Below are 56,568 nucleotides of genomic sequence, written 5' to 3' on the forward strand. Positions count from 1 at the left end.
GCGCCCACCTCGCCTTCACCACCCACTCCATCCCGGACTCCGCCGCCGACACCTCAGGACCCGTCACCGACCACGCCCCCGGCGGCGCCTACGTCACACAGCACCTCGACGTGGCCCGGACCGTCGCCGACGCGGTCCGCGAGCGGACCGGCGTCGACCACCCCTGGAAGCTCGTCTACCAGTCCCGCAGCGGCGCCCCCCACATCCCGTGGCTGGAGCCCGACATCTGCGACCACCTGGAAGAGCTGCACACGGCCGGCGCCCCCGCCGCCGTCATGGTCCCCATCGGCTTCGTCTCGGACCACATGGAAGTCCTCTACGACCTCGACACCGAGGCCACCGCCAAGGCCGCCGAGCTGGGCCTCCCGGTCCGCCGCTCCGCCACCGTCGGCGCCGACCCCCGCTTCGCCGCCGCCGTCCGCGAACTGCTCCTGGAACGCGCCGCCACCGAACGCGGCACCCGCGCGCAGCGCTGCGCCCTCGGCGCCCTCGGCCCCTCCCACGACCTCTGCCCCATCGGCTGCTGCCCCGCCCGCACCGAACGCCCCGCCGCCGCCGGCGCCGACAGCCCCTGGCACACACCCGTCCCGGCGGGGTACGAGACCGGCGCCCGCGCCCGCGCCGAGTGAGACGGGCGGCCCGTGACGGGCCGGTGACGACGGCGCGGGCCGGCACCGAAGGGACCGTGGGCCGGGTGCCGCACCACGCTTCTCGCCGGCGCCCCGTCCCCGCCGCCTCGTCCCCGTGCCGAGGAGGCGGAGCGGGCGCGACTGTTCAGGAGCCGTAATGGGCGATACATTTACCGCCTGAAGTTCAGCATTCTGAAACGGGGGGCGCCGGACCGCACGTCTGTGCGCAGCCTTCGACGAGCTCCCGGCGGAGAAGGGAAACCCATGAGCGCCACCTTGGCCGACGAGATCCGTGGCCGGCTCGGCGAGCTGAGCCCCGCGGAGCGAAAGGTCGCGCGGGTCCTGCTCGCGGGGTACCCCGCCGCGGTCTTCGAGACCGTCGCCACCATCGCGGACCGCGCCGGGGTCTCGGCTCCCACCGTACTGAGGTGCGCCGCGCGGCTGGGGTACCGGGGTTTCCCCGATCTGCAGGCGGCCCTCCGCTCGGAGCTCGACGCGCGCAACGCCTCGCCCATCACCCTCTACACGGCGGCGGACGCCGCGGAGGGAGCGGCCGCGGCGACCTCGGGAGGTTCCTCCGCGTCCTCTCTCGGTGAGCGGTCGGGGCGCGTGCAGCAGGCGGTGGCCCAGACCTTCGACGAGGTGGCGCCGCACGAGTTCGAGGACGCGGTGGCCCTCCTCGCCGACCCGAGGCGCCGGGTCCATCTCGCGGGGGGACGCTTCACCCACCTGCTGGCCGAGTACCTGGGGCTGCATCTGACGCAGTTCCGGGACCAGGTGGGGCTGGTGCCCCACAAGGATGTCGAGCGCACGTCCTTCCTCACGCAGCTCGCCCGCCGGGACGTGACGGTGCTGTTCGACTACCGGCGTTACGAGACGGACAAGACCCTCATCGCCGAGCTGGCGCGCGAGCGGGGCGGCAAGGTCGTGGTGTTCACCGACCCGTGGCTCTCCCCCGCCGCCGCCCACGCGGACGTGGTGCTCATCACCCAGGTCTCCTCCGATTCCCCGTACGACAGCCTGGCCCCGGCACTCGCCCTCGTCGAGTCCCTCGTCGCCGCCGTCCTCGACCGGATCGGCGGCGACGGTCACGAGCGGATGAAGGAGGCCGAGAGGGTCGCCCGGCGTATCGGCCTCCTCTGATCTCCTGGACCCGGACGGGGGGCCGTCGCACGATGTGACGGCCGGGCAGGGGTGTCGCGGGGGCCGCCCGGCCGTCGGTTCACCGCTGCGGGGCGATGTCGATCCGCAGGGAGACCAGGGTCCGGGCGGTGGTGTCGTCGTCGGTGAAGGCGGCGAAGCCCCGGGCCTTGGTGAAGGTCACCGTGAACCGCGGTCCGTCCTCGAAGGTCGTCGCGGTCGCGTGGTCCTGCGCCCGGGTGGCGGCGAGGGCGCGGGCGGTGGTGCGGAAGGAGTAGGCGCGGCCGTCCGGGTTGGAGGGCGAGAAGAAGACGTCGTGGTCGGCCGGCACGGGGGTCGCCGCGACAGGGCGCAGGGGCCGCTTGGCGGGGGCGATGTGGGGGGTCCACGTGCGCGCTTCGTACCGGTCGCCGTCGGTGAGGTAGCTGTAGCGGGCGCGTCGGAGCACCCAGCCGTGCTCGGTGTCGTGCGCGCGGGCGTCGCGCAGGTCGAGGACGGCGACACCGTTCGGGCCGAGGACCGTCATGTGCTCGCGGGGGGTGCCGGGCCGGTCGACGACCAGGGCCGTGTTCTCCTCCAGGGCGTAGACGCGGTCGTTGCCGGTGTCGGCGGCCAGGCGCAGGGCGCGGCCCTCACGTCCGTAGGCGCCGGTGTGGGTGTCGACGAGTCCTGACCGGAGGAAGCCGAAGCCTCCCTGGGGGATGTAGCCGAGGCGGGTCGGGTCGTCGAAGTAACCGGGGGCGCTGCCGTCCCGGAGGGCCTCGTAGGACTCGCCTCCGCTGACCATGTCGGGGCCGGCTGCGATCTGGGCGCCGGCGGAGGATCCCGCGACGACCGCCCCGTGGGCGAGCTTGGCACGGATGGCGGCGAGGACCTTGGAGTCCTTGTGCTCGTCGCCCCGGAGGAGGGTGGTGACGTAGCGGTACTGGTCGCCTCCGCCGAAGAAGAAGCCGGTCATGGACTCGACCTGGGTGACGACGGCCTCCGAGTCGGCGTTCGCCACGTGGTCGATGTCGAGGGGGATCCACTGTGCGTCGGCGGCGCCGTGCCGCTCGAACAGGGCGCTGTAGTAGGCGCCGTTGCAGGCCGAGTTGCTGCACAGGTCGGGGTCGGCGGCGTTCGGGTCCTGGCTCTCGGGGACGGAGGCGGCGGTGATGACGCCGATGCGGGCCTTCGGGCCACCGGCCCGCCTGATGATCTCTCCGTAGATCTGCGTGTTGTTCTCCTTGAGTGCTCCGCCGACCAGCACGAGGGAGCCGGCGCGGGGCCGGTCGGGGCGGGATTCGGCGTGTGCGGCGGACGCTCCGGTGAGGAGGGCCGCGACGAGGCCGCAGGCGAGGGCGGTGCGACGTGCGGGCAGGGGCGGGACGCGCATGGTGCCTCCGGGGTGGGGATCGGGAAGGGCGGTACTCGTACACCTGTCGGGCTGACCGGACCGGGCTGGTGCCGGTGTCGGTCCGCGCGGCTCGGCCGGCGCGAGGGCGGAGGGCGTCCGCGACCTCGCGCCGCCGTGGTGCGTTCAGGTGGTGCCGGCGTCGCCCTGGTTGAGGCGGTGCCGGTGTCGCCGTGGTTCAGGTGATGCCGGTGTCGCCGTGGTTGAAGTGGTACCGGTGTCGCCGTGGTTCAGGCGGTGCCGGTGTCGCCGTGGTTCAGGCCGTGCCGGTGTCGCCGAGCGAGGCGATCAGGCCGGCGAGCAGGGCGACCCGCTGGGGGACGCTGGTGATGTCGAGCCATTCCTGAGGCGTGTGGTCGGCGCCTCCGACGGGCCCCAGGCCGTCGAGGACGGGGATCCCGGCGCCGGCGATGAGGTTGGCGTCGCCCACTCCGCCGGTCGCGGCGGCGCCCAGTTCGATCCCGACCGCGGCGGCGGCGCGGCGGGCGTGGTCGAGCATCCGCCTTGAGGCGGTGGTGTCCTCCATGGGAGGGCAGAGGTCGAGCTGCTCGACCTCGACGGCGACGCCGGGGACTCCCGGGTGGTCGGCGGCTTCGCGGATGGCCCGGGTGACACGTTCGATGTCGGCCGTCGTGGCGGCGCGGACCTCGATGCGGAGTTCCGCCTGAGGGCAGACGATGTTGGCGCGCGTGCCGGCCCGGACGACGCCGACGTTGACCGTCACGTCCTCCCAGTGCCCGTTGAGGGCCTGGAGCGCGACGGTGAGGTGGGCGGCGGCGAGGGCCGCGTTCGCTCCGCGTTCGGGTTCGATGCCGGCGTGGGCCGCTCGTCCGGTGACGGTGAGGCGGAAGTCGGCGACTCCCTTCCGGGCGATGACGAGGTCGCCGTTCTCACGGGCGCATTCGAGGCCGAGGCCGTAGTGCATGCCCGCGGCGGTGTTCTCGATGAGCGCCCGGCTCGCGGGTGAGCCGATCTCCTCGTCGGGGGTGGCGAGGAAGACGAGTTCGTCGTAGGCGTCGGCGCCCGACTCGCGGAGGATCTCCAGGGCGGTGAGACCCGCGAGGAGGCCGCCCTTGTCGTCGCTGACGCCGGGGCCGTACGCCACGGAGCCCTCGACGCGGAAGGGGCGGGCCTCGGCGGTGCCGTCCTCGAAGACGGTGTCCATGTGGGCGGCGAGAAGGATGCGGCGGCCGCCCTCGGCCTCGGACAGTGCGCCTCGTGCGCGGGCGACGAGCGCGTCGCCGGTCCGCTGCCCGTCGGGCGCGGCCGGGAAGCGCACGCGCTGGACGTCGAGGCCGAGCCCTGCGAGTCTGCGCTCGATCCAGTCCGCGACCTGGTTGACGCCATCGGCACTGTAGGAGCCGGAGTCGATGGAGACGAGCTGTTCGAGGTCGCGCAGGTAGCGGGGGCACAGTGCCTGGGCCGCGTCGAGGAAGGGGGCGCGCGTCTCCTGCCGATGGGCGGGAGCGGTCACCTGCCGGCCGGCGGGGGCGCTCACAGGACCTTGGACAGGAAGGCGCGGGTGCGCTCCTGCTCCGGGTCGACGAGGACCTGCCGCGGGTCGCCGGCTTCCACGACGACGCCCTCGTCCATGAAGACGGCGGTGTCGCCGACCTCCCGGGCGAAGCCGATCTCGTGGGTGACGACGACCATGGTCATGCCGTCGGCGGCGAGCTGCCGCATGACGTCCAGGACGTCACCGACCAGTTCGGGATCGAGGGCGGACGTCGGCTCGTCGAAGAGCATCAGCTTCGGCCGCATGGCGAGGGCGCGGGCGATGGCGACACGCTGCTGCTGTCCGCCGGACAGCTGGGCCGGGTAGTGGTGGGCCCGGTCGCCGAGACCGACGCGCTCCAGGAGGTCCCGGGCCTGCTCGCGGGCGGCGGCGCGGGAGACCCCGGAGACCTTGACGGGGGCTTCCGTGACGTTCTCGGCGGCGGTCATGTGCGGGAAGAGGTTGAAGCGCTGGAAGACCATGCCGATGTCCCGGCGGCGGTCGGCGACCTCGCGCTCGCGCAGCTCGTGCAGCTTGTCGCCGTGCCGGCGGTAGCCGACGAGTTCTCCGTCGACGGTGAGCCGGCCGCCGTCGACCCTCTCCAGGTGGTTGATGCAGCGGAGGAAGGTGGACTTGCCCGATCCGGAGGGCCCGAGCAGGCAGCAGACCTCGCCGCGTTCGACCGTGAGGTCGATGCCCTTGAGAACGTCGAGCTTGCCGAAGTGCTTGCGGACGCCTTCGGCGCGCACCATGGGTGTGCCACTCATCGGCCCTGCTCCTTGCTGTTCTTGCCGAGCCGCTCGATGGTCCCGCCGAGCAGCCGGCGGAAGGGCGAGACGTGTCCGGCGCGCGTGGTGCCGCGGCCGTAGCGCCGTTCCAGCCACGCCTGGGGCACGCTGAGGAGCGTGACGAGGGCGAGGTACCAGATGCTGGCGACGACCAGCATGGGGATGACCTGGTAGTTCTGGGCGTACACGTCCTGGATGTTCGACATCAGGTCGTGGGCGGAGATGACCGAGACCAGGGCGGTCATCTTGAGCATGTTGATGGTCTCGTTGCCCATCGGCGGGATGATCACGCGCATGGCCTGGGGCAGGACGATCCGGCGCATGGTGAGCGCGGGGCGCATGCCGAGTGAGTGGGCGGCCTCGGCCTGGCCGGGGTCGACCGACTGGATGCCGGCGCGGACGATCTCGGAGGCGTACGCGGCCTCGTTGAGTCCGAGGGCGAGCAGGGCGGCGATCGCGGGGGTCAGGAGCGCGTTCGTCTCGGCCTGGAAGAACGTGATGTCGGTGAAGGGGACTCCGATCTTCACGTACTTGTACAGCGCGGCCGCGTAGCCCCAGAAGATGATCTGGACGAGCAGCGGGGTGCCGCGGAAGACCCAGACGAATGCGTTGGCGAGGCCGTAAAGCACCGGGCTGGACGAGAGCCGCATCACGGCGATCAGCGTGCCGAGCGCGAGGCCGAGGAGCATGGCGGCGGCGGTCAGCCAGAGCGTGGTGGCCAGGCCGTCGAAGATGAGGTCGGCGAAGAGGTAGTCGCCGACGACGTCCCAGCGCAGGTTGTCGTTCTTCGCGAGGGATCCCACGAGGCCGACGAGGGCCATCAGGGAAGCGACCGCGGCGATCCAGCGCCCGTGGTTGCGGACCGGGACGATCTCGAGTTCCCCGTCGTGCGTCTCCGTGCCGGCGGTCCGCTCGGGGGTCTTGGTGGTACCGGGCATGTCTAGTCCACCGCCGCGTTCTTGGTGGCTTCCTTGATGCCGATCGACGCGACGCCGTACTTGCCGTAGATCGCCACGGCGGTTCCGTCGTCGATGAGCGCCTGGAGCGCCTTCTGGATCGCGTCGGTCAGCTGCGGCAGGTCCTTGCTGACCGCGATGCCGTTCGGGGAGGCGTTGTATCCGCCCGGGGCGGCGGGGTCCTCGGCGAGGTCGAAGGCCTTGCCGTCGTCGGCGGTCTTCGCGACCCATCCGGCGGCGGGCTTGGTCAGGACCTGGGCGACGACCTTGCCGGAGCGCAGGGCGAGCTGGGCGTCGGAGTCCTTGGGGAAGGTCTGTATGTCGATCTTGCCCTTGCCCGCGGTGGAGCACTCGGCCTGGTGGGTCTTGAGGAGGTCGAGCTGGTTCGTCGCCGTCTGGACGGCGACCTTCTTCCCACAGAGGTCGTTCAGGGTGGTCACGTTCGACGGGTTGCCCTCGGCGACCAGGATGCCGGAGCCGGACTGGGAGTAGTCGACGAAGTCGACGACCTTCTGCCTCTCCTTGTTGTCCGTGATCGCCGACATGGCGACGTCGAACTTGCCCGCCTGGATGGCGGGGACGATGCCGTCGAACTTCTGCGGGGTGAAGGCGAACCTCACGCCGAGCTTCGCGCCCAGGGCCTGGCCGAGGTCGTAGTCCAGCCCGGTCAGGGTGGGCTCCCCCTCCTTGACGAACATCTCGAACGGCGGGTACGGGACGTCGGTCGCGACGCGGACCTCGCCCGCCTTCTTGATCTTCTCCGGGAGGAGGTCGTGCAGCTTCTGGTCCTTGACGACCTCTGCGCCGGCGACGACGACCTTGCCGATGGGGGCTGCGGTGTCCTCGCCTCCACAGGCGGACACTGACACGAGCACGGCGGCCGCGAGGGCGGCGGCCGCGGCGGGGCGTGCGAAACGAGCGTTCATCGCGTGGAACCTCTCGGTGGTCTCCTGCCGACGGATTCTGGCCGTCGGCCACAGCAGAGAAGTTACAGATCATCGCCATTACTGGCTAGATGTAAGTTCCATTACGTTCATGTAACGCGCGCTCCGAGATCACCAAATGAGCTTTTCGCGGGGATTCGCAGGCTTTTGGCCGCCCTCCAGGAAGCGATTGAAGCCCAGAGTCGACTTACATCTTCCGCCTCAAGGCCACTACTTGTATGTTCCGCAACCAGCCACCTGACCCGTCGGGTCATGGTGTGTCGATCACCCCCACCCTTGGGAGCCCAGATGCCACACCGTTCACTCAGATTCACCTCCGCGGCCGTCGGACTCGCCGCGCTCACCACCGCGCTGACAGCTCATCAGCCGGCGCAGGCGGCGACTGACAGGATCCGGCTGGGCAGCGCGTCGGACGTGTCCCGGGCGTCGTGGAACGGCCCCGCGTTCACGATGAACGGCGCCGGCGGCGTCGTCGCCGCCTCGATGGCGCGGGCCGTCGACGACATCAGGGGGGCGACCGGATCCCTCGACGTGGTCGTGCTGTCCGGTTCGTCACCGACCTCCGGGAGCAAGACACCGGAGTGCGACACCATCACCGGCCTGGCCGGGGTCAACTCGTGTACGACGTGGACGCTCACCGCGGCGAACGACGGCAACAGCAGCCAGGTCAACGCCGACGTCCGCAACGCCGAGTTCGTCTACTTCGCGGGCGGCGACCAGTGCCGCTACGCCGCCTGGAAGGGTACGGCCCTGGAAGCTTCGGTCGAGTCGGTGGTGGCCAAGGGCGGGGGCTCCGGCGGGGGCAGCGCGGGCCATCACATCAACAGCCCGATCGTCTACGACGCGTGCAACGGCAGCGTCACCAGCTCCGAGGCGCTCGCCAACCCCTACGACCGGTACATCAGCTTCACCACCGGCATGTTCCAGTGGGCGAACTACGGGGGCGTCGTCAACGACTCGCACTTCGTCACCCGCGACCGCATGGGCCGCACCATGGCGTTCCTCGCCCGATCGGTGAAGGACGGCCTCGCGCCGGGAGGTGCCGCCTGGGGGGTGGGCGTCGAAGAAGGCGGCGGCTCGCTCTTCCTCGATCGTGACGGCATGGCGACCCAGTACGGCAAGGACGCGTACGTCGTCCTCGCCGACCACCAACCCGAGCAGGCCGTCGACAGGAAGCCGCTGACCTATTCGGGCTTCAAGATCTGGCGCCTGACGCCCGGCTCGACCTTCGACTTCAAGAACCGTCCCACCTGCGGCTACTACCTGCGCAGCGTCACGAACGGCGTCGCCGAGGCGAACCTCTACAACGGCACCCCGGTGACGAACTGCGGCAGCCAGGGCGGCGGCGGCGCGCTCGCCGAGAGCGAGCCGAACGACAGCCGGGACACCGCCGACGACGCGACCGGGCTCGCCTCACCCGCCTCCCTGTCCGGCACCATGAAGTCGACCAGCGACCGCGACTACTTCAAGCTGTCGGTGAACGCCGGCCAGACCGTCACGGTGAACTGCGCCGTGCCCTCGGCCTACGACGCGGACCTCTACTGGCTCGACGCGAACGGAAGCACGCTGGAGCGGTCCGTCGGCGACGGCCTCGGCACGGACGAGGCCCTGTCCTTCACCCGAACCGGTTCCGGCACGGGCACCTACTACCTCGACGTGGAGGCCTACAGCGGCTCCGGTGCCGCGACGTACGCCTGCGCCGTGACGAAGAGCTGAGACCGCCGCGCCCCGCGCGGCCCGACCCGGTGCGGGTCGGGCCGCGCGGGGCCGCCGGCGGCCCCGTACAGACCTCAGGCAGGACGGCCCCGAGTCCCTCTTCACCAAGGCCGGGCGAGGCGCATCGGGTCGAGAAGAACGTCGAGTTCGCCGTCCGGGAGCAGCCCGTCTCGCAGCGCCAGCTCGCGGACGGTGGCTCCTGTCTCGCGGCACTCACGCGCCAGGGCCGTGGCCCGCTGGTACCCGACCACCGGATTGAGCGCCGTCGCGAGACCGGCGCTTCGCTCCACCAGCTCGCGCAGGCGCTCCTCGTCGGCCTCGATGCCCGCGACGCAGCGTTCGGCCAGCAGCCGGCAGGCGGCGTCCAGGCGGTTGGCGGAGTTGAGCAGGTGATGCGCCATCAAAGGCTCGAAGGCGTTCAGCTGGAGCTGGCCGGCCTGGGCCGCCGCGCAGACCGCGGCATCCGCTCCGACGACATCGAAGCAGACCTGGTTGACGGCCTCGGGCAGCACCGGATTGACCTTTCCCGGCATGATGCTCGACCCCGCCTGCAGCTCCGGCAGCCGTATCTCCCCCAGCCCGGCACCGGGACCGGAAGCCAGCAGCCTGAGGTCGTTGCACATTTTGGACAGACGCAGGGCGAACTGTCTCAGGGCCCCCGAGAGCCTGAGGAAGCCGCCCACTCCCTGGGTGCCCTCGACCAGATCGCGAGCGGCCCTGACCGGGGCGCCCGTGACGGTACGGAGGTGGCCGACGGCGAGACGGGCGAAGCCCGCGTCCGCGTTGAGACCGGTACCGATCGCCGTTCCGCCCAGATTCACCTCGGGGAGGCAGTCGGCGGCCTGCCGGACGAACTCGGCGTCGTCCCGCACGGTGAGGGCGAACGCGTCGAACTCCTGGCCCAGCGTCATGGGCACCGCGTCCTGCAGCTGGGTGCGGCCGAGCTTCACCGTCTTCGCGAACGCGCCGCCCCGCTCGGCGAACGCGTCGCGGAGCACGGCCATCCCGTCCAGCAGACGCCCCGAGGCGGAGTAGAGGGCGAGCTTGACAGCGGTGGGGTACACGTCGTTGGTGCTCTGGGACCGGTTCACGTCGTCATGGGGGTGCAGGTGCGCGTAGCTCCCCCGCGCGTGCCCCAGTAGTTCGAGGGCGCGGTTGGCGATGACCTCGTTGGCGTTCATGTTCGCCGACGTGCCGGCGCCGCCCTGGAGGACGTCGACGACGAACTGGTCGTGCAGGCTCCCCTCACGGATCTCCCGGCAGGCGGCCACGACGGCGAGCGCCCTCTCCTGAGCGAGGGTGCCGAGGTCGAGGTGGGCGAGCGCGGCCGCCTCCTTCACCCCGGCGAGCGCCACGACGAGTTCGGGGTGCGCGGAGAGGGCGATGCCCGTGAGAGGGAAGTTCTCCAGCGCGCGCAGCGTGTGGATGCCCCAGTAGACGTCCGCTCGCACCTCTCGTACACCGATCAGGTCCCGCTCCTCGCGACGCACTTCGTTCTCCTCCGCGCTCGATACCTCAGGATCTACCGTTCGACGGAAAGTATCGTACGTTACGTAGCGGGCATTCAAGGTTGCATCAGAAACTCCTGTTACTTAGGTCGGGGCGGTGGCGTCAGGCGCGGGTCGGGACGTCAGGCCGACGGCGGCGTCAGGCCCGGGGCGGGGACGTCAGGAGATCTCGGACGCCCCGCGGGGCTCGGCCAGGGCACGCAAGGCGCCCTTGGTCACCTTCCCTCCCGCGTTGCGCGGGAGCTGAGGGAGGGTCATGAGGTCCTTGGGCATCTTGAAGGAGGCCAGTCTCCCGTCGAGGAAGGCGAGCAGCGCGGGGAGCGACAGGTCCGATCCCGGGACGACCGCGACGAACGCGACGGGGACCTGACCCCACCGCTCGTCGGACCTTCCGACCACCGCGACCTCCCGGACCGAGGGGTGCTCGGCGATGACGTTCTCCAGTTCGGCGCAGTAGATGTTCTCCCCACCGCTGATGATCATGTCCTTCTTGCGGTCGACCACCCAGATGAACCCCTCCGCGTCCTGCCGGACCAGGTCCCCGGAGTGGAACCAGCCCCCGCGGAAGGCGTCCGCGGTCTCCTCGGGCTTGTTCCAGTAGCCCTGGGTCACCGTCGCGCCGCGGTAGACGATCTCCCCGACCTCGCCGGTCGGCACGTCGCGCAGCGAGTCGTCGACGATGCGGTACTGGAGGTTCGGAAGGGGCCGGCCGACCGAGCCCAGCTTGCGCAGGGAGTCCTCGCCGCGCAGGACGCAGGTGATGGGCGAGGTCTCCGTCTGGCCGAAGACCGCGACGTTGAGCGCGGCGGGGAAGCTCCGCTCCATGGCCCGCAGGGTCGCGTCGGTGGCCGGGGCCGCTCCCCAGCTGATGACGCGCAGTTTGAGGTCCCGCTTGTCGATGTCGGGCTGGGCGCAGATCAGGTCCCACTGCTGGGGCACGTTGAAGACGATGGTGGCGCCCTCGCGTTCGTAGGCGTCGAGGACCGCCTCCGGGTCGAACGCGCCGAGCGGGTGGATCACCACCGTGCCGCCGAGGAGGAAGGCGGCGACGATCGAGCCCAGGCCGGCGATGTGGAAGAACGGGGCCGTCAGGAAGCTGACGTCGGAGTCGTCCGACATGTCCATCGCCCGGACGCAGGTGATGGCCTGCACCTGCATGTTGCGGTGGGAGAGCATCACCCCCTTGGGGCGACCGGTGGTGCCCGAGGTGTACATGATCAGCGCGGTGGACTCCTCGCTGACGTCGGGGAGTTCCATCGGCTCGTACGCGGCCAGAAGGTCCTCGTAGCCGAACTCCTCCCCCGCCCCCTCCCCGGGCGCGTCGGGTTCGCCGATGACGATCACCGTCGCGACGGAGGCGGCGGCCGGGGTGGCCCGGAACAGCGGGAGGAGCCGGGCGTCGACCACCGCGGCGGCGGGGGCGCAGTCGTCGAGGATGTAGCCGAGCTCCGGGGGCGCGAGCCGGAAGCTGAGCGGGACGGCCATCGCGCCCAGGCTGTTCACGCCGAAGACGCTCTCCACGAACCAGGGGTGGTTGAGGGTGAGCAGGGCCACCCGGTCACCGGCCCGAACGCCCCGGTCGGCGAGGGCGGCGGCGAGCCGGAGGGAGCGCTCGGACAGCCGGGCCCAGGTCGTGGTGGCTCCCGCGTACCGGAGTGCGGGCTTGTCGGGACGCATCATCGCGTGTGTGGCCGCCTGGGCCATCCAGTGGTGCCGGAAGGACCATGCGGGAGCCGTACCGGGGGACATGCCACTCCTCGGGTTCCAAGCGGACAGAGGTGGATCCTGCGGTCACTATGCACGAGAGGGAGCGGCCCAGGAAGGTTTTTGTTAACCGGAAATCACATCGGGGGGGCCGGGTGACGCCGACTTCGGGCGCGGGGGCCGGGTACCGCCGGGAACGGTGCGGGTGGACGAACCGGAGTGGGCCTCGCGCGGGCGCGCGGCGCCCGGGACGGCGCCGCAGGGACACTCCCGCCGGGCGGAGGAATCTTCCCTCGTACGCGATTTCTCGTTCGCTCTCGCACCTTCGCCCGAGGGCCAAGTCCCCTGCCCACCACGCCGGAAGCAGGGCCCCATCCCACTTACATGCTTGTCCGCCGATGTGATTTCTGATTAACATCGTGGTGTGTTCGGTCGTCGGCGGGACCACTGCTCCCTGTCGGCGTGCCGGCACCGTCCGCGCCGCCGGAAGAGCCCGCCGCGTCCGTCACGGCCACACCGGCCACCCCGTCCGCCCCGCGTCCGTCGGCACCACGAGGAGCCCCATGCGCACGGAGAAGGAACAGACCGAAGACCATCGGCCCCGCTCGGGAGCCGGCACGACGGTCTCCGTCCTGCTCTCCCGCGGCACCACGCTCGGCGAACTCGTCGAGGCCGAACTGGACGAGCCGCGCGACGACGAGGTCGTCGTCCGTGTCGAGGCCGTCGGGATCTGCCACACGGACCTCCTCGCCCGGAAACGGCTCGGGAGCCGGACGGCCGTACTGGGGCACGAGGGGTGCGGCATCGTGGAGCGGCTCGGACCCGGCGCGGAAGGGCTCTCCGTCGGGGACCGCGTCGTCATCGCCTTCGCCTCCTGCGGAGAGTGCGCGCCGTGCCGGTCCGGCTTCCCGGGGTACTGCGCCCGTTCGACCGTGCTCAACGGCTCGGGACGGCGGCAGGACGGCTCACCGACTCTGCGCGTCGGCGGCGAGCCCGTGTTCGGCTCCTTCTTCGGCCAGTCGTCCTTCGCCACGGCCGTGTTGGCCCGCGCCCGGTCCTGCGTCCCCGTGGGGGACCTGCCGCCTGAGGTCGCCGCTCCCCTGGGCTGCGGCTTCCTGACCGGCGCGGGCGCGGTGCTCAACGTGCTGCGGCCCCGGCCCGGCCAGCGGCTGCTGGTCGCCGGCGCCGGCGGCGTGGGGGCCGCCGCGGCCCTGGCGGCGCTCTCCGAGGGCGTGGAGGTGGTCGTGGCGGAGCCGGTCGAAGCCCGGCGCGCGCTGCTCGCCGCGTACGGTGCCACGGCCGTCGCCTCGCTGGACGAGCCGATTCCCCCGGTCACCCACGCCCTGGACACCACGGGGCGGCCGGAGGTGATCGCCCGCGCGCTCTCTCTGCTCAGGCCGCGCGGCGCGCTCGCGCTCGTCGGGCTCGGACCCGCCGAACTCCCGCTCGACGTACGGTCCCTGACGATGCGCGGGCTTCGACTGATCGGCAGCGTCGAGGGGGACGCCGAACCCGGCGTGTTCATCCCCGAACTGATCCGACGCCATCGTGACGACCTGCTGCCCCTCGACCGGCTCGTGACCACCTATCCCCTCGACGCCGTCGAGCGCGCGGTGGCCGACCAACGCGCGGGTCTGACGCTGAAGGCGGTGCTGCTGCCCCGAGCCTGACCGGCCCGTTCCCTCGCCCTCCCCCTCCGCATGCCTTCCCCTCCGCCTGCCTCACCTTCCGCCTGCTCCCCTCCGCCTGCCTCACCTTCTGCGTGCCACCTCCGCGTGCCTCACCCTCCGCGTGCCTCGCCGAGCCGCACCGCGGAGCTCGCCTCCGCACCCGCGCCACCACCCGATCCGAGACAGGGGTTCTCCATGACCGACGTGATCTCCGCCCGCCGCGCGCTCTACGAGGACGAGCACGAGCTCCTGCGCGAGACGGCGCGGGCCTTCGCCGACAAGCACGCCGCTCCGCACGCCGAGCGGTGGCGCTCCGAGGGGCGCGTCGACCGCGCACTGTTCGAGGAGGCCGCCCGCGCGGGGATCCTCGGCTTCAACATCCCCGAGGAGTACGGCGGCGGCGGGGTCACCGACTACCGCTTCAACTCCGTCGTCGGAGAGGAGTTCTCCCGTCACGCCGCCTCCGACGGTCTCGCCGGCGTGACGCTCTCCAACGACATCGTGGTGCCCTACTTCACCGACCTGACCGACGAGGAGCAGAAGGCCCGGTGGCTGCCCGGCATCGCCGCCGGGGAGCTGATCGTCGCCGTGGCGATGACCGAACCCGGCACCGGCAGCGATCTGGCCGGCATCTCCACCACCGCCGTCCGCGACGGCGACGCGTACGTGGTCAACGGCAGCAAGGTCTTCATCTCCAACGGCCAGAACGCCGACCTTGTGGTCACGGCCGTGCGCACCGGCCCCGACCGGCACGGCGGGATCAGCCTGCTGGTCGTCGAGGCGGACCGGCCGGGCTTCACCCGGGGGCGGAATCTCGCGAAGGTCGGTCTGCATGCCCAGGACACCAGCGAGCTGTTCTTCCAGGACGTACGGGTGCCCGCGGCCAATCTGCTCGGCGAGGAGGGCTCGGGCTTCGCCGCTCTGATGCGCAACCTCGCCCAGGAGCGCATCTCGATCGCCGCCAACGCGGTGGCGTCCGTCGAGGGCGTGCTCGAACGGACCCTGGAGTACGTCAGGGAGCGCAAGGCGTTCGGCCGGCCGATCGGCTCGTTCCAGAACACCCGCTTCGAGCTGGCGGAGATGGTCACCACCGCCCGGGTGGGCCGCTCCTACCTGGACGACCTGCTCGCCCGGCACTCCCGGGGCGAGCTCACGGCGGTGGACGCCGCCGCCGCGAAGTTCTGGGCCACCGAGCGGTACGTGGACATCGTCGGACGCTGCCTGCAACTCCACGGCGCGTACGGCTACATGCTGGAGTACCGCATCGCGCACGACTATCTCGACTCGCGCATCACCACGATCTACGGCGGCACCACCGAGATCATGAAGGAGATCGTCGGCCGAGACCTGGGCCTCTAGGGTCCGCATCTCCGCTCCGGGGTGTCCCATCCCCGTCGAGCACACGGTGTCCGGCTCCTCCGTCCGGACAAACACGGTGTCCGGCTCCTCCGTCCGGACACACACGCTGTCCGGCCGAAGTCCGGACCAATCCCGCCCCAGGAAGGGGAGCGTCATGTCCGACGCCTACATCTACGACGCCGTGCGGACGCCGCGCGGCAGGAACCGCGGCGGCGCGCTGCACGGCACCAAGCCGGTCGACCTGGTCGTGGGGCTGATCCACGCCGTCCAGGAGCGCCACCCCTCGCTCGACCCCGCGGCGATCGACGACCTCGTGCTCGGAGTCGTGTCCCCGGTCGGCGAGCAGGGCGGCGACCTCGCCCGGACCGCCGCGCTGGTGGCGGGGCTGCCGCACACGGTGGCCGGCGTCCAGGTGAACCGCTTCTGCGCCTCCGGTCTGGAGGCGGTCAACCTCGCCGCCCAGAAGGTGGCCTCCGGGTACGAGAGCCTCGTACTGGCGGGCGGCGTCGAGTCGATGTCGCGGGTCCCGATCGGTTCGGACGGCGGCGCCTACGCCCAGGACCCCACCACCGCCTACGACGGCTTCTTCGTGCCGCAGGGCATCGGCGCGGACCTGATCGCGACCCTGGAGGGCTTCACTCGCGAGGACGTCGACGCCTACGCGGTCCGCTCACAGGAACGGGCCGAGACCGCCTGGCGGGAGGGCCGCTTCGACAGGTCGGTCGTGCCCGTGCGCGACATGAACGGGGTCCTGCTGCTCGACCACGACGAGCACCGCCGGCCCGGCACGACGGCGGAGAGCCTCGCCGCGCTGCCCGCCGCGTTCGCCGGTGTCGGCGAGGCGGCCGGTTTCGACGCGGTCGCGCTGCAGAAGTACCACCACCTGGAGCGGATCGAGCACGTCCACCACGCGGGCAACAGCTCGGGCATCGTCGACGGCGCGGCGCTCACCCTGATCGGCAGCCGGGAGATCGGCGAGCGCCTGGGGCTCGTGCCGCGCGCCCGGATCGTGGCGACGGCCGTCACCGGCGCCGAGCCCACGATCATGCTCACCGGTCCGACACCCGCCACCAGGAAGGCCCTGGCGGCGGCGGGCCTGGAGATCGACGACATCGACCTGTTCGAGCTGAACGAGGCCTTCGCCGCGGTCGTCATGAAGTGGCAGCGCGATCTGAAGGTCCCCGACGACAGGGTCAACGTCAACGGCGGGGCCATCGCCCTGGGCCATCCGCTGGGCGCCACCGGGGCCATGATCCTCGGCACCGTCCTCGACGAGCTGGAGCGGACCGGCGGCCGCCGCGGCCTCGTGACGCTCTGCGTCGGTGCCGGCATGGGCATCGCCACCGTCATCGAACGCATCTGAGCCCGCGCGCAGAAGGAGACCCACCGCCATGACCGCCACGACCACACCCGCAACCGACACCACGACCAACACCGTCACCACCACCCCGGCCGCCGCCACCACCGCGACCGCCATCGCCTACCTGCGCGACACCGCCGGCGTCGTCACCCTCGTCCTGGACGACCCCGTCTCCTCGGTCAACACGATGAACGACGCCTTCATGGTCGGCCTGGAGGAGTGCGTCCCGAGGCTGGAGGCCGAGCGCGACGAGATCACCGGCGTCCTGCTCGTCTCCGCCAAGAAGACCTTCTTCGCGGGCGGCGACCTCAACCGGCTGCGCGCGGGCAGCGCCGACCGGGCGGCCGAGGAGACCGCCTACATCGACCGCATGAAGGGCTGGATGCGCCGGCTGGAGAAGCTCGGCCGGCCGGTCGTCGCGGTGCTGAACGGCACGGCCCTGGGCGGCGGCCTGGAGGTCGCCCTCTGCGCCCACCACCGGATAGCCGTCGATCTGCCCGGCAGCCGCTTCGGCCTGCCCGAGGTCGGCCTCGGCCTGCTGCCGGGAGGCGGCGGCATCACCCGTACGGTGCGCATGTTCGGCCTGCACAAGGCCTTGTCCGACATCATCCTGTCCGCGCGGAAGTTCGACCCCCGGGAGGCGCTGGCCGTCGGTCTCCTCGACGACGTCGCTCCGGACGCGGAGGAGGCCGAGGCCCGGGCGCGGGCCTGGATCGCCGGGCATCCGGACGCGTCGCAGCCGTGGGACGTGAAGGGGTTCCGGCTTCCGGGCGGCGAGGTGGGGAGCCCGGAGATCGCCGGCACGCTGCCCGCGTTGGCGGGGCTGCTGCGCAAGCGGACCCGGGGGGCTCCGGCGCCGGCCCCGCGCGCCGCGCTGGCCGCCGCCGTCGAGGGCGCCCACGTCGACTTCGACACCGCCTCGCTGGTGGAGACCCGGTATCTGGTGCATCTGCTCGGCGGGCAGGTCACCAAGAACATGATCAAGGCGTTCTTCTTCGATCTCCAGGAGATCAACTCCGGTGCGAGCCGCCCCGACGGCTTCGAGCGCTTCACCGCGCGGAAGGTCGGGGTCGTCGGCGCGGGCATGATGGGCGCGGGCATCGCCTACGTGAGCGCCAGGGCCGGCATCGACGTCGTCCTCAAGGACGTCACGCCCGAGGCGGCGGAGCGGGGCAAGGACCACTCCCGGGCCCTGGAGGCGAAGGCCCTGGCCGCGGGACGGACGTCCCGGGAGCGCTCCGACGCGCTGCTGGGGCGCATCCGCACGACGGCGGACGCGGCCGACTTCGCCGGGGTGGACCTCGTCATCGAGGCCGTCTTCGAGTCGGTGCCGGTGAAGCAGCAGGTCTTCCAGGAGATCCAGGACGTCGTGCGGGACGACGCGGTGCTCGGGTCCAACACCTCCACCCTGCCCATCGGTCTGCTGGCCAAGGGCGTGGCGCGCGAGCGCGACTTCATCGGGATCCACTTCTTCAGCCCGGTCGACAGGATGTCCCTGGTCGAGATCGTCCGGGGCGAGCACACATCCGACGAGACGCTGGCCAAGGTCTTCGACTACGTCCTGCGGATCGGCAAGACCCCCATCGTCGTCAACGACTCGCGAGGCTTCTTCACCTCCCGCGTGATCGGCCGCTTCATCGCCGAGGCGGTCGCCGCCGTCGGCGAGGGCGTCGAGCCGGCCTGCGTCGAGCAGGCCGCGCTCCAGGCCGGCTGTCCGACGGGGGCGCTCCAGCTGCTGGACGAGCTCACGCTCTCCCTGACGCGGAGGATCCGCGTCGAGACCCGGGCCGCGGAGGAGGCCGAGGGGAGGACGTGGGTGGCGCACCCCTCGGAGGACGTCATCGACTGGATGCTGGAGCAGGGCCGCGTCGGACGACGCGAGCGCGCAGGCTGGTACGACTACGACGCCTCCGGCAGGCGGACCGGCATCTGGCCGGGCGTCCGCGAGCGGTACGGGTCGGGGCGGCTCGTGCTGCCGCTGCGGGACCTCCAGGAGCGCATGCTGTTCGCGGAGGCCCTGGACGCCGTCGACTGCCTCGACACGGGCGTGCTGACCAGCGTGGCCGACGCGAACGTCGGCTCCGTCCAGGGCATCGGCTTCCCGGCCTGGACCGGTGGCGTCCTGCAGTACGTCAACCAGTACGAGGGCGGCCTGCCCGGCTTCGTCGCCCGGGCGCGCGAGCTGGCCGCCGCGTACGGCGACCGGTTCCAGCCGCCCGCGTCGCTGGTGGAGCGGGCCGAGCGGGGCGAGACCTATGTCTGAGGCCGTCGCCGCCGTGCCACGTCTGCGCACCCGGTTCACGGAGCTGCTGGGGATCGAGCACCCCGTCGTCCAGGGCGGGATGATGTGGGCGGGGCGGGCCGAACTGGCCGCCGCCGTCTCGGAGGCGGGCGGGCTCGGCATCGTCACGGCGCTCACCCAGCCCACCCCGGCCGACCTGGCGCGGGAGATCGAGCGGACCCGCGCGCTCACCGACAAGCCGTGCGGCGTGAACCTCACGATCCTGCCGACGATCGCGCCGCCGCCCTACGACGAGTACCGGCGGGCGATCGTCGACTCCGGGGTGACGATCGTGGAGACGGCGGGCTCCAGCCCCGAACCTCACATGGAGTTCTTCGCGAGCCATGGCGTGCGGGTCCTCCACAAGTGCACGAGCGTCCGGCACGCCGTGAAGGCCGAGCGGCTCGGGGTGGCCGCGGTGTCGGTCGACGGGTTCGAGTGCGCGGGCCATCCGGGCGAGGACGACGTGCCGGGCCTGGTGCTGATCCCCGCCGCCGCCGACGCGCTGACGCTTCCCTTCATCGCCTCGGGCGGGTTCACCGACGGGCGCGGCCTGGCGGCGGCGCTCGCCCTCGGCGCGGACGGGGTCAACATGGGTACCCGCTTCCTCTGCTCCGAGGAGGCGCCGGTGGCGGAGACCGTCAAGCGGAGGATCGTCGAGGCGTCCGAGCTCGACACCCGGCTCATCTTCCGCGAGCTGCGCAACACGGCCAGGGTCGCCCGCAACGCGGTCAGCGAGGAGGTCGTCCGCGTCCTGGCGGACGGCGGCGCCTTCGCGGACGTCCGACCGCTGGTGGCGGGGGCGCGCGGTCGCCGGGTCTTCGAGGACGGCGACCTCGACGCGGGCATCTGGTCGGTCGGCCTGTCCCAGGGGCTGGTGCGCGACATCGCCCCGGCCGGCCTGCTGGTGGAGCGGATCGTGCGGGAGGCACGGGAGGTGATCGAGCGGATGGCGGGAACGCTCGGCGACGAGGGACCTGACGAACAATCAAGTCAGTTACACAGCAGTTGACTTGATGCCATACGTCCGGTGGCGGCACCGTGCCCCTCCGGCATGTCCGGACCCTTGACGCCTCGTGATACGGGTCAATAGCTTCAGTAACATCGACTCTCCAGGAGTCCGCCGACTCCCGCACGGCCCGCACCTCCGGGGTCCCCGCCGCCCGCGACCCGCGCGGCACCGTGTGACGGCCCCGCGCTCCGATGTCGCCCCCGCTCCACGCCCCTTCCCCACGTTCACTCGCACCGCGCGCCGGCGGCGGCGGTGCCGACAGGAGGGACCACCCATGGGCCGCTACAGTCGGCTCCGCCGCATCCGGCGGATGGACCCGCGACAGGACCACGAGCTGATCTTCCGGTGGATCACCCAGTACGAGTTCCCCCGCGACTACCTGCACGGCACCTCGATCGCCTTCCTCCGCGACTACGGCGTCCCGCGCGTCTCCCGCCTCCTGGACCGGACCCAGGAGTTCGAGCGGGCCGGCCAGAAGCGCTACGACGACACGGTGCTGCTCGCCTACGAGCTGGTCCGCGAAGGGATGGACTCGGAGCATGGCCGGGCGGCCGCCCGGCACCTCAACCGCATCCACGGGCGCTACCGCATCCCCAACGAGGACTTCCTCTACGTCCTCGCCACCACGGTGGTGGGACCGAAGCGGTGGATCGACCGGTACGGCTGGCGGCGCCTGTCCCGGCAGGAGACCGAGACCCTGGCACTGGTGGGACGGCGGATGGGCGAGATGATGGGCATCTCCGGTGTGCCCGACACGTACGCCGCCTTCGAGCGCCTCCACGACGCCTACGAGCGCGAGATGTTCGCGTACGACCCCGCCAACCGCAGGGTCGCGGCGGCCACCCTGCGGGTCATGGCCTCCTGGTATCCGGCCCCGCTGCGGCGGGTGGCGTCCCGGATCGTGCTCGCCGTGCTGGACGAACCACTGCTGGAGGCCCTCGGCTTCCGCCCGCAGCCGCGCCCGCTGCGGGCCGTGGTCCACCGTGCCTTCCGTGTCCGGGCCGCGCTGATCCGGCTGTTGCCCGGCCGGCCGGAGTGGCTGCCCCGCAAGCCCGTGGCGCGGACCTACCCCTTCGGCTGGACCCTCGACGACCTGGGCCCCCACTGGGCGCACTCCCGCGCGCCGGAACCCCTCGGGGACGAGTCCCCGCCGTCCCTCGCCCCGCCCCCCGTACCGCCTTCCACGGCGCACGCCTTCCGTCAGGAGCCCTGATGACCGACACCACCGCGACCGCCGCGGTCTTCGCCGTCCACTCCCCCGCGACCGGCGAGCCGATCGCCGAGCACACGGTGGCCGGCCCCGAGGAGGTCTCCCGCGCCGTGGAGCGGGCCAGGACCGTCCAGGCGGGGTGGGCGGCGCTGCCGGCCGCCCGGCGCCGCGACCACCTGCTGCGGTGGAAGAAGGCGCTCGCCACCGAACTCGACGCGGTCGCGGCCGTGATCGCCGAGGAGACCGGCAAACCCGCCGGGGACGCGGCGCTGGAGGTCGTGCTCACCCTGGAGCACCTGGCCTGGGCCGCCCGCAACGCCGGGCGCGTGCTGCGTCGGCGGAAGGTGGGCACCGGCCTCTTCACCCTCCACCAGCGGGCCTCCCTGGTGCACCGGCCGCTGGGGGTGGTCGGAGTGATCGGCCCCTGGAACTACCCGCTGTACACGCCCATGGGTTCCCTCGGCTACGCCCTGGCGGCGGGCAACGCCGTGGTCTTCAAACCGTCCGAACTGACGCCGGGCACCGGGGTCCTGCTGGCCCGGCTCTTCGACGGCGCCGTGCCCGAGCACGCGGGACTGCTCACCACCATCACCGGTCCGGCGTCCACCGGGGACGCCCTGGCCCGGTCGGGGGTCGACAAACTGGCCTTCACCGGTTCGCCGGGGACCGCCCGCAAGGTGATGGAGGTCTGCGCGCGGACCCTGACGCCGTTCCTCGCCGAGTGCGGCGGGAAGGACGCGGTGATCGTCACCGCGGACGCCGACCTGGACGCCGCCGCCGACGCGATCGTGTGGGGCGCCCTGAGCAACGCCGGGCAGACCTGCGCGGGGGTGGAGCGCGTCTACGCCGTACGGGAGGTCCACGCGGCACTGTGCGAGCGGGTCGTGGAGCGGGCGGGGGCACTGCGCCCGGGCACCGGGGCGGACTCCCCGTACGGCCCGATGACGCTGCCGGCACAGCTCGCGGTCGTCGAGCGGCACGTGACCGGGGCGGTCGGGCAGGGAGCGCGGGCCCTGTTGGGCGGGCCGGACTCGGTGCGCGCGCCGTTCGTCTCGCCGGTGGTGCTCACCGGGGTGCCGGAGGACGCGGAGGCGATGACGGAGGAGACCTTCGGGCCCGTGCTGGTGATCAATCCGGTGGCCGACGCGGACGAGGCCGTGGCCCGGGCCAACGCCTCCCGCTACGCCCTGGGGGCGGCGGTGTTCTGCGGTGACGCGCGGACCGGTGCGCGGATCGCGGCGCGGCTGCGCGCGGGCGCGGTGTCGGTGAACTCGGTGCTGGGCTTCGCGGCGGTGCCGGCGCTGCCGTTCGGCGGCTCGCGGGAGTCCGGCTTCGGGCGGATCCACGGCGAGGAGGGGCTGCGGGCCTTCAGCTCCGTCCAGTCGATGACGGTGCAGCGGTTCGCCCCGCCGCTCTCCCTGACGTCGTTCACGGCACCGGCCGCGGCCCGGGAACGCGCGGTCCGGCTGGCCCGGTCCCTGCACCGGCGCCGCTGAGCGGCCCACGGGCCCGTCCCGCCCCGCCCGTCGGGGCGGGCGGCCGGGTCAGGCGTGCAGGAGCGGGGCCAGATAGCGGCGGGCGAAGGCGCGCGCCTGCTCCTCGTCGTCCATCGCGACGCAGCCGGCCGGATTGAGCAGGAAGGACACGGCGACGCGCACCATCAGTTCGGCGAGCGGGCGGGGGTCCTCCTCTGGGCGGCCCTCGGCCTTCCGCGCGCGGCTCAGGTGGACGGCCAGGTAGTCGACGGTCGAGGCGAGCGTGGAGCTGCCCCGTACGGTGAGGTGGGGCAGGACCAGTTCGGGTTCGAGGCGCAACAGCCCCCCGAAGAGCGGGTGGACCCGGGTGTGGCGCAGCGCGACGGCGAACCCCTCGACGACCCGGTCCTCCATCGTCGGCAGCGGCGCGACCGTCGCGTCCAGCAGCTGGTGGAACCGCGTGAGTTCACGGAGCAGCGTGGCCTCGACGAGCCTGTCCTTGCTCCGGAAGCGCCGGAAGACGGTGACGCGGGAGACCCCGGCGCGCTTGGCCACGTCGTCCACGGAGGAGCGGCGCAGACCCAGCAGGGTGAACTGCTCCAGGGCGGCGTCGAGAATTCTCAGCGCCGTGCGGTCCTCCGCCTCCACCCGGACGGCTCCCCCGGGATGGTCCGTGTCAGAGCTCATGACGCTCACGATACCGGCGCCTCGCGCCCGTGCCGCCGAACCCGACCCCGCCCCAAACCGGCATCCGCATCCGCACCCGCACTCGCACTCGCACTCGCACTCGCACCGACACCGACACCGACACCGACACCGACACCGACGAGAGGACATCCGCATGGACCTGCACGAGGCCCGCGCCCGGTTCCGTAAGCTCCAGGAGCTCGGGGAGGAGGACGGGCCGGTCGCCCCGGCCGAGCTCGACGCGATCTGGGCCGCGCTGACCGCCGTCCGCCCCGAGGACGTCCTCGGGGCGTGGAAGGGCGGCGAGTTCCGCACCGGCCATCCCCTGAACGGCACGCTGGCGAAGGCCGGCTGGTACGGCAAGACGTTCGTGTCCCCGCACGACGCCAAGCCTCTGATCTGCCGGGACGCCGAGGGGGCGTTCTACTCCGACCGCGCGCTCGGCAAGGGCGAGGCCAGCCTGTGGAGCGTCGAGTTCCGCGGGGAGACGACGGCGACCATGGTCTACGACGGGCAGCCGGTCCTCGACCACTTCAAGCGGGTCGACGACACCACCCTGATGGGGATCATGAACGGCAAGGGGGTACCGGCCGACGGCCCCTTCTTCTACTTCTTCCTCGAACGCGCCCCGGAGGCCGACGACGACGTCTGAGCCGCCCACGGCACCGGGCGCCGGCCGTCCGCCCGCGAGGACGGCGACCGCCTTCCGCCGGCGGGGACGGGCAGGTGACGGGGGTGCGGCGGAAGGTCCCCTGCCGTCCGGGGGCGTGTGATTCACTGATCGGCATGGTTCCCGCCGCCCCGTCCGCCCGCCCCGTACCGGCCACCCGGCCGCGCAACCGCAGACAGCTCATCCTCGACGCGGCCGGCCGGGTGTTCAGCGAGCGCGGCTACCACGCGGCCTCCATGGAGGAGGTCGCCGTCGGCGTCGGCATCACCGCGACCGCGCTGTACCGGCACTTCCCGAACAAGTACGCGCTGTTCGCCGAGTGCGCCGACGTCATGGTGGACGGGCTGGTCGAGGCCCTCGACGAGGTGGCGCCCGAGGCGTCGGCGGCCGAGGTCCTGACCGCCGCCGCCCGGATCACGGTCGCCCATCGCGCGTCGGGCGGGGTGTACCGGTGGGAGGCGCGGTACCTCAACCGCGAGGACCGCCGACGGCTCGGGGTGAAGTTCGACCGCCTCGTGGAGCGGGTGGACTCCGCCGTGCAGAAGGAGCACCCGCTGCCCGACGGGCGGCTGCGGGCGACGGCGGCCCTCGGCGCGATCGGGTCCATCACCATGCACCACACCTCCATCGCCCCCCGGCGGGCCGAGGAGCTGCTGGTGGCGTCCGCGCTCCGGGTGGCCGCGACCGACCCGGCGGCGGGGACGGGTGACGCGCCGGCCGTCGCGCTGCCCGTACGGCCGGTGCCGCGCACCCGCCGCGAGGAGATCCTGGCGGCCTCCGTCCCGCTGTTCGCCCGGGACGGGTTCACCAGCGTCACGAACGGGCAGATCGCGGAAGCGGTGGGGCTGACGCCGTCCGCGCTCTACCGCCACTACCCCGGAAAGATCGACATCCTGTCCGCGGCCTGCCTCCAGGCGGCGGAGCTGCTGTCCCAGGGCGTGGAGCGGAGCCTCCACGGGGTGACGGACCCGCGGGAGGCCGTCGTCGCGCTCGCGGCGACCTACGTGGCCTACAGCTTCGAGTACACCGATCTCAACAGCGTCGCCGAGGCCGAGCTCCCCGGCCTTCCCGAAGGGCTGCGGGGGCCCCTGGTCCTCGCCCAGCGACGGCACGTCGGCGTGTGGGAGCAGCAGCTGCGCCTGGTCCGCCCGGAACTGGACTCGCGCCAGGCCAGGGCGCTGGCGCACGCCGCGTTCGGCGTGGTGGTGGAGGCGGGCCGCCATCTGCGGTGGCGGGACGGCCCCGCCGAGCGGGCGGCCACGACCGGCCTGGCCATGGCCGCGCTGGGCCTCTGAACCCCCGGCCGGACGGCAGCGGAAGGGTCCCCGGCCGGGCTCGGCGGAAGGGGGTCCCCGGCCGGGCGTCCGCTGGAGGGGCGGACCCGGGTGGGCGGGCCTCAGGCCGCCCTGTTCCCCGTGGGGATCGTGATGGGGGTCGTCTTTCCCGAGGAGCCCTTGTTGAGGAAGAGCATGGCCAGGGCCCGCACGAACTGGTCGAACATGTAGAAGCTCTTCGGCATGATCGGCGACAGGCCTTCGCGGAAGAGGATGAAGGCCGGCCAGGCGGTGCGGACCAGCGCCGCCGCGGCGTAGTCGCGCCGCAGTCCCAGCCAGTCGCCCACCTGGTCGCTGAGGACGTAGCGCACGAACTCGTTGAGGAAGCCGCGGGTGACGCCCAGGTCGATCTGGGCGGTCAGGCCGAGCAGGTCCTCGGCCAGGGCGATGCCCTCGGTCGACGGTGTGAGGATCGGGGTGAGGACCTGCGCCGACTGCCGCTCCGCCTCCGCCCAGGTGCGGGGGATGTGCTCGACGGGCACGCCGAGGAGGTGCATCGCGACCTGCCAGGAGTGCAGGAACGCCTCCTGGTCGGCGGCCGGGAAGGGTATCCGCCAGTCCCGCAGCTTCCGGTACACGTACGTGCCCAGGCTGTGGAAGGTGACGAGGATGTCGGCGGCGCTGATCGGGACGGTCTCGTCGGCCACCGCCCGCCAGTGCGGCGACTGCGGGAGGAGGTGGCGGACGGCGGCGTGCACCACGCGCGTCTTGTTGGCCGTGACGACGAACTGCCCCGAGGGTTCGAAGGCGTTCAGCTCCGCCAGGTCGTAGCCGAAGGTGAAGGTCTTGGCCGCGCGGTCCTGCATGTCCGCGCCGCCGGCGGACCAGTAGACGCTCTTGGCCTCGCGGGGGATGACGGTGCTCATGATGCCGCTGCCGAGCCCGTACAGCATGAAGAGGTACGTGTCCCGGCGGCGGTTGAAGTCGGCGGCGCGGGCGAGCTTGGCCGGGTCGGCCCAGGAGGGCAGCCTGTTGACCCGCCCCAGGTGGGCGGCGAACTCGGGCGGCAGGCCGGCGGGCAGCGGGTCGTCGTTGTTCACCCAGGACGCCCAGGTGGCGTTGATCCCCGGCACCTTGCCCTGTTCGAGCATCGCGGCCATCAGCGGGTCCGCCGCCTCGTCCCAGATCCACTCGGGGCCGGTGCCCGCGGCGGCCCCGCCCGTCGCCGCCGGGCCCGTCGCGGCCCACGCCTGGAGGGGGTTCGCCGCGCTCACGAGGCCGAGGGCCACACCGAGCGACAGCGCCTTTCGCCTGCTGAGGTTGTCCATTGACTTACCTGCTTCCCTGAGGGATCGGAGGATTCGAGATGCCGTGGTGGACTTACCGTTCGAGCGGCACGCGTGCAGCGGACCCCCGTCACGCGCATGTGATTTTCGATTAACATAGCGAGGTGCTCCCGCCTCGGCAATGGGCATGACACAGGGCTTCTCGACCTTCGTGCGCCGACCTCGTCAATCCCCCGGGGGCCGCTGTCCCCACGCCCGGTCCCACGGTCGTCCCCTCCGGAACCCGCCGGGTTCAGGACAGCGGCGACGGCGGGTGCGTGGCCAGCCAGTGCCGGGCGATCTGCTCACGCGTGGCGCACCACGCCCCGCCCCGCCCGGCCACGTGCCGCAGGAAGGCGTCCAGCGCCCGGATCCGGCCCGGCCGGCCGATGATCCGGCCGTGCAGACCGACGCTCATCATGCGGGGCCGCTCCGCCCCCTCCGCGTGCAGCGCGTCGAAGGTGTCCACGAGGTAAGCGAGCATGTCGTCCGCGGTCGTGAAGCCGTGCACGAGGAGGAACTTGAAGTCGTTCGCGTCGAGGCTGTACGGCACCACGAGGTGCGGGCGGCCCGCCGCCTCGACGTAGAAGGGGAGGTCGTCCGCGTAGTCGTCGGAGTCGTAGAGGAACGTGCCCTCCCCTGCGACGAGGCGCCGCGTCGCCTCGCTCGTCCGGCCCGTGTACCAGCCGACCGGCCGTCGGCCCACCAGCCGCCGGATCGTCGCGACCGTCCGCGCGACGTCGGCGCGTTCGACCTCCTCCGGGACCTCGCGGTAGTCGGTCCAGCGCCAGCCGTGCCCCGCCACCTCCCAGCCGGCCTCGGCCATCGCGCGGGCCGCCGCCGGATTGCGCTCCAGCGCCTGGCCGACGGCGTGCACGGTCACGGGCGTCCGGTGGGCCACGAGCGTCCGGTGCACCCGCCAGAAGCCGGCCCGCGCGCCGTACGCGAACATCGACTCCACGTTGAGGTCGCGGCCGCCGGCCACCGGCGACGCCCCGACGATCTCGTGCAGGAAGGCCTCCGAGGAGGCGTCGCCGTCCAGGACGCTGTGCTCGCCGCCCTCCTCGTAGTTGAGGACGAGACTGACGGCGACGCGGGCCCCGCCGGGCCACGCGGCACGGGGTGGCACGGCGCCGTAGCCGACGAGATCGCGCGGGTGCTCGGACACGGGCGGCACGCTACCCGTACGCGGACCGTCGTCCGCGCGACGCGCTGCGCGTCCCCGCGGGCCCCACGCGCACGGACGCGCCGGACCCCTCCCGTACATCTCACTGAGGAGGCCGAGTCCCCGCGGGTAGTACCGGAGACGGACCCCGTCCCCGCACGGGGACGGACATTGCCCCCGTCGCGGAACCCCCGCCCGCCGACGCCGTCTTGACCCCCGCACCGGCTTGATCGTCGAGCCGGCGGAAGACAGAAGGAGGACCCGATGACGGGTCGGACCGGCACACGGCCGGCGCGGGCGTCCGCGCCCGAGTACCAGGGGGCCCTGGGCTCCCTGTCGGTGAACGCCTCCCTCCCGGAGGTGCTGGACGAGGCCCTGCGGGGGGTCCGCGCGGCCGAGCGGTCCGGAGACCTCCACGAGGTGGCCCGCTGCCGGCTGGCCGTCGCGGAGGCGTGCCGGAGGCTCGGGCGGATCGAAGAGGCCGACCGGGCGTGGAAGGCGAGCTACCGGGCGGCCCGTACCGCCGGCCACGAAGGGGCCATGGCCTGGGCGCTGTGGAGCGGCGGGACGCTGGCCCGGCAGCGCGGCGCCTTCCGGCTGGCGTACCGGCTGCTGAAGCTGGCGTCCGAGGCGGGCGAGCGGGGCGGTGACGTCGTCGCCCGGGGCTACTCGCTGGCCGGCCTCGCCGAGACCGGGCGCATCCAGGGCGACTACGACGCCGTGGCCCGCCTGCACGAGCAGCTGCTGACGGAGGCGCGCCGGCGCGGCGAGGCCCGGCACACCGTCTGGGCGCTGGAGGGCATCGCCCAGATGCACCGGAACACCGGGCGCTTCGACGAGGCCCTGGCCCTCTTCGAGGAGGCGGCGGAGACCGCGTCGCGCGCCGAGGACCGGCGCGGCTGGGCCTGGGCCCTGAGGGGCATCGCCGACGTGGTGTCCGTGCGCGACGGGGACGTCGAGCGCGCCCTCGCCCTGCTGTCGCGGGCCGAGGAGGCCTGCCGCGAGATACGGCTGCGCGGCGCGCTCGCGTACAACCACAAGATGCGCGGCAACGTCCTGTACCGCGCGGGCCGGTACGAGCAGGCCCGCGAGCAGTACGCGCGCGCCCTCGGCGAGTTCCGCTCGATGGACGAGCCGCGGGGCACCGCCCTGGCGCGCCTCGGACTCGTCAAGGCCGAGGCGCGCCTCGGCGGCGACGCCGCCGGCACCGTCGCCGGGCTGACGGCGCTGCGCTCGTCGCTGGAGCGCATCGGGCTGCTCCACGCGCGGGAGCTGGTGGACGGGGCCGCCGCCGAACTGGGTGTCGGACCGCTGCCGGAGCCCGCCGGGCACGGGCCCGCGGCGGACGGTCCGGCCCTGCCGGACGTCGGGACCGAGGCCCTGCGGACGGCCGACCCCGAGGGGCTTCGGACAGCCGACCCGGAGGGCGCGCGAACGGCCGACCCCGGGGAGCCGCGGGCGGCCGACCCGGAGAGTGGGCGGGCGGACGGTCCGGAGGACTCGCGATGAGCGCCCGGCCGACAGCCTCGGCCCCGGTCCGCCCGACGGCCGGGCCGGACGGCGTCCGGGGGGCGGAGGCGAGGGGCGGGCCGGGGCGCTCCCCCGGTCGCGAGGGCTCGACGCCCGGCGTCCTGCGGCGGTGCCGCGCCCTGGTCAGGCCCGCGCTGGTGGAGGCGGTCGGCCGACTGCACCCCTGGACCGGTGAGATGGCGGCGTACGCCCTCGGCTGGGCCGGACCGGACGGGACGCCGGACCCCGCCGGATCCGAGGGCAAGGGGGTGCGTCAGGCCCTCGCCGTGCTCGGGGCGGAGGCCGTCGGGGCGGACCCGGCCGACGGGGTCCCGGGCGCCGTGGCCGTCGAACTCGTCCACACCTTCTCCCTGCTCCACGACGACATCATGGACGCCGACGCCCTGCGCAGAAGGCGTCCGGCCGTCTGGACGGCCTACGGCACGGGTCCCGCCGTCCTGGCCGGGGACGCGCTGCTCGCCCAGGCGGTGACGGGGCTCGCCGAGGTCCGCGGCGACCGCGCGTCGGCCGCGGTCCGCCGTCTCTGCGGCACCTTGAACGCGCTCGTCGCCGGGCAGGCGGAGGACCTGCGCTTCGAGGAGCGGCCCTGGCTCGGGCCCGGAGCGGTCGAGCCGGAGCGGTACCGGTCGATGGCCGAGCACAAGACGGGCGCCCTGCTGGGCTGCGCGCTCGCCCTCGGGGCGGTCCTCGGAGGTGCACCGGAGCCGACCGTGGCCGCGCTCGACCGCGCCGGCCGCGAGCTCGGCCTCGCGTTCCAGGCGATCGACGACGTCCTCGGCATCTGGGGCGACCCGGAGAGGACCGGCAAGCCCGTCCACGCGGACCTGCGCCGGGGGAAGAAGACCTACCCGGTCCTCGCCGCCCTGGCCCGCGGAGGGCCCGCGGCGCGGGAACTCGCGGCACTGCTCGCCTCGCCCCGGGCGATCGACGACGCGACGGCCGCCCGCCTCGCCGCGCTCGTCGAGACGGCCGGAGGCCGCGCCGCGGCCCACGAGGAGGCGCACCGCCGGCTGGACGCCGCGCGCCGCGCCCTGCGCGCCGTGCCGCTGGTCCCCGCCCCCGCACGGGAGCTGGACGAGCTGTGCACCGACCTGCTGGAGCGCGCCCGGTGAGCCCCTCGTCCGGGGCGGGGCCCGCCTCGGGACCCGCCCCGGACGAGGCTCACGGCAGGATCGAGTCGACGTACCCGCCGTCGACCCTCAGGGCACCCCCGGTGGTGGCGGAGGCGTGGTCGGACGCCAGGTAGACGACCATGGCGGCGATCTCCTCCGGCTCGATCAGGCGTTGCAGCAGCGACTGGGGGCGGTGCTCGCGCATGAAGACCCGCTGGGCCTCGTCCCAGGGCAGGGAGCGGTCGACCAGCTCGTACACGAAGTCCTCGACCCCGCCGGTGCGGGTGGGCCCCGCGATGACGGAGTTCACGGTGACGCCGCTGCCCGCCGCCTGCTTGGCGAAGCCACGTGTGACGGCCAGCAGGGCGGTCTTGGTCATCCCGTAGTGGATCATCTCCGCGGGGATCACCACGGCCGAGTCGCTCGCGATGTTCAGCACCCGGCCCCAGCCGCGTTCGCCCATGCCGGGGAGGTGGTGGCGGATCAGCCGCACGGCGGCCAGCACGTTCACCTCGAAGTAGCGCCGCCACTCGTCGTCGTCGATGGTCAGCGGGTCGGCCTCCCCGAAGATGCCGAGGTTGTTCACGAGGACGTCCACCCGGGGCAGCGCCTCCGCGGCGCGCCGGGCTCCCTCCTCGCTCGCGACGTCGGCGACGACGGGGACCAGCTCCGCGTCGGGCACCTCGGCCCGGATCCCCGCGATCGCGCGTTCCACCCGCTCCTCACCGCGCCCGTTCACCCCCACGCGGGCGCCCGCACGCGCCAGGCCGGTGGCGATCGCGGCGCCGATGCCCTGCGTGGAACCGGTGACCAGAGCGGTCCGTCCTGTCAGATCGACGAGCATGGGAGGGCCTTCCTGCGGATCGGGGGACTGCCTTCTGCCGTGTACCCGGTCCGTGTACCCGGTCCGCGGCCGGCGGCATCAGAAACCGCCCGTCTCGCCCAAGGCCCCCGCGCTCGGGGCGGTCCCCCGTCCGCGGGTCCCGCGACCGCCCTCGTACGGTGGGGTCATGACGATCAATCGTCCCGGGCTGCCCGGGGACCTTCCGCCCGCCGAGACGCTGTGGGCCCGCTGGGCGCTGGTGGCCGCCGTGCACACGACCGCCGCCGTGGAGAGCCGGCCGAGCGTCCACCGCACCGGCCACTGGATCGAGGACGACGGTCTCCACCGGGACGACGGCGGCTGCACCTGGTGGGTGATGTCGCGCGCGGGGGACGGCCGTTACGTCCTGTACGGCGAGGACGAGTCCAGCGGGACGCGCCGGCACCGGCCGCCGGTCGACGTCCTCGCCGGCGGCCCCGCGTGGCTTCCGTGGGAGGAGCTGGAGGACCGCAGGTCCGGCGGCGAACTCGGCTGCGTCTACTGGTACGAGGACGGCGCCTGGTCCCGCGCCCCCTACCCGGAGGATCTGGGCGACGACGGCCTCGACTGCGGGATGGCCGAACTGGCCGACCGGACGCAGACGGCCCGCCTGCTGGTGGAGCGGCTCGCCCCGGTGGAGGGCGGGCCCGACATCGAGGCTCTTCTCGCCGAGGCGGAGGCCGGCCCGCTGCGGGACGTGGGGGCGCTGCTGGCACGGCTGCGCGACCCGGACGGCGGGGAGCCGGAACCGGACGTCGTCGCCCGCGCCCTCACCCGCGCCGGCCTGGCGGGCACGCCGTAGTTCTCCGCGATCCGCGCCACCGGGCGAACTTCCGGCCGACCGCCGCACGTCCCGCCGCGCCCGTGCCGCTCGGTCGACGGCGGGACGTGCCGTGTCCGGTCATGGTTCGGGCCGGTGCGTCGTGCCGAGCCGGCCGAGTTCCTCGGCGGCGGTCCGTCCGAGAGTGTCGGCCAGCTCCTTCGCCTCCTTCGCGCTTCCGGAGACCTGTTCGTTCGCGCAGAGCGTGCCGGCTTGCGCGAAGTGGGCCCGGAGGCTGTCGACGAGGATCCGTTCGAACGCTGCGCCTGTCGCCGCCCTCGCTTCGGCGAGGGTGCCGAGGCTGACCATGCCGGGCATGTCGTGGCCCTCGTGGGGGCGGGTGTCGGGGACTCCCGCGAGGTCCAGCAGAGCCCGCAGTCGCCCCTCTTCCTCCCGCAGCCGCGTTCCCGTCCGGGCGGCCAGCTCCGCGAGGGCGGGATCCGCCGTGCGTGAGGGGGCCAGGCCGGTGAGCAGGCGGGCCCGTTCGTTCATGGGGATCATCAGCTGGATCCACGCGGTGTCGGTGGCGTTGAAGGCCGCCGCCCGCGGCGGTCCGGTCACCGGCTGCGGGGTGCAGCCGGTGACGAGGAGCGCCGCGAGCAGGGCCCACACCGTCCGGAGGGTCAGAAGGTGCCGGCGGAGTTGCACTTGGCGCTCTGCACGATGCAGTCCTTCACCCGCCGGCCGAGCTCCGCGTTGTCCCAGGCGTTGAAGAAGTCGCCGTGGATGGAGGACGCCATGCCGGAGGACAGGGAGAATCCGGCGGCGTTCCCGGAGGTCGGGTAGCTGATGACGAAGGAGACGGACGGGATGGCGACGGGGTGGTCGCCGCCGCACGCGCCGCTGTAGGTGAAGGCGACGTGGGACTTGTGGTCCGGGCTGTCGAGGTGCTTGCCGTCCCAGCAGTCGGGGAAGACCAGCTGGTGGACGAGCTTGGCGGTCGGTGCGCAGATCGGCCAGTTGCCGTCGGCGCTGCGGCCGATCTCGCCTCCCTCTCCGGCGCAGAAGAACTGGTTGGCCGAGCCTGCGGGGGTGGGGACCTGGGACTTGGCGTTTCCGGCGATCATGCGGAAGCCCTGGGGGAAGGGGACCGTCGCGGCGGGGTCGGGCAGCCTGGAGCCGTAGTAGACGATCATGCCGTCGCTCTCGACGGCCCTGCCGTCCTGGTAGAGGGTGGGGACCCAGTAGGCCGACAGGTCCTTCGCCGGGGCGCAGCTGGTGCCGGGGTTGGCCAGCAGGCTCTGGGTCGTGGTGTGCGCGTCGGTGCTCCTGTTGCCGAAGAAGCTGTGCATGTGGGAGGCGCCGGGCAGGCCGGGGGCGACGATCGGGTCGTCGGGGGCGGAGTGGCTGTAGGCGCAGGTGGCGTTGAACTCGGGGACCCGTACGTTGCCCGCAGGGACGGGGGCGGGGGTCATGGCGCGGAACTGGGCCAGCTGGGTGTCCCATGCGGCCTGGTCGATCGCGACCCAGCCGGGCCCGCCGCCCGTGGCGCCGTCGCTGAAGGAGAACCAGTTGATGTTGACGAAGTCGCCGGGTGCGGTGCCGCGCACGACGGCGAACAGCGTCTGCGGGCCGGTGGGGTGGGTGGCGACGGTGGCGGTCCGGGTCGTCCAGCTCTGCCATCCACCGGTCTGGGTGACGGCGAAGGTGGCGAGCAGGGGGCCGGTGGCCGAGCCGGTGCGCAGTTCGACGGTGCCCGGCCCGCCGGTGGCGGAGGCGATGCGGGCCGAGGCGGTGAGCGGGCCCGAGGCGCCGAGGTCGACGCCGTCGAAGCGCATCCAGTCGCCGTCGGCGAGGTAGGCGGCGTTCTGGCCGCCGCCGGTGTCGGCGGTCGCCTCGACGGTGACGCCGGACTGCGCCGCGTAGGACTCGGCCTGGACGACGAGGGTGGCGGCCCACGCGGGCCGGCTGGTGAGCGTGAGGCTGAGGGCGGCGGCCAGGACGAGGGCCAGTCCACCCGCTATCAGGGTGCCGAGGCGGATCGGTGGATGTCTGTGCACGGCTGTTCCTCTCGTGTCACGGCTGAGGGGGGAAGAGGAGGTGCGGGAGCTCTGGCCGGTCGCGGACGCGTCGGGGGCCAGGGTGTGCGGGGTCGGCGGGGCCGCCTCCGGTGTCCGCGGCGGCCCCGGCGGATTCCCCGGTCGATGGCGGCGGCTACTGGTAGACGCGTACGTAGTCGACGAGCATCCTGGCGGGGAAGGGGGTGGTGGTGTCGGTGGGGCCGGGCCAGTCGCCGCCGACCGCGAGGTTGAGGATCATGTAGTGCGGGTGGTCGAAGATCCAGGGGCCGCGGGTCCGCTCGATCTCCTCCTTGTCGAGGGTGAGGACCGTCCGTCCGTCGAGGCTGTAGACGATGCCCTTGCTGGTCCAGTCGGCGGCCCAGGTGTGGAAGTCGTCGGAGAAGTCGGCGTCCTGGGGAAGCCTGTACGGTGCTCCGATGCCGCCGGCGCCGTTGTAGGCGGGTGCGTGGACGGTGGAGTACGAGGTCTTCACGTCCTTGCCGAGGACCTCCATGATGTCGATCTCGCCGTTGTACGGCCACGGCCGGCCGCTCAGGAAGTCGCCGCCCATCATCCAGAAGGCGGGCCACAGGCCGTTGCCCTTGGGGACCTTGACGCGGGCCTCGACCCGGCCGTAGGTGAACTGGAACGTGGATCCGGTGTTCATGCGGGCCGAGGTGTACTGGCAGGTGGTGCTGCCGGTCAGCGGGTCGGGCGGGCAGCCCTTGCCGGGGGTGGCCTGCTTGCGGGCCTCCAGGACGAGGTGGCCGGCTCCGTCGAGCGCGGCGTTGTCGTGGTCGGTGTAGTACTGCAGCTCGGCGTTCTGACCGGTGCCCGGGTCGGCCTTCCACTTGGCCGGGTCGGGCTTTCCTCCGGCGGCGCCGTCGAACTCGTCGCTCCACACGAGCCGCGGCGGGTTCGCGGGGTCCTGCGGGAGCGGCGGGGCCGGGTTCGGGGCGCCGCCGGTGCCGTACACCTGGAACTCCCACAGGGAGTAGCCGTAGGCGGTGGCCCGCTCGGTGCCGTACATGCGGACGTGGCGGCCGGTGCCGGAGACGGCGAGGGTCTGCTTGAAGCCGGCCCCGGTCGTGGTGGAGTAGATCGGGGTCCAGTCGGTGCCGTTGTCGGAGACCTGGATCTGGAAGGACCTGGCGTGGGCGGGGTCCCACTGGAGGACGACCTTCTCGATCTTCGCGGGGGCGCCGAGGTCGACCGCGATCCAGGCGGGGTCGGTCCAGCCGGTGGTGGAGCTGGTCGCCCAGCGGGAGGCGGGGTCGCGGTCGAAGGCACGGGCGGGGGTGCATTCCCAGCAGTTCTGGTCGCTCTGCGAGGAGGACGCGGAGCCGGGCCGGCCGTAGGAGAGCAGGGTGCCGCCGGTGTTCCCGCCGTCGGTGCCGGTGGTGCGGACGGCGAAGGTCCACAGCGAGTAGCCGTAGGCGGTGGCGCGTTCGGTCGCGGCCATGCGCACGTGGCGCCCGGTGCCGGAGACGGTGAGGTCCTGCGTCCCGCCGGCGCCCGACGTCGTCTCGTACAGGGTCCGCCAGGACGAGGCGTCGTCGGAGACCTGCACGCGGAACGACCTGGCGAAGGCCGCCTCCCATGCGAGGGTCACGCCGCAGATCTCGCGTACGGCTCCGAGGTCGACCTGGATCCACTGGGCGTCGGCGAAGGCGCTGGACCAGCGGGTGCCGGCGTCGCCGTCCACCGCGTTGCCCGCGGTGAGGGCGCCCTCGCTGCTGGACGCCGTGGCGTTCCTGCCTCGGGCGGCGTCGGTGCCGCCGCAGCCGGCGCCCGCGGTGCCGTGGACCTGGAACTCCCACAGGGAGTAGCCGTAGGCGGTGGCGCGTTCGGTCGCGGCCATGCGCACGTAGCGCCCGGTGCCGGAGACGGGGAGGTTCTGGACGCCGCCCGTGCCCGACGCCGTCTGGTGGAGCGTGGTCCAGGTGGTGGCGTCGGTGGAGACCTCGATGCGGAAGGTCTTCGCGTACGCGGCCTCCCAGCGGAGCGTGACCTGGCTGATGGTGGCGTTCGCGCCCAGGTCGACCTGGATCCACTGGGAGTCGGTGAAGGCGCTGGACCAGCGGGTGCCGGTGTCGCCGTCGACGGCGGCGGCCGGGGCGAAGGCGCCCTCGCTGCTGGAGGCGGTGACGTTCTTGCCCTGGGACAGCGGGACTTCCGCGGCGCGGGCGGAGGTGGAAGGAACGGTGGCGAAGGTGAGCAGGGTGGCCACGACGGCGACAAGCAGACCGACGCGGCGGAGCAGCGGACGCACGGCGTCTCCTCGGGTGGGAAGGGTCAGGGAGCGCTCCCTGAGGGGTGAGAATGGGCCGGTCCGCATGGGCTGTCAAGGCTCCGGTTTACTTGCCCGACACATCGATGACGCCGTAACTGCCTTTCCGGGAGCGGTTTCTGAGTGCCTGTTCGGTGCGGATGGGGGCCTCTGACCGGGGTGAAGATGCCCGGCGGACGGCGGAGCGGGGAGCGTCCGTACGAAGACGAGGCCGCCTGCGCGGGCCCGTTGACATGGGCGGGGCCGGCGTTCATTCTCGCCAGAGAACGCTCCCTGAGCGCTCCCCGGTGGTTCTGGCACCTTCGATCGAAATGGACGTCGATGAAACGGCCCACGCTGGAAGTGGTCGCTGCTCGCGCGGGTGTGTCGAAGTCGAGCGTCTCGCGGGTCGTCAACGGTGAGACGACCGTCGCCCCGCAGATCCGCGAGGTCGTGATGCGGGCCGTCCGCGAACTGGGCTACGTGCCCAACGCGGCCGCCCGGAATCTCGTCACCCGCCGCACGGACGCCGTGGCCGTCGTCGTCGCCGATCCGCCCCAGGGAGTGGTCTCCGACGATCCCCTGTTCGCCACCGTCGTGCGCGCCGTCAGCAGGGAGCTGGAGGCCGCCGGCAAGCAGGTCGTGCTGATGCTCGCGGAGTCCGACCGCAGCCGGGCCCGGGTCGAGGCGTACGTGGCCGGCGGGCATGTGGACGGCGTCATGCTCGTCGCCCTGCACGGTACGGACCCGCTGCCGGCCGCCCTGGCCCGGACGGGCATGCCGATGGCCTCGTTCAACCGCACGTCCGTACCGGACGTGCCGTACGCCGGGGTCGACAACAGCGGCGGCGCCGCGCTCGCCGTGCGGCATCTGCTGGAGCGCGGACGGCGCCGGATCGCCGCGATCACGGGGCCCCTGGACCTGTTCGAGGCCCGGGAGCGACTGGAGGGCTACCGCGAGGCGCTGCGGGGAACCGGCCGGCGGTCGATCGTCGCGCTCGGCGACTTCACCCGGGCGTCGGGCGCCGAGGCCATGCGGCAGCTCCTCGACGACGATCCGGCGCTCGACGCGGTCTTCGCGTCCAACGACCTGATGGCGATCGGGGCCCTGCGCACGCTGCGGGAGGCGGGCCGCCGGGTGCCCGAGGACGTGGCCGTCGTCGGTTTCGACGACATCGAGGCGGCGGCGTACACCGCCCCGGCGCTGACCTCCGTGCGCAGCCCCATGGCCGACCAGGCGATCGCCACGGTCCACCTGCTCCTCGGCCTCATCGAGGGCGGCCCCATGACACCGGTGGTCATCCCGAACGAACTCGTCGTCCGCGAGTCGACCTGATCACACCGCACGGGCACGTCGTCCGCGAGCAGGCCTGATCGCATCAGCACGAACTCGCCGTCCGCGAATCGACCTGATCACACCGGCATGAGCACGTCCGTCCGCGAGCCGACCCCGAACCCGCACCACCTCGGCCGGCCGGCTCAGCCGGGCGTAGCCTCACACCGGGGCCAGGGCCACCGACGGCCCGAACCGGCCGGTCGGCGCGCGGCTCGGTGGGGTGCCGGCGGTGTGACAGGCGCCTCGCGGTGTTGCGCGTGTGAGGCGGGGGGCTGATGGGAAGTGAAGGATCGTTCGAGTGGAGAGTGTTCGTTCTGTGGGGGAAACCTTGAGTGTGTGCGTGATCGGTGCGGGGCTGTCGGGGCTGGCGACCGCGCGCGCTCTGGCGGCCGCGGGGATCGACTTCGTCTGCCTCGAGCGGGCGGGCGATGTCGGCGGGATCTGGCGGCAGCCGGGAGCCGGTGAGCCGGGACCCGGGTACCGGTCGCTGCATCTGAACACCGCGAAGCAGCTCACGGGGTACACCGAGTTCCCGATGCCGGACACGTACCCCCTCTATCCGCGGCACAGCGAGGTCGCGGCCTATCTGCGGTCCTTCGCGGAATGGGCGGGGGTGCTCGACCGGATCGAGTTCGGCGTCGAGGTCGTGACGGTGCGGCAGGAGGGTGGCGATCCGTCGTGGACGGTCGTCAGCCGAGGGGCGGACGGGACGCTGGAGTCGCGGCGGTTCGCGCATGTCGTCGTCGCCTCGGGGCACAACACGGTGCCGACGCTGCCGAAGCCGGCGCCGCCGGGTGCCGACGGCTTCGCCGGCCGGATCCTGCATTCCGTCGACTACCAGGACGGGGCGGACTTCGCCGGACAGCGCGTCGTCGTCGTGGGTCTCGGCGCGTCGGCGGTGGACATCGCCACGGACCTCTCCCGGCACGCCGCCCGTACCGTGCTCTCGGTGCGGCGGGGACTGCACATCGTCCCCAAGCAGCTCTACGGCATGTCGGTCGACGAGATGGCCGAGGTGCCGTGGTTCACCGCCATGTCCCTGCCCGAGCAGATCGAGTTCGCCGAGCGGGCCCTCCAGGTCGCGCGGGGCAGCCTGTCCGACTACGGACTGCCCGAGCCTGACCACCCGCTCTTCTCCTCCCCCGTGACCATCTCGGACGAGATCCTCAGCCGGATACGCCACGGCGCGGTGCACCCGCGGCCGGGGATCGCGCACCTCGACGGCAGGCGGGTGGTCTTCACCGACGGGACCTCGGAGGAGGCCGACGCGATCGTCTACTGCACCGGCTACGAGATGGACTTCCCGTTCCTGCCCGAGGAGTGCCCGGTCGGCCCGGGCGGGTCGGTCGAGCTGTACCGGCGCGTCGTCGCTCCCCGTCGGCCCGGTCTGTACTTCGTCGGCCTGGTCCGGCCGATGGGCGCGATCACCCGGCTCGTGGAGGCCCAGACGCACTGGGTCGCGCGCATCATCGCCGGCGAGGTCGTGCTGCCGGACGCGGACGCGATGCGCGAGGAGGTCGACGCGTACCTGAGCGGCATCGCGAAGCGCTACGGCACGGCGGAGGGCGGCACCTCCATACAGGTCGACGTCGGTCCCTACCTCAAGGAGATGCGGGGACTCCAGGCCGTGTGACCCGTGCGAGGGCCTGTCGTCGGAGCCGGTCCGTGACCGACTGCGGCGACGGGGCCCCGGTGGAGGTCCACCGGGGCCCCGTCGTCCAGTCGTGCGGTCGTGCGGTCGTGCGGTCGTGGCTAGACGCCCGCCGCCGCGCGGCGCCGCAGCTTCGCCGGCGGTCTGACGGCGTAGGCCTCGGAAGACAGGTACGCGGTCACCCGGGGCGGATGGCCCTGCTGGTGGACGAGCGCGAGATAGGCGATGAGGCCCACTCCGTCCTCGGGCCGCCGCGGGGTGAGGGCGGGCAGCGAACGGATCAGCGGGAGGGGGTCCATGCCGTGGCTCCGCAGGACGTCCACCGCCCGGTCGAGGACCTCGCCGTCGTCGCGGGCGTAGTCGCGGACCGGGATGTGGAGGGTGAAGCCACTGGGACGGCCGGTCTCCGTCTCGGTGAAGGAGTGGCAGGACAGGCCCGGCCTGCGGAGGAGGTTGTCGGTGGCGGCGGTGGCCCGGAAGAAGTCCTGGATCTCCGCCGGACCGGGGCCGGAGCCGGTACGGGACAGGCCGCCCGCGTCGGTGACCGAGAGGTCGAGATGCCGGGTGTAGACCTTCACCCGCGGCGTCTCCCACCGGCCCAGGTCCAGGGCGAGGAAGGGGTGGCCGTCGGCCGACGGCAGTGCCTTGTACGCCTCTCTGTGCCCGAGTCTTCGCAGGGCCTTCCGCAGCGTCTTGGCGGAACGTTTCTTCCCTGACGCGGCTGGGTTCAGATACACCTTGACCTTGGGCACGCCGCCGGGCACCAGTTCCAGGGCGATCCAGAGCGCCAGCGGACCCTTCGGCTGGGCGGGGAGGAAGAGGTCCTCGATCTCGTCGAGCCGCTCGGTGGAGAAGTCCCAGCGCCGGGCCATGGCGCGGACGGCCTCCAGACCGATCCGGCCGTTCTCGGCACGGGAGTCGGCGCCGCAGCCCGGCTCGATCAGCACGCGCAGCGACGGGGCGCGGCCGGGGCTGAAGGAGAGCGAGTACTCGACGGGCGTGTGGTCGTCCGAGAGGAAGGTCCGCGTCGGGGGAGGCAGGGCCAGCGACCGCTCGGCGGACGGGCCCAGCGCCTCGACCAGGGTGCGCGCGTACGTCTCCGTGTCGGCCGCGGAGAGACCGACGACCTCGCACAGCCGTACCAACTGGGCGCGGGTGAGGGCACCGAGCGTGCCGGGCCCCGGGTCCGGGGAGATGCCGAGCGTCGAACCGGCCACCGGCACTCCGGCGGGAGCCTCGGGTACGCAAGAAGATACCCGCCCACGAGGGCGGGTATCCCGGTGCGCACCGTCCTGGGACGGTGGCTCCTCCACAGCGGTGTCGGTGGATATGTGGTCCACGACATCTCCTCTACCTCATACGCAACTTCGGTGACGAGTCGATCACTACCCTGGCGATCGAATAGTCATGCGGAATGAGACAGACTACGGGCCCCTTGTCGATCAGCTGGTGAGCCAGGACAGGAACTGGCTCCAGCGGCCCTTCCGTTCTTCCTTGCCCTCGCCGCCGGTCCGGTCGCCGGCCTGCGCGCCGGACGCCGTGCCGCCCGGGTCGGGCCGCGTGTCGCCGCGTCCGGACCCCGGGACGGGGGTGAACTTGGCGGGCAGCGTGGCCAGAGCGCGGTTGAAGGGGCCCGGACGCCAGATCAGGCTGTCCTCCGGCACGGCGAGTTCGACGTCCGGCAGCCGGTTGAGCAGGTGCTCGATGGCCGTGACGGTGATGTGCCGGGCCGGCTCCTTCGACGGGCAGCCGTGCAGGCCCGCGCTCCACGCCAGGTGCGAGCGGTTGCTGCCGGAGGAGCGGGCGGCCGTGAGGGCCGGGCTCGAGTTGGCAGCGGCGAAGCTCACCAGCAACAGGTCACCCGCCTGCACCTTCTCCCCCCCGAACTCCATGTCGTGGGCCGGGTAGTGGGGCGCATAGTTCGACATCGGCGGGTTGTCCCACAGCGTGTCGTCGAGCGCCTCGTCGATCAGTCCGCCGCCGTCGGCGTAGCGGTCGTCGGTGAGCAGCCGGTGCAGGGTGTTGCCCAGCAGGTTGCGCAGCGGTTCGGCGCCCGCGCCGAGGAGGAGGGCGAGCTGGTGGACCATCTCCTCGTCGCTCAGCTTGGCGTGGTGCTGCATCAGCCAGGAGGTGACGTCGTCGCCCGGCCGGCTCCGCTTGAGAGTGACGAGTTCCTGCACGGCCCCGAACAGCACGGCGGTGGCCTTCTCGGCGTTCACGCCGTCGAACATGCCCGTGATGCCGAAGAGCACCCGGTCGCCGATGCCGGCCGGGCAGCCGAAGAGTTCGTTGAAGACGAACAGCGGGAGCTGCTTGGCGTAGTCGCCGAGCAGGTCGGCCGACCCGCGGGAGCCGAACTGGGAGATCAGGTAGTCCGAGATCCGCTCGGTGTTCCGGGCCAGCCGCTGCGTGTCGATCCGGGCCATGCTGTCCGTGATCGCCTGGCGCAGCCGCAGGTGCTCGCCGCCGTCGCTGAACATGGCGTTCTGCCGGTAGGCGAGGAGGGGCACGACGGGGCTGTCCTGCGGGACCCGGCCCTCGTTGAAGTCCCGCCACAGACGCGCGTCCTTGCGGAAGGACGCGGGGTCCTGGAGCAGCTGGAGCGCGGTGGCGTAGTCGGTGACGAGGGTGGCGTCGACCCCGGGGGCGAGCTCCACGGGCGCGGTGGGCCCGTAGTGGCGCATGTACGCGTAGTACGCCTGCGGGTCCGCGGCGAACTCCGGTCCGTGCAGCGGGATCCGGGCGCCCGAGGCGTGGGCGGGGCAGCCGGGCGGGGGCACCGGGGCGGGGGTGTGGGTGTCCATGGCGGCTACTGCTCCTGTCGTGCGCGGTCCAGCAGGAAGCGGACCAGGGTGGTGAGTGCGCCGGCGGACGACTGCTCGTCGCGCGCGTCGCAGGTGACGACGGGGGTGTCGTCGAGCAGGTCCAGCGCCTCGCGCAGCGCCGCCTCGTCCCGCAGGGGCGTGCCGTCGAAGTGGTTGACGGCGATGGCGTATTCCAGCCCGTACTGCTCGATGAGGTCGATGACCCCGAAGGAGTCCGCGAGCCGCTCGGGGTCGACGAGGACCAGCGCGCCGAGGGCGCCGCGGGCGAGGTCCTCCCACATCTGCACGAACCGCTGCTGGCCGGGGGTGCCGAACAGGTAGAGCACGATGCGGTCGCTGATGGTCAGCCGGCCGAAGTCCATGGCCACCGTGGTGGTGGTCTTGCTCCGGACGCCCTTGAGGTCGTCGACGTGCTCGGCGGCCTGCGTCATCCGCTCTTCGGTGGTCAGCGGCTCGATCTCGGAGATGGCGCCGATGAACGTGGTCTTGCCCACCGCGAAGTGCCCGACGACGAGGATCTTCACCGGGATCTGCGAGGCGCCGTCGCGGACGTAGTCGTGCTTACCCAAACTTGGCGCGGAGACCATTCAGCACCTCCTCCAGGATCTCCCGGTCGGCGAGGGCGGCTCGGCGCACCGGGGAGCGGGTGATGAGGTAGCCGCCCTCGGTCAGGGCGGCGAGGAGGATCTTCACCACGCCGAGGGGCAGCCGAGTGTGGCCGGCGATCTCGGCGACCGACAGGTAGCCGGCGGCGCAGATGTCGATCAGCCGCTGCTCCTCGGGGGAGAGCCGGGTGGGGCGCTGGCCCTCCTCCGGTGCCGCCGTCACCAGCGTGATCAGGGAGAGCTGCTCCTCGTCGGGCAGGCCGCGGCCCTTGGTGATGACGTACGGCCGGACCAGCTCGGCGGTCTCCGGCTCCCACTCCTCGCGTCCCGTCATGAGCGGGTGCCGAGGTTCTCGCGCGGCGGCGTCATGAGGACCTTGCCGAGCTGGCCCACGAGCTGCTGCATCCGGAAGGTGATGTCCGCCATGTCGACGTCCGGGGACGCGGAGAGGCCGAGGTAGGCGCCCTCACCGGCGGAGATCAGGAACACCCAGCCGCCGTCGAACTCGACGAGGGTCTGCCGCCACCGGGCGCCCGGGTCCTCGCAGAAGAAGGCGAGCGAGCGGCTCAGCGACTGCACACCGCTCATCGCGGCCGCGACACGGTCGGCGTTGTCCTTGCCGTAGCCGTTCGACCTGGCCATCAGCAGGCCGTCGGCGGATATCAGGACCGCGTGCAGCGCACCGGGAATCTCCAGGGCGCTGTCGAGCATCCATGACAGATCGTCGTTCACGAGACCTCATGTCCTTCGCTGCTTGCACGAGATGTGCCGCTCGCGCCGTCCGGTGCCTCCGGGAAGGAGGCCCGGCCGGACTCCGTGCCTCGCTGGAAGGCACCCATGATCGCCGCCGCTTCGGCGTCGGAGCGGCTCGGAGCCTGCGCGGGGGTGTTGCTGGGCACGATGGCCATCGGCCGCTTGCGGCGCCGCTTCGGCAGGCCGTCGGCGGTCGCGGAGGCCGAGGAGGGCGAGGGGTGCGACAGCACGGCTTCGGGACCGCCCGGGTTCGGGGTGCTGGGAGTGATCACGGGCGGTGCCGCGGGCTTCTGCACCGGCACGCTGGTGAGCAGCTCGTGCGGCAGCAGGACGACCGCGCGGACTCCGCCGTACGGGGAGGAGGAGTCGACGGACACCTCGAAGCCGAAGCGCTCGGCAAGGACGCCGATCACCGCGAAGCCGAACTGCGGCGGGTTGCCCAGTCCGGAGACGCCGTTGACGCGGTCGCTGGTGAGCAGCCGCTCGGCGCGCGCCCGCTCCTCGTCGCTCATGCCGACGCCGGCGTCGTCGACGACGATGCAGACGCCCTTGGGGACGGTGCGGGTGTTGATCTCGACGACGGTGTCCGGGCTGGAGTAGCTGGTGGCGTTGTCGAGGAGCTCGGCGAGCGCGAGCGCCACCGGTTCGACGACCCGGCTGGTGAGGCCGAAGTCGACGCGCGAGAGGATCTCCACGCGCCGGAAGTGCCGGACACGGCCCTGGGCGCTGCGGATCACGTCGTAGACGGACGCCACGTCGCGGTGGCGGCCGAGCCAGCCGTCGCACAGGACGGCGATGGACTGCGCGCGCCGGCCGAACTGCGAGTTGGTGTGGTCGATCTCGAGCAGGTCCTGGAGCATGGCGGACTCGCCGTACTTGCTCTGCAGTCGCGAGACGACGAGCTGCTGCTCGGCGGCGAGGCCCTGGAGCGTCCGCATCGCGGACTTCAGGACCGTCTTGGTCGCCTCCTCGGCCTGCTCCTGCGCCGTCTCGACGGACTGCGTGTAGTGGTTCTCCAGGTCGGAGTAGTGGTTCCGGAGCCCGTCGATCTGCTGCTTCAAAGCCTTGGCCGACCTGCGCTGGCGCACGATCACGGCGATGGCGGCAGGAACGAGGACCAACAGAGCCCACAGCGCCGGGTTCTGTATGTATTCCGTCATAAGACTCTCTTCAGGCGGCCGATGGCCAGTAACTGAATTCCGGTCGATGCGGTGCCCCGGCGAACCGTCCGCATCGGAAGACCTGCGCGGAACACCTCTGAGGTCGGAGGTGTCGAACTGCGCTCATCCACCCGCCCTGCTTGCGCCAAGATCGTACCACTGTGCGATTACATGACTGTCCGTCAATAGACAGGGTGACCAGACAAGTCGGATGGTACGGGGCGGGTTCCCGGCGCGCGGAGCCGGCGCTTCCGGCCGAAAACCCGTCGAGGGTGGCCCTTCACCCCAGGTCACGGGCACAGGTGGCCGATCCGGGCGGCATCCCGCCAATCTCGTTCGATTCCGGAACCGACGGGGCTCCGCCCGGACCGCGCCGCCGACATTCGGAATATGATCTTCCGAAAGCGGCCACGGCGGTCGTGCAAGGAGGGCCCAGGCATGGACGACCGCACCGACCCGACGCCCTCACGGTTCCTGCGCCTCGTCCTGCGCGCGGACGCCCTCGCGACGTCCAGGATCGGGATCCTGACGCTGATCCCCCTCCTGCTCGTCCTGGTCGGCACCGACACCGTCGTGGGCCACGTCGCCGCAGGCGCCCTCTTCGCCGCGCTGGTGGCCGTCGGGGTGGTCGGACGCCGGTGGGACCGACCGACGTCCTGACCGCGACGCCCCGGTGCGACGTCTCCGCGTGGGGGCGGTGCGGTGCGCGGCACGGCTTCCAGCCCCGGGCGAACGGCGTTCCCGCCCCGCGTGAACGGCGGCGACGTCGCGCGGGGGCGGCGACGTCACGCCGGGGCGGCGCCCAGCGGAGGGTGATCGAGCACGCGGGGCTTGTACTCGACCAGCTGGATCCGGCCGTCGAAGGTGCGGTGCTCGACCATCTCCAGGGCGACGTCCGGGTAGCCGTCGTAGATGCGCTCCTCGCCCGTGGCCCCGGTGATCACCGGGAACATCACGACCCGGAAGCGGTCGACGAGTCCGGCGCGCAGCAGGGACCGGGACAGGCTGAGGCTGCCGATCGTGCTGAGGAGCCCCGGGCCATCCGCCTTCATGGCCCGGACCGCGTCGACCGCGTCCTCACGGACGAGCGTGGCGTTCTCCCAGGTCAGCGGCGCTTCGAGCGAGGAGGAGAAGACCACCTTCGTGGCTCGCGTGAGCTCGTCGACGGACGCCTCCTCCTCCGGCCTGAACTCGTCCTGTCCGTCCGGGACCTGACCAGCGGCGAAGCCCGACATCAGACGGTAGGTGTTGGCTCCCATCAGATAGGTGGCCTCGGGCTGCTCGCCGAGCCACGCGAGGTACTCCGGGCCCTCCAGGCCCCAGAAGCCGGGCCATCCCTCACCCGACGCGTAGCCGTCGAGGGAGGTGATGAAGTCGACGAGAAGCTCCGACATGGCGGTGTCCTTTCCTGCGGTGTCACGAGCTTGGACCGGCCGGGAGCCGCGCACTCGTCCGCCGCGCTGTGAGGTACCGAAAAATCCGCCGGTCCGTGGCGCCTCGCCGCTCGGGGCGGTCGCGCCGCGCGCCGGCGAGACGCCGTCCCGGCCTCAGGTCTCGTGGAGGCGACCTCCGGGGAGGCCCGTACGGTCGCCGATCGGCGTCCCCGTGACTCCGCGGGCCTCCCTGACGGACGACTCCGCGTCGAGGCGTTCGCCACGGGCCCGGGTCGTGAGGAACGTGTCGTCGCCCAGTGCCGCGCGGACGCGCGTCTCGATCCGCTCCACGTCCCCTCGCTCCGCCGGGGGCAGCGGCGCGCCGGTCGACGTCCGCAGCGCCCCCGCCGTACCGAGGAGCAGGGCCGCTCCCTCACCGCGCCCGCCCAGGGCGTGGGCGCCGGCCAGGCCCTCCAGCGCCAGCGCGACCGCTCGCGGGTCCCCGCTCGCCAGAGCCGTCGCGTACCCCTCCTCGTGCAGCCCGAGCGCCGCCTCCGCGTCGCCCCGCAGCTCCGCCGCGAAGCCCAGCTCCGCCAGGATCAGCGCGTTGGCTCCGTCGAGCCCGACCAGCCGGTGCCAGGCCAGGACTTCCCGGAGGTGGACCTCGGCCTCGTCCAGCAGACCCTCCCGGCGGGCTCCGAGACCCAGCCCGAGGACGGCGTTGATCTCGCCCGCCCGGAAGCCGACCTCGACGGCCTTGTCCCGCCCCGCCCGGTGGTACGCGCGCGCCTGCGCCGGCTCTCCCCTCAGGAGCGCGGTCCGGCCGAGCCCCGACAGCAGGTCGGGCACCTCTGTGGTGAGTCCGAAGCCCTCGGCGGTGTCCAGGGCGGCACGCTTCAGCGCGTCCGCCCGCTCGTACTCGCCGCGGATCTCCGCCACGGTGGCCAGCGGGTACACCGACCACAGCCCGCCGCAGACGTCCCCGACCTCCGAGAAGAGCGCGGCACTGCGGGCCGCGTCGCCCTCGGCACCCGCCAGGTCGCCCCTGAGCAGCCGCTGCACGGACCGGTCGCCGAGCGCCGCCGCCTCGCCCCACGTCTCCCCGGTCCGCGTGAACCCGTCGAGCGCGGCGTTCGTCAGGTCCTCGCCCTCGCTCTGGCTTCCGGTGCCGCAGAGTGCGTGGGCGAGGAACCAGCGGGCCCAGGCGAGCACGGCGGGGCCGTCCCCGTAGGCCGTGTCGACGGAGTCCAGCGCGCTCGCGATGCGCCGGTGGCGGTCCGCGCCGTCGCCGCTCATCACCGTGAGCCCGGTCCACCAGACCGAGACGCGGGCCCTCAAGCGGGCGAGGACGCCGGATTCCGGCACCGGACCGGCGGAGGCGACCGGGGCACCCGGCGCCGCGCCGGTGCCGGTGGACGCGGGCAGGGTGCCCCGCGCGGGGCCGGTGAGCGCAGCCAGGGTGTCCGGTGCGGGGCCGGTGGACGTGATCGGGATGTCCGGCGCGGGGCCGGTGGATGCGATCGGGATGCCCAGCGCCGTCGCCGTCGAGCGGACCGCCTCGCCCAGGCGCCCGCGCAGCACCCAGTACCAGGCCAGCGCGTCCACCAGCCGCAGCGCGTGTTCGGCCTCGCCGCGCAGCGCGGCACCGTCCAGGGCGGCGCGAAGGTTGGGGGACTCGGCGTCCAGGCGGGTCAGCCACTCCCGCTGCCCGGGCCCCCGGAGCTCCGGCGCCGCGGCCTGGACGAGACGCGTGTAGTACGTCAGGTGCCGGCCGCGGACGTCCTCGGTCTCGCCGGCGTCGGCCATCCGCTCGACGCAGTACGCGGCGACGGACTCGAGCAGCCGGTAGCGCGGCCCGTCCTTCCCGTCGACGGCGACGACCAGCGACCGGTCCACCAGACGGGCCAGCAGGTCGAGTACGTCGTCGGCCGCCACCTCGCCGCCCGCGCAGACCTCCTCCGCCGCTTCCAGGGTGCAGCCCTCGGCGTGGACGGCCAGCCTGCGCAGGACCAGGCGCTCCGGTCCAGGCAGCAGTTCCCAGCTCCAGTCGATCACCGCGCGGAGCGTCTGCTGCCGGGCCGGGGCGCCGCGCTGTCCGGCGCTGAGCAGCCGGAAGCGGTCGTCGAGCCGTTCGAGCAGCCGGTGCACGCCGAGCGCGCGCACCCGGGTGGCGGCCAGTTCCAGGGCGAGGGGTACGCCGTCGAGACGGCGGCAGATGTCCTCGACGGCGGCCAGCCGGGAGTCGTCCAGGACGAGCCCGGGCGCCGAGGCGACGGCCCGCGCCACGAACAGCTCGACGGCTCCCGGGAGGTCGAGGGGCGGCACCGGCCACAGCGTCTCCCCGGCGAGGGCCAGGGGCTCCTGGCTGGTCGTCAGCACAACGAGCTCGGGGACGGTGCGCAGGAGCAGCTCCGCCAGTGCGGCGGCCTCGTCGATGACGTGCTCGCAGTTGTCGAGGACGAGCAGCATCCGCCTGCCGCGCAGGACGGCGGCCAGCCGCTCGGCCCCGCTCGGTGTCCGTCCCGCCTCGGGTCGGACACCCCACGCCCCGTCGTCGCGCAGTTCCATGGCGGCGGCGACGACCTCGGCCAGCTCGCCGCGCGCGCCGGCGAGCTCGACCAGCCACACGCCGTCCGGGAACAGCCGCCGTGCCTGCCCCGCGGCCTCCACGGCCAGGCGTGTCTTGCCGACGCCTCCGGGGCCGGTGAGCGTGACGAGCCGGCGTCCGGCGAGCAGCCCGCCGATCTCCTGGACGGCCTCGTCCCGCCCGACGAGCCCGCTGATGGCCGTCGGCAGATTGCCGCGCGTCCCGCCCCCGCCGGTACCGTCCCGGCCCGCGTCCGGGTCCTGCGCCGGGGCCGGGCGGGCACCCGGCTCGCGCCGCGCCGCGTCCGAACCGAGCGGGGCTGTGTCCGGCCCCCGTCCGTCCGCTGCGGACTCCCGTGGGCCTGCGTCCGGTGCCGGGGTCGGCGCTCCGGCGGTCTCCTCCCCCGAGGCGGTCCGGGTCCCGGTCCGTGGAACTTCCAGCGCGGGATCCTGGCGGAGCATCGCCCGTTGGAGTCCGACCAGCTCCGGACTGGGGTCGAGGCCCAGGTCCTCGGCGAGGCGGATCCGCAGCTCCTCGTAACCCGCCAGTGCCTCGCTCTGCCGACCCGAGCGGTAGAGCGCGCGTAGCTGTACGGCGCGCAGCCGCTCGCGCAGCGGATGGCGTACGACGATCTCCGCCAGCTCCCCCACGAGCAGCGCGTGTTGGCCCGCTGCAAGGCGCGCCTCCGCCGCCTCCTCGTGGACGACGAGCCGTTCCTCCTCCAGGCGGTTCACGGCTGCCCGGGTGAACGGTTCGTCCGCGAAGTCCGCGAAGGCGGGTCCGCGCCACACGGCGAGCGCCTCGGCGAACAGCGCGGCACGGCGCTCCGGGTCGGGTACGCCACGGGCGCGGGTCGCGAGCGCGGCGAACCGTTCCGCGTCCAAGGCGCCTTCGGGGAGCGCGAGTTGATAGCCGGGAGCGCGGGACACCAGCAGGTCGCGGCCGCCGGGTTCGGCCTCCTCCAGAACGCGTCGCAGCTGGGAGACCTTGGCCTGGAGGGCGCGCAGCGGTCTGCCCGGCGGGTCCTCGCCCCACAGGTCGTCGACGAGTCGGTGCGTGGCGACCGGTCGGCCCGTGTCGACGAGGAGCGAGGCGAGCAGGGCGCGCACCTTGAGTTCGGGGACCCGGACGGGGCTCCCGTCCTCGGTCCAGACGGCCGTCTCCCCCAGCACCCCGAATCGCATGGGATCACCGTAACTCCCGCCCGGACAGGACCCGAACCGGGCCCGGACCAGCCCGAACCGGGCCCGAACAGAACCCGGGCCGAACCCGAACCGCGCTCCCGCAGAGTCATCCCCGTCAGCAGGAAACACCACCACCGAGGAGACTCCGATGGCCCGCTCCACCACCCTCACCGGCAAGACCGCGCTCGTCACGGGAGGCAGCCGCGGCATCGGCCGCGCGATCGCCCTGCGGCTCGCCGCCGACGGCGCCCGCGTCGCCGTCCACTACGCCACCAACGAGGCCGCCGTGAAGGAGACGGTCGCGGCGATCGGGGAAGCCGGCGGTTCGGCGTTCGCGATCCGCACCGAACTGGGCGTCCCCGGGGACGCCGAGGCCCTCTGGAAGGCCTTCGACGAGCACGCCGACGGCGTCGACATCCTCGTCAACAACGCCGGGATCGCCGGTGCCGGCACGATCGACGAGGTCGAGGAGGCCGACTACGACCGGGTCTTCGCGGTCAACGCCAAGGCGCCGTTCTTCATCGTCAAGCACGGGCTCGGCCGTCTGCGGGACGGCGGCCGGATCATCAACATCTCCTCCGGCGTCACCAAGGTCGCCTTCCCCGGCATGACCTCGTACGCCGCCTCCAAGGGCGCGGTCGAGGTGCTGACCCTGACCCTCGCCCAGACCCTCGGCGCCCGGGGCATCACCGTCAACGCGGTCTCGCCGGGCACGATCGAGACCGACATCCACCCGTGGATGGCCGACCCGGCCGCCAAGGCGCACGCCGCCGCGTTCTCGGTCTTCGACCGGGTCGGCCGGCCCGGGGACGTGGCCGACGTCGTCGGCTTCCTCGCCTCGGACGACGCGCGCTGGGTGACCGGCCAGAACATCGACGCGAGCGGCGGCTCCGGCCTCGGTCTGTGACACCCGCCGTGCCCGTCCGTCCCCCTCCCACCCCTCCCGAAGGAGGCCGCCGCCGTGCCCCGCCACACCCTGCTCGTGCACGCCCACCCCCGTACCGACTCCCTGACCGCCCAGGTCACCGACCTCCTCCACGCCCGGCTGAAGGACGACGGCTCGACCGTCGACGTGCTCGACCTGTACGCCGAGGGTTTCGACCCCGTCCTGCGGCCGGCGGACGAACCGGACTGGGAGGACCGGGAGAAGGCCTACTCCTCCGAGGTCCGCGCCCATATGGACCGGATCCTGGCCGCCGACGACATCGTGGTCGTCTTCCCGGTCTGGTGGATGGCGCCGCCGGCCGTCCTGAAGGGGTGGATCGACCGGGTGTGGAACTACGGCTTCGCCTACGGCCGCAGCAAGCCCCGGCTCGCCGGCAAGCGGATGCTGTGGCTCGCCCTGATGGGCAACGCGGAGGCGGAGATCGAACAGCTCGGCCTCTCCCCCGTCCTCGACCTCCAACTCCGGGTCGCGGTCTCCCGGTTCTGCGGGATCGAGGACTCGTCCGTCGCGATCGTCCACGGCACCGAGCTGTCGGGTGTGCCGCGCGCCCTGCGCCCGCAGCGGGTGCGGGAACTGCTGAAGTCCGCCGAGGAATCCCTGAACGGAGCGCTGCCGCGATGAGCACCACCCACACCGACCCCGATTCCCCCTCCCCCGCCGCCCCGGCCGGGGCGGCGCCGGCGAAGGCCGGTGCCCGCCAGTGGCTCGGCCTCGCCGTCCTCCTCCTGCCGGTCACCCTGATGACCGCCGACCTCGGCGTCCTCTGGCTCGCCACCCCGTACCTGGCCGCCGATCTCCGTCCGAGCAGTGCCCAACTCCTGTGGATCACCGACATCTACGGCTTCCTCACCGCCGGCACCCTGGTCATCATGGGCACACTCGGCGACCGCCTGGGCCGGCGCAGGCTGCTGATGGCGGGCTCGGCCGGCTTCCTGCTGGCCTCGCTGCTCGCCGCGTACGCCCCGAACGCCGGAACCCTGATCGCCGCCCGCGCCCTGCTGGGCGTGGCGGGGGCCGCCGTACTGCCCTCCACGCTCGCCCTGATCAGCCACATGTTCGCCGACGCACGGCAGCGGGCGACCGCGATCGCGATGTGGGTGACGGCGCTCTCGGTCGGCCTGGCGATCGGCCCCGTCGTCGGCGGGGTGCTCCTGGCGTCGTGGTGGTGGGGTTCGGTCTTCCTGATCGGTCTGCCGATCATGCTGCTCGCCCTGGTCACGGCGCCGGTGCTGCTGCCGGAGTACCGCGATCCGGGGGCCGGCCGGATCGACCTGCCGAGTGTGGCGCTCTTCCTGCTGGCGGTCCTGCCGCTGGTGTACGGGGTGAAGTCGGTCGCCTCGCACGGCCCGACGGCGGAGGCCGCGGCGGCCTTCGCCGGCGGAGCGGTCGTCACGCTGCTCTTCGTCCGCCGCCAGAACCGGCTGGCCACGCCCCTGCTCGACCTGCGGCTCTTCCGCGACCGGGCCTTCACCGGGGCGCTGCTCACCCTCCTGCTGGGCATGACCGCGCTGAACGGGGTGGAGTACCTGGTCCCGCAGTACCTCCAGGCGGTCGCCGGGCAGTCGCCTCTGGAGGCCGGGCTCTGGCTGCTGCCGGGGGCGGTGGGCCTGATCGCCGGGTCGCAGCTGACCCCGCCGCTCGCCCGCCGCTTCCGCCCGGCGTACGTCCTGATCGGCGGTCTGCTGGTGTCGCTCACCGGGTACGCGGCGATCGCCCTGACCTCGGGGGTCCTGCCGGCCTCCCTGGGCCTCGCGGTGATCATGTTCGGGGCGGCCCCGATCAGCGTCCTCGGCACGGCCCTGGCGGTCGGCGCCGCTCCCCCGGAGAAGGCGGGCGCGGCGGCGGCGACCGGCCAGACGGCGTACGACCTGGGTCTGGCGCTGGGGATCGCGGTCACCGGCAGTGTGGCGGTCGCGGTCTACCGCGGCGGCATCCCGGACGACGCGCCGGCCGCGGCCCGGGAGTCGCTGGGTGCGGCGAGCGAGGTCGCGGACGAGGGACTGCTGACGGCCGCCCGGGAGTCCTTCACGACGGCTCTGCAGTCGGCGTCGGCGCTGAGCGCGGGGTTCGCGGTGCTGACGGCGGTGCTGGTGGCGGTGCTGCTGCGGAAGGTCCCGAGGATCGCGCAGGAGACGTAGCGGCGAGGGGGAATCGAACCTGGGCCCGTCCTGAGGACGGGCCCGGACTCGTTCCCGAGGACGGGCCCAGATGGTTTCCGGATGACGGGGGGGGCGGATCGTCCGGAGGGCCGCGCCCGGCCTGCGGCGGGGGGGCCGGCGCGAGGGTGCCGCGGACGGGACCGATGAGTTCCCGGGACGCGGCGAGTCCACCCTGGGCGGATGCTGTCCTGGAGCGATCGATGGAGGAAGCCGTGGAAGAAGTCTGGTCGATGGTCCACGCGGAGCGCGCGGCGCTCATCCGCGACCTCGAACGCCTCGACGACGAGCGGTGGGAGCAGCCGTCGCTCTGTGCCTCGTGGACGGTGCACGACGTGGCCGCCCATCTGGCCGACACCGCCCGGACGACGCGACTGGGTTTCCTGGTCGGCCTCGCCCGGGCACGGTTCGACTTCGACGCGCAGAACGCCCGCGGTGTCGCGCGCGAACGCGGGGCCTCACCCCAGGAGACCCTGGCGCGGCTGCGCCAGGTGGCGTCGCGGAGGTCGACCCCGCCGGCGCCCCTCGACAGCCGGCTCGTCGAGGAGATCGTGCACGGCGAGGACATCCGCCGGTCCCTGGGCCTCTCCCGCGCCTACCCGCAGGAGGCTGTCGTCCGCTCGCTGCGCCTGCAGGCCCGCACTCCGGCCTCCTTCGGTGGGGCCAAGGAGCTCGTGTCCCGCACCCGGCTCACCGCCACGGACGCCGACGTGTCGATCGGCGCGGGTCCTGAGGTGCGCGGGCCCGCGCTGTCCCTCCTCCTGGCCGTCGCGGGCCGGCGCGTGGCACTGGACGGCCTCGACGGACCCGGACTCGCCGTGCTCGCCCCGGCGATCTGAGCCCCGCGCCGCGCCCTACGGGCCGGGGTGCAGGCCGGGGCCGTCCGACGGCCCGGCCAGCGGCGTGGGCGAGAGGCCGGAGGGCTCCTCCCCGGGTTCGAGGAGGGTGTCGGCGGCGCCCACGATGAGGGGATCGGGCCGCCCCACGGCCTCCTCGTCCTTGCCGGCGTAGTCGACCCGCCCCAGCAGGCTGCGCATGGCCTCCAGGCGACCGCGCCGCTTGTCGTTGCTCTTGACCACCGTCCACGGCGCGCGTTCGGTGTCGGTCGCGCGGAACATCTCGACCTTCGCCGTGGTGTACGCGTCCCACAGGTCCAGGGAGGCCAGGTCCGTGGGCGACAGCTTCCACTGGCGCACCGGGTCGACCTGGCGGATCGCGAAGCGGGTGCGCTGCTCGGCGCGGGAGACGGAGAACCAGAACTTCACCAGCAGGATCCCGTCCGCCACGAGCATGGACTCGAAGGCGGGGCACTGGCTCAGGAACAGCTCGCACTCCTCCGGGGTGCAGAATCCCATCACCTTCTCGACCCCGGCGCGGTTGTACCAGGACCGGTCGAAGAAGACGATCTCACCGGCGGCGGGCAGGTGGGCGATGTACCGCTGGAAGTACCACTGCCCCTGCTCCCGCTCGGTCGGCTTGTCCAGGGCCACGATCCGCGCTCCGCGGGGGTTGAGCCGCTCCGTGAAGCGCTGGATCGTGCCGCCCTTGCCGGCGGCGTCCCGGCCCTCGCAGATCACCACGACCCGGGCGCCCGTGGCCTGCACCCAGTGCTGCAGTTTCAGCAGCTCGATCTGAAGGACCCGTTTCGTCCGCTCGTACTCCCGCCGCCGGACCTTGCGGTCGTACGGATAGTTCTCCCGCCAGGTACGGATCGGCGCCCCGGAGCCGTCCAGCAGAACCGGCTGCTCCGGGCGGCGGTCGTCCACACTGAGGCCGGAGAGCAGGTCCTCGCCCGCCGTCGGCCGCGATTCACGATCGTCACTCACACCCCGCGCCTACCCGGTCGCCGCCGGAACATGACGAAACGATCCGCCGGGTGAGGGGGGCGGCGGCGCGGTGCCGGCCCGAGGGGGGATCCGTCACCGCGCGGGGCCGCCTTCCCACCGGACGCACGGTTGTCCTCGCGCCGGTCTCGCGCCCCGTCCTCAGCCGGGCCATCTCCTCGCGCGGGGTTCCGCGCCCCTTTTCCTCACGTTCCCGCGCACCGCATCAGCGGACTCGAACATTCTTCCCCTCCTTTCGACAGCGGCCCCGGCCGATCGCCGCGACCGCACGGCGGGGAACCGTCACGACAGGGGATTCCGGGAAAGCCGGACGACAAAGGAACGGCCCGTCGACCGGCAGGTTCACGACGTCGACGGTCGCCCGCGGAATGGGAAGTCGCTCCCCCGTATCGGCAGATACGCGACTTGGCGAAGTCGTCACGGGTCTCCGGTGCTTCCGGCTCCCCCTCGCCACCCCGGCGACCCCGCCCCCTCCCACTCGAACCCCTCACGACCTGCGGATACCTCCCGTGCCGCCGGAACAGTGGCGGAGCCGGGCCGCGGCGGGGCGCCGGAGGAGTGGTTGTTGGTGTCGGGAATCTGCCAGAGGATGGCGTCCGTTCCTGCTGGACTAGAGACCACGCTCCGCATGTGAGGCCCAACTCAGGACGGAAATCATGTCCACAGCAACCACCCCTTCTGTCCAATCTCCCGCATCTCCGGATCGGTCGCCCCTGGTTTCCTGGCTGGCGGTCGTCTCGATCATGCTGGGGATTTTCTCCATCGTCACCACCGAAATTCTTCCGATCGGACTGCTCACCTCGATCGGGTCGAGTTTCACCATCTCGGACGGAATGGCTGGTCTGATGATGACCATGCCCGGATTCCTGGCCGCGGTCTCGGCCCCTCTGGTCACGGTGGCCACGGGGCGGATCGACCGGCGGGTCATGCTGGGCGTGTTCATCCTGCTGCTGGCACTGGCCAATTTCCTCGCCGCCGTCGCGACGAGCTATTGGCTGGTCCTGGTCTCCCGCGTCATGGTCGGCATCACCATCGGTGGCTTCTGGTCCATCGGGGCCGGCCTCGCGAGCCAGCTCGTGCCCGCGAAGTCGGTGGGACGGGCGACCTCGGTGATCTTCTCCGCCGTGCCGCTCGGTTCCGTGCTCGGCGTACCGCTGGGCACGTTCATCGGCGACATCGCGGGCTGGCGGACCGCGTTCCTCGTCATGGGCGTCTTCACCCTGGCCGTCCTCGTCCTCCTGCTCGTCGTCGTCCCGCCGCTCCCCGCCCACCAGGCGACCCGCCTGAACGTCCTCGGCGAGATGCTCCGCAGCGTCAACACCCGCTTCGCGCTGGTGATGACCTTCCTCGTCGTCCTCGCCCACTTCGGAACGTACACGTACGTCACCCCCTTCCTGGAGCAGGTGACCCACGTGAGCAGCGGGCTCATCACGGTCTATCTGCTCATCTACGGCGCGGCCGGCATCGCCGGCAACTTCCTCGGCGGGTCCATGGTGGGCCGCTATCCGCGGGCCACCTTCGCCGCGGCCGCCGCTCTGATCGGCGGTTCGACCCTGCTCCTCCCCGTCCTCGGCGGGTCGGACTTCGGCGCGGTGGCGCTCCTGGTCGTCTGGGGCGTCGCCTACGGAGCCGTACCGGTGTGCTCCCAGACGTGGTTCTCCAAGGCCGCGCCGGACAACCCCGAGGCGTCGTCCGTCCTCTTCACCGCCTCCTTCCAGGCCACCATCTCCATCGGGGCCCTGGTCGGAGGAGCCGTGCTCGACCGCTCCTCGCCCTCCACCGTCATGGTGCTGGG

General features: G+C 72.8%; 47 protein-coding genes (1 of these 47 only partly in view). 23 read left to right on the plus strand and 24 right to left on the minus strand.

Annotated features, from left to right (window positions below; translation table 11 throughout):
- Together ACF1BN_RS35670 and ACF1BN_RS35675 are read left to right on the plus strand one after the other, a co-directional pair.
- Positions 1-629, plus strand: a 629-nt coding sequence (locus ACF1BN_RS35670; protein ID WP_392335754.1) for a ferrochelatase, incomplete at its 5' end; no start/stop codon positions are given.
- Between the two features lie 264 nt (positions 630-893).
- Positions 894-1,772, plus strand: a complete 879-nt coding sequence (locus ACF1BN_RS35675; RefSeq protein WP_392335755.1) for a MurR/RpiR family transcriptional regulator — start codon at positions 894-896, stop codon at positions 1,770-1,772.
- Positions 1,773-1,851: 79 nt separating this feature from the next.
- Here ACF1BN_RS35675 and ACF1BN_RS35680 read toward each other — a convergent pair whose 3' ends face one another.
- The 5 genes from ACF1BN_RS35680 to ACF1BN_RS35700 all read right to left on the minus strand — a co-directional run bounded on the left by ACF1BN_RS35680 (position 1,852) and on the right by ACF1BN_RS35700 (position 7,327).
- Positions 1,852-3,144, minus strand: coding sequence for a cyanophycinase (locus tag ACF1BN_RS35680; RefSeq protein WP_392335756.1), 1,293 nt, complete (start codon positions 3,142-3,144; stop codon positions 1,852-1,854).
- Positions 3,145-3,418: 274 nt separating this feature from the next.
- Positions 3,419-4,660 carry a M20 family metallopeptidase gene (locus ACF1BN_RS35685; RefSeq protein WP_392335757.1) on the minus strand — a complete coding sequence of 414 codons (1,242 nt, stop codon included), beginning with the start codon at positions 4,658-4,660 and terminating at the stop codon, positions 3,419-3,421.
- On the minus strand, positions 4,657-5,424 hold the full coding sequence (locus ACF1BN_RS35690) for an amino acid ABC transporter ATP-binding protein (RefSeq protein WP_392335758.1): 768 nt from the start codon (positions 5,422-5,424) through the stop codon (positions 4,657-4,659). The genes ACF1BN_RS35685 and ACF1BN_RS35690 overlap by 4 nt, the downstream gene beginning before the upstream one ends.
- Positions 5,421-6,383, minus strand: coding sequence for an amino acid ABC transporter permease (locus ACF1BN_RS35695; protein ID WP_392335759.1), 963 nt, complete (start codon positions 6,381-6,383; stop codon positions 5,421-5,423). Before ACF1BN_RS35695 ends, ACF1BN_RS35690 begins: the two co-directional genes overlap by 4 nt.
- 2 nt (positions 6,384-6,385) lie before the next feature.
- Positions 6,386-7,327, minus strand: a complete 942-nt coding sequence (locus tag ACF1BN_RS35700; protein ID WP_392335760.1) for an ABC transporter substrate-binding protein — start codon at positions 7,325-7,327, stop codon at positions 6,386-6,388.
- A gap of 306 nt (positions 7,328-7,633) precedes the next feature.
- On the opposite strand from ACF1BN_RS35700, the gene ACF1BN_RS35705 reads away from it, so the two are divergent.
- Positions 7,634-9,061, plus strand: coding sequence for a pre-peptidase C-terminal domain-containing protein (locus ACF1BN_RS35705; protein ID WP_392335761.1), 1,428 nt, complete (start codon positions 7,634-7,636; stop codon positions 9,059-9,061).
- Positions 9,062-9,162: 101 nt separating this feature from the next.
- Here ACF1BN_RS35705 and ACF1BN_RS35710 read toward each other — a convergent pair whose 3' ends face one another.
- Together ACF1BN_RS35710 and ACF1BN_RS35715 are read right to left on the minus strand one after the other, a co-directional pair.
- Complete coding sequence (locus ACF1BN_RS35710; RefSeq protein ID WP_392335762.1) at positions 9,163-10,551, minus strand: aspartate ammonia-lyase; 1,389 nt, start codon at positions 10,549-10,551, stop codon at positions 9,163-9,165.
- A gap of 177 nt (positions 10,552-10,728) precedes the next feature.
- Complete coding sequence (locus ACF1BN_RS35715; protein ID WP_392335763.1) at positions 10,729-12,318, minus strand: long-chain-fatty-acid--CoA ligase; 1,590 nt, start codon at positions 12,316-12,318, stop codon at positions 10,729-10,731.
- Positions 12,319-12,836: 518 nt separating this feature from the next.
- Here ACF1BN_RS35715 and ACF1BN_RS35720 point away from each other — a divergent pair.
- From ACF1BN_RS35720 to ACF1BN_RS35750, 7 genes are all read left to right on the plus strand, one after another.
- Positions 12,837-13,943: an alcohol dehydrogenase catalytic domain-containing protein gene (locus tag ACF1BN_RS35720; RefSeq protein WP_392335764.1), complete on the plus strand. Its 1,107-nt coding sequence runs from the start codon at positions 12,837-12,839 to the stop codon at positions 13,941-13,943.
- A 195-nt stretch (positions 13,944-14,138) separates the two neighbouring features.
- Positions 14,139-15,302 (plus strand): acyl-CoA dehydrogenase family protein, encoded by a 1,164-nt coding sequence (locus ACF1BN_RS35725; protein WP_392335765.1) that lies wholly within the window; start codon positions 14,139-14,141, stop codon positions 15,300-15,302.
- A 154-nt stretch (positions 15,303-15,456) separates the two neighbouring features.
- Complete coding sequence (locus tag ACF1BN_RS35730; protein WP_392335766.1) at positions 15,457-16,665, plus strand: acetyl-CoA C-acetyltransferase; 1,209 nt, start codon at positions 15,457-15,459, stop codon at positions 16,663-16,665.
- Between the two features lie 28 nt (positions 16,666-16,693).
- On the plus strand, positions 16,694-18,925 hold the full coding sequence (locus ACF1BN_RS35735; protein WP_392335767.1) for a 3-hydroxyacyl-CoA dehydrogenase NAD-binding domain-containing protein: 2,232 nt from the start codon (positions 16,694-16,696) through the stop codon (positions 18,923-18,925).
- Positions 18,918-19,955 carry an NAD(P)H-dependent flavin oxidoreductase gene (locus tag ACF1BN_RS35740; protein WP_392335768.1) on the plus strand — a complete coding sequence of 346 codons (1,038 nt, stop codon included), beginning with the start codon at positions 18,918-18,920 and terminating at the stop codon, positions 19,953-19,955. The genes ACF1BN_RS35735 and ACF1BN_RS35740 overlap by 8 nt, the downstream gene beginning before the upstream one ends.
- A gap of 274 nt (positions 19,956-20,229) precedes the next feature.
- Positions 20,230-21,168 carry an oxygenase MpaB family protein gene (locus ACF1BN_RS35745; RefSeq protein WP_392335769.1) on the plus strand — a complete coding sequence of 313 codons (939 nt, stop codon included), beginning with the start codon at positions 20,230-20,232 and terminating at the stop codon, positions 21,166-21,168.
- A complete protein-coding gene (locus ACF1BN_RS35750; protein WP_392335770.1) occupies positions 21,168-22,661 on the plus strand; it encodes an aldehyde dehydrogenase family protein in 1,494 nt (497 codons plus the stop codon). Before ACF1BN_RS35745 ends, ACF1BN_RS35750 begins: the two co-directional genes overlap by 1 nt.
- Positions 22,662-22,709: 48 nt before the next feature.
- Here ACF1BN_RS35750 and ACF1BN_RS35755 read toward each other — a convergent pair whose 3' ends face one another.
- Complete coding sequence (locus ACF1BN_RS35755; protein ID WP_392335771.1) at positions 22,710-23,327, minus strand: TetR/AcrR family transcriptional regulator; 618 nt, start codon at positions 23,325-23,327, stop codon at positions 22,710-22,712.
- Between the two features lie 154 nt (positions 23,328-23,481).
- Here ACF1BN_RS35755 and ACF1BN_RS35760 point away from each other — a divergent pair, with 154 nt between their 5' ends.
- Together ACF1BN_RS35760 and ACF1BN_RS35765 are read left to right on the plus strand one after the other, a co-directional pair.
- Positions 23,482-23,979, plus strand: a complete 498-nt coding sequence (locus ACF1BN_RS35760) for a DUF4334 domain-containing protein (protein ID WP_392335772.1) — start codon at positions 23,482-23,484, stop codon at positions 23,977-23,979.
- Between the two features lie 134 nt (positions 23,980-24,113).
- A complete protein-coding gene (locus ACF1BN_RS35765; protein ID WP_392335773.1) occupies positions 24,114-25,292 on the plus strand; it encodes a TetR/AcrR family transcriptional regulator in 1,179 nt (392 codons plus the stop codon).
- A gap of 101 nt (positions 25,293-25,393) precedes the next feature.
- Here the strand turns inward: ACF1BN_RS35765 and ACF1BN_RS35770 are convergent, their stop codons facing one another.
- Both ACF1BN_RS35770 and puuE read right to left on the minus strand, forming a co-directional pair.
- Entirely contained in the window at positions 25,394-26,599 is a 1,206-nt protein-coding gene (locus ACF1BN_RS35770; RefSeq protein WP_392335774.1) for an oxygenase MpaB family protein, read from the minus strand.
- A 250-nt stretch (positions 26,600-26,849) separates the two neighbouring features.
- Positions 26,850-27,764 carry an allantoinase PuuE gene (puuE, locus tag ACF1BN_RS35775; protein WP_392335775.1) on the minus strand — a complete coding sequence of 305 codons (915 nt, stop codon included), beginning with the start codon at positions 27,762-27,764 and terminating at the stop codon, positions 26,850-26,852.
- Positions 27,765-28,025: 261 nt separating this feature from the next.
- Between puuE and ACF1BN_RS35780 the strand changes: the two genes are divergently transcribed.
- Positions 28,026-29,270, plus strand: coding sequence for a tetratricopeptide repeat protein (locus tag ACF1BN_RS35780; protein ID WP_392335776.1), 1,245 nt, complete (start codon positions 28,026-28,028; stop codon positions 29,268-29,270).
- Positions 29,267-30,403, plus strand: coding sequence for a polyprenyl synthetase family protein (locus tag ACF1BN_RS35785; RefSeq protein ID WP_392335777.1), 1,137 nt, complete (start codon positions 29,267-29,269; stop codon positions 30,401-30,403). The genes ACF1BN_RS35780 and ACF1BN_RS35785 overlap by 4 nt, the downstream gene beginning before the upstream one ends.
- A gap of 49 nt (positions 30,404-30,452) precedes the next feature.
- On the opposite strand, the gene ACF1BN_RS35790 is transcribed toward ACF1BN_RS35785, so the two are convergent.
- On the minus strand, positions 30,453-31,247 hold the full coding sequence (locus ACF1BN_RS35790; RefSeq protein ID WP_392335778.1) for an SDR family NAD(P)-dependent oxidoreductase: 795 nt from the start codon (positions 31,245-31,247) through the stop codon (positions 30,453-30,455).
- Between the two features lie 166 nt (positions 31,248-31,413).
- Between ACF1BN_RS35790 and ACF1BN_RS35795 the strand changes: the two genes are divergently transcribed.
- Positions 31,414-32,067, plus strand: coding sequence for a hypothetical protein (locus tag ACF1BN_RS35795; RefSeq protein ID WP_392335779.1), 654 nt, complete (start codon positions 31,414-31,416; stop codon positions 32,065-32,067).
- Positions 32,068-32,166: 99 nt separating this feature from the next.
- On the opposite strand, the gene ACF1BN_RS35800 is transcribed toward ACF1BN_RS35795, so the two are convergent.
- From ACF1BN_RS35800 to ACF1BN_RS35810, 3 genes are all read right to left on the minus strand, one after another.
- Complete coding sequence (locus ACF1BN_RS35800; protein ID WP_392335780.1) at positions 32,167-32,697, minus strand: DUF305 domain-containing protein; 531 nt, start codon at positions 32,695-32,697, stop codon at positions 32,167-32,169.
- A gap of 11 nt (positions 32,698-32,708) precedes the next feature.
- On the minus strand, positions 32,709-34,085 hold the full coding sequence (locus ACF1BN_RS35805; protein ID WP_392335781.1) for a DUF1996 domain-containing protein: 1,377 nt from the start codon (positions 34,083-34,085) through the stop codon (positions 32,709-32,711).
- Positions 34,086-34,239: 154 nt separating this feature from the next.
- Positions 34,240-36,357 carry a discoidin domain-containing protein gene (locus tag ACF1BN_RS35810; RefSeq protein WP_392335782.1) on the minus strand — a complete coding sequence of 706 codons (2,118 nt, stop codon included), beginning with the start codon at positions 36,355-36,357 and terminating at the stop codon, positions 34,240-34,242.
- A gap of 339 nt (positions 36,358-36,696) precedes the next feature.
- Here ACF1BN_RS35810 and ACF1BN_RS35815 point away from each other — a divergent pair, with 339 nt between their 5' ends.
- Complete coding sequence (locus tag ACF1BN_RS35815; RefSeq protein WP_392335783.1) at positions 36,697-37,689, plus strand: LacI family DNA-binding transcriptional regulator; 993 nt, start codon at positions 36,697-36,699, stop codon at positions 37,687-37,689.
- A 328-nt stretch (positions 37,690-38,017) separates the two neighbouring features.
- A complete protein-coding gene (locus ACF1BN_RS35820) occupies positions 38,018-39,322 on the plus strand; it encodes a flavin-containing monooxygenase (RefSeq protein WP_392335784.1) in 1,305 nt (434 codons plus the stop codon).
- Between the two features lie 119 nt (positions 39,323-39,441).
- On the opposite strand, the gene ACF1BN_RS35825 is transcribed toward ACF1BN_RS35820, so the two are convergent.
- From ACF1BN_RS35825 to ACF1BN_RS35850, 6 genes are all read right to left on the minus strand, one after another.
- On the minus strand, positions 39,442-40,557 hold the full coding sequence (locus tag ACF1BN_RS35825) for a tryptophan dimethylallyltransferase family protein (protein WP_392335785.1): 1,116 nt from the start codon (positions 40,555-40,557) through the stop codon (positions 39,442-39,444).
- A gap of 225 nt (positions 40,558-40,782) precedes the next feature.
- The gene (locus ACF1BN_RS35830; RefSeq protein WP_392335786.1) at positions 40,783-42,144 is read right to left on the minus strand and encodes a cytochrome P450; all 1,362 of its coding nucleotides are present in this window, start codon (positions 42,142-42,144) and stop codon (positions 40,783-40,785) included.
- A gap of 5 nt (positions 42,145-42,149) precedes the next feature.
- A complete protein-coding gene (locus ACF1BN_RS35835; RefSeq protein ID WP_392335787.1) occupies positions 42,150-42,752 on the minus strand; it encodes an ATP/GTP-binding protein in 603 nt (200 codons plus the stop codon).
- The gene (locus tag ACF1BN_RS35840) at positions 42,727-43,104 is read right to left on the minus strand and encodes a DUF742 domain-containing protein (RefSeq protein ID WP_392335788.1); all 378 of its coding nucleotides are present in this window, start codon (positions 43,102-43,104) and stop codon (positions 42,727-42,729) included. Before ACF1BN_RS35840 ends, ACF1BN_RS35835 begins: the two co-directional genes overlap by 26 nt.
- Positions 43,101-43,502: a roadblock/LC7 domain-containing protein gene (locus tag ACF1BN_RS35845; RefSeq protein ID WP_376602127.1), complete on the minus strand. Its 402-nt coding sequence runs from the start codon at positions 43,500-43,502 to the stop codon at positions 43,101-43,103. The genes ACF1BN_RS35840 and ACF1BN_RS35845 overlap by 4 nt, the downstream gene beginning before the upstream one ends.
- Positions 43,499-44,683, minus strand: coding sequence for a sensor histidine kinase (locus tag ACF1BN_RS35850; RefSeq protein ID WP_392335789.1), 1,185 nt, complete (start codon positions 44,681-44,683; stop codon positions 43,499-43,501). The genes ACF1BN_RS35845 and ACF1BN_RS35850 overlap by 4 nt, the downstream gene beginning before the upstream one ends.
- Positions 44,684-45,121: 438 nt before the next feature.
- Here ACF1BN_RS35850 and ACF1BN_RS35855 point away from each other — a divergent pair, with 438 nt between their 5' ends.
- Positions 45,122-45,343, plus strand: coding sequence for a hypothetical protein (locus ACF1BN_RS35855; RefSeq protein WP_392335790.1), 222 nt, complete (start codon positions 45,122-45,124; stop codon positions 45,341-45,343).
- A 125-nt stretch (positions 45,344-45,468) separates the two neighbouring features.
- On the opposite strand, the gene ACF1BN_RS35860 is transcribed toward ACF1BN_RS35855, so the two are convergent.
- Positions 45,469-46,077, minus strand: a complete 609-nt coding sequence (locus ACF1BN_RS35860; protein ID WP_392335791.1) for a dihydrofolate reductase family protein — start codon at positions 46,075-46,077, stop codon at positions 45,469-45,471.
- 153 nt (positions 46,078-46,230) lie between these two features.
- The gene (locus ACF1BN_RS35865) at positions 46,231-49,827 is read right to left on the minus strand and encodes a BTAD domain-containing putative transcriptional regulator (RefSeq protein WP_392335792.1); all 3,597 of its coding nucleotides are present in this window, start codon (positions 49,825-49,827) and stop codon (positions 46,231-46,233) included.
- A gap of 148 nt (positions 49,828-49,975) precedes the next feature.
- On the opposite strand from ACF1BN_RS35865, the gene ACF1BN_RS35870 reads away from it, so the two are divergent.
- The 4 genes from ACF1BN_RS35870 (at position 49,976) to ACF1BN_RS35885 (ending at position 53,768) form a co-directional block, all read left to right on the plus strand.
- Entirely contained in the window at positions 49,976-50,734 is a 759-nt protein-coding gene (locus ACF1BN_RS35870; RefSeq protein WP_392335793.1) for an SDR family oxidoreductase, read from the plus strand.
- A 54-nt stretch (positions 50,735-50,788) separates the two neighbouring features.
- Positions 50,789-51,394: an NAD(P)H oxidoreductase gene (locus ACF1BN_RS35875; RefSeq protein WP_392335794.1), complete on the plus strand. Its 606-nt coding sequence runs from the start codon at positions 50,789-50,791 to the stop codon at positions 51,392-51,394.
- 119 nt (positions 51,395-51,513) lie between these two features.
- A complete protein-coding gene (locus tag ACF1BN_RS35880; RefSeq protein WP_392335805.1) occupies positions 51,514-52,911 on the plus strand; it encodes an MFS transporter in 1,398 nt (465 codons plus the stop codon).
- A 221-nt stretch (positions 52,912-53,132) separates the two neighbouring features.
- A complete protein-coding gene (locus ACF1BN_RS35885; protein ID WP_392335795.1) occupies positions 53,133-53,768 on the plus strand; it encodes a maleylpyruvate isomerase family mycothiol-dependent enzyme in 636 nt (211 codons plus the stop codon).
- A gap of 15 nt (positions 53,769-53,783) precedes the next feature.
- On the opposite strand, the gene ppk2 is transcribed toward ACF1BN_RS35885, so the two are convergent.
- Entirely contained in the window at positions 53,784-54,755 is a 972-nt protein-coding gene (gene ppk2, locus ACF1BN_RS35890) for a polyphosphate kinase 2 (RefSeq protein WP_392335796.1), read from the minus strand.
- 628 nt (positions 54,756-55,383) lie between these two features.
- Positions 55,384-55,629: a hypothetical protein gene (locus ACF1BN_RS35895; RefSeq protein ID WP_392335806.1), complete on the minus strand. Its 246-nt coding sequence runs from the start codon at positions 55,627-55,629 to the stop codon at positions 55,384-55,386.
- On the opposite strand from ACF1BN_RS35895, the gene ACF1BN_RS35900 reads away from it, so the two are divergent.
- Positions 55,517-56,568: the 5' portion of an MFS transporter gene (locus tag ACF1BN_RS35900; RefSeq protein ID WP_392335797.1), read on the plus strand. The gene runs 79 nt beyond the window's last position; the window shows 1,052 of its 1,131 coding nt (coding positions 1-1,052); the start codon lies at positions 55,517-55,519; its stop codon lies beyond the right edge, outside the window. The genes ACF1BN_RS35895 and ACF1BN_RS35900 overlap by 113 nt on opposite strands.

This window comes from Streptomyces sp. NPDC014861 (assembly GCF_043081625.1).
Classification (GTDB): Bacteria; Actinomycetota; Actinomycetes; order Streptomycetales; family Streptomycetaceae; genus Streptomyces.

Coding starts and splice junctions, on each gene's coding strand:
- ACF1BN_RS35675 (WP_392335755.1), top strand. CDS start 894: ATGAGCGCCACCTTGGCCGACGAGATCCGTGGCCGGCTCGGCGAGCTG.
- ACF1BN_RS35680 (WP_392335756.1), bottom strand. CDS start 3,144: ATGCGCGTCCCGCCCCTGCCCGCACGTCGCACCGCCCTCGCCTGCGGC.
- ACF1BN_RS35690 (WP_392335758.1), bottom strand. CDS start 5,424: ATGAGTGGCACACCCATGGTGCGCGCCGAAGGCGTCCGCAAGCACTTC.
- ACF1BN_RS35695 (WP_392335759.1), bottom strand. CDS start 6,383: ATGCCCGGTACCACCAAGACCCCCGAGCGGACCGCCGGCACGGAGACG.
- ACF1BN_RS35700 (WP_392335760.1), bottom strand. CDS start 7,327: ATGAACGCTCGTTTCGCACGCCCCGCCGCGGCCGCCGCCCTCGCGGCC.
- ACF1BN_RS35705 (WP_392335761.1), top strand. CDS start 7,634: ATGCCACACCGTTCACTCAGATTCACCTCCGCGGCCGTCGGACTCGCC.
- ACF1BN_RS35715 (WP_392335763.1), bottom strand. CDS start 12,318: ATGTCCCCCGGTACGGCTCCCGCATGGTCCTTCCGGCACCACTGGATG.
- ACF1BN_RS35720 (WP_392335764.1), top strand. CDS start 12,837: ATGCGCACGGAGAAGGAACAGACCGAAGACCATCGGCCCCGCTCGGGA.
- ACF1BN_RS35725 (WP_392335765.1), top strand. CDS start 14,139: ATGACCGACGTGATCTCCGCCCGCCGCGCGCTCTACGAGGACGAGCAC.
- ACF1BN_RS35730 (WP_392335766.1), top strand. CDS start 15,457: ATGTCCGACGCCTACATCTACGACGCCGTGCGGACGCCGCGCGGCAGG.
- ACF1BN_RS35735 (WP_392335767.1), top strand. CDS start 16,694: ATGACCGCCACGACCACACCCGCAACCGACACCACGACCAACACCGTC.
- ACF1BN_RS35740 (WP_392335768.1), top strand. CDS start 18,918: ATGTCTGAGGCCGTCGCCGCCGTGCCACGTCTGCGCACCCGGTTCACG.
- ACF1BN_RS35745 (WP_392335769.1), top strand. CDS start 20,230: ATGGGCCGCTACAGTCGGCTCCGCCGCATCCGGCGGATGGACCCGCGA.
- ACF1BN_RS35750 (WP_392335770.1), top strand. CDS start 21,168: ATGACCGACACCACCGCGACCGCCGCGGTCTTCGCCGTCCACTCCCCC.
- ACF1BN_RS35755 (WP_392335771.1), bottom strand. CDS start 23,327: ATGAGCTCTGACACGGACCATCCCGGGGGAGCCGTCCGGGTGGAGGCG.
- ACF1BN_RS35760 (WP_392335772.1), top strand. CDS start 23,482: ATGGACCTGCACGAGGCCCGCGCCCGGTTCCGTAAGCTCCAGGAGCTC.
- ACF1BN_RS35765 (WP_392335773.1), top strand. CDS start 24,114: ATGGTTCCCGCCGCCCCGTCCGCCCGCCCCGTACCGGCCACCCGGCCG.
- ACF1BN_RS35770 (WP_392335774.1), bottom strand. CDS start 26,599: ATGGACAACCTCAGCAGGCGAAAGGCGCTGTCGCTCGGTGTGGCCCTC.
- ACF1BN_RS35780 (WP_392335776.1), top strand. CDS start 28,026: ATGACGGGTCGGACCGGCACACGGCCGGCGCGGGCGTCCGCGCCCGAG.
- ACF1BN_RS35785 (WP_392335777.1), top strand. CDS start 29,267: ATGAGCGCCCGGCCGACAGCCTCGGCCCCGGTCCGCCCGACGGCCGGG.
- ACF1BN_RS35790 (WP_392335778.1), bottom strand. CDS start 31,247: ATGCTCGTCGATCTGACAGGACGGACCGCTCTGGTCACCGGTTCCACG.
- ACF1BN_RS35795 (WP_392335779.1), top strand. CDS start 31,414: ATGACGATCAATCGTCCCGGGCTGCCCGGGGACCTTCCGCCCGCCGAG.
- ACF1BN_RS35815 (WP_392335783.1), top strand. CDS start 36,697: ATGAAACGGCCCACGCTGGAAGTGGTCGCTGCTCGCGCGGGTGTGTCG.
- ACF1BN_RS35830 (WP_392335786.1), bottom strand. CDS start 42,144: ATGGACACCCACACCCCCGCCCCGGTGCCCCCGCCCGGCTGCCCCGCC.
- ACF1BN_RS35835 (WP_392335787.1), bottom strand. CDS start 42,752: ATGGTCTCCGCGCCAAGTTTGGGTAAGCACGACTACGTCCGCGACGGC.
- ACF1BN_RS35840 (WP_392335788.1), bottom strand. CDS start 43,104: ATGACGGGACGCGAGGAGTGGGAGCCGGAGACCGCCGAGCTGGTCCGG.
- ACF1BN_RS35850 (WP_392335789.1), bottom strand. CDS start 44,683: ATGACGGAATACATACAGAACCCGGCGCTGTGGGCTCTGTTGGTCCTC.
- ACF1BN_RS35855 (WP_392335790.1), top strand. CDS start 45,122: ATGGACGACCGCACCGACCCGACGCCCTCACGGTTCCTGCGCCTCGTC.
- ACF1BN_RS35860 (WP_392335791.1), bottom strand. CDS start 46,077: ATGTCGGAGCTTCTCGTCGACTTCATCACCTCCCTCGACGGCTACGCG.
- ACF1BN_RS35865 (WP_392335792.1), bottom strand. CDS start 49,827: ATGCGATTCGGGGTGCTGGGGGAGACGGCCGTCTGGACCGAGGACGGG.
- ACF1BN_RS35870 (WP_392335793.1), top strand. CDS start 49,976: ATGGCCCGCTCCACCACCCTCACCGGCAAGACCGCGCTCGTCACGGGA.
- ACF1BN_RS35880 (WP_392335805.1), top strand. CDS start 51,514: ATGACCGCCGACCTCGGCGTCCTCTGGCTCGCCACCCCGTACCTGGCC.
- ACF1BN_RS35885 (WP_392335795.1), top strand. CDS start 53,133: ATGGAGGAAGCCGTGGAAGAAGTCTGGTCGATGGTCCACGCGGAGCGC.
- ACF1BN_RS35895 (WP_392335806.1), bottom strand. CDS start 55,629: ATGGTCATCATCAGACCAGCCATTCCGTCCGAGATGGTGAAACTCGAC.